The sequence below is a fragment of the Microbacterium trichothecenolyticum genome (genome assembly GCF_000956465.1).
GTDB lineage: Bacteria > Actinomycetota > Actinomycetes > Actinomycetales > Microbacteriaceae > Microbacterium > Microbacterium trichothecenolyticum.
In genome coordinates this window covers 1-56236 of sequence record NZ_JYJA01000022.1, presented here as the reverse complement: position 1 = coordinate 56236, position 56236 = coordinate 1, and the positions used below count along the sequence as shown (strand labels likewise).

The 56236-nt window shown below is 70.8% G+C and carries 53 protein-coding genes and 3 tRNA genes (1 of these 56 cut by a window edge); 17 read left to right on the top strand and 39 right to left on the bottom strand.

Going from position 1 to position 56236, the window contains the following annotated elements; translation table 11 throughout:
* Window positions 1-505 carry the 3' portion of a zeta toxin family protein gene (locus RS82_RS02525; protein ID WP_045296691.1) on the top strand. It extends 488 nt beyond the left edge of the window, so 505 of the gene's 993 nt are visible here — the last part of the coding sequence; its start codon lies beyond the left edge, outside the window; it ends in the stop codon at window positions 503-505.
* On the top strand, window positions 502-1083 hold the full coding sequence (locus RS82_RS02520) for a recombinase family protein (RefSeq protein WP_052676662.1): 582 nt from the start codon (window positions 502-504) through the stop codon (window positions 1081-1083). The genes RS82_RS02525 and RS82_RS02520 overlap by 4 nt, the downstream gene beginning before the upstream one ends.
* Here the strand turns inward: RS82_RS02520 and RS82_RS02515 are convergent.
* Genes RS82_RS02515 through RS82_RS21285 form a run of 7 tightly spaced genes read right to left on the bottom strand, consistent with a single transcriptional unit; the run spans window position 1080 to window position 4516 of the window.
* The gene (locus RS82_RS02515) at window positions 1080-1421 is read right to left on the bottom strand and encodes a hypothetical protein (RefSeq protein ID WP_045296690.1); all 342 of its coding nucleotides are present in this window, start codon (window positions 1419-1421) and stop codon (window positions 1080-1082) included. The two genes, RS82_RS02520 and RS82_RS02515, sit on opposite strands and share 4 nt — an antisense overlap.
* A gap of 31 nt (window positions 1422-1452) precedes the next feature.
* Window positions 1453-1668, bottom strand: a complete 216-nt coding sequence (locus tag RS82_RS02510; protein ID WP_045296689.1) for a hypothetical protein — start codon at window positions 1666-1668, stop codon at window positions 1453-1455.
* A 36-nt stretch (window positions 1669-1704) separates the two neighbouring features.
* Window positions 1705-2010 carry a hypothetical protein gene (locus RS82_RS02505; protein WP_157005316.1) on the bottom strand — a complete coding sequence of 102 codons (306 nt, stop codon included), beginning with the start codon at window positions 2008-2010 and terminating at the stop codon, window positions 1705-1707.
* A complete protein-coding gene (locus RS82_RS02500) occupies window positions 2007-3083 on the bottom strand; it encodes a hypothetical protein (RefSeq protein WP_045296687.1) in 1077 nt (358 codons plus the stop codon). Before RS82_RS02500 ends, RS82_RS02505 begins: the two co-directional genes overlap by 4 nt.
* Window positions 3080-3598, bottom strand: a complete 519-nt coding sequence (locus tag RS82_RS21620; RefSeq protein WP_211255844.1) for a hypothetical protein — start codon at window positions 3596-3598, stop codon at window positions 3080-3082. The genes RS82_RS02500 and RS82_RS21620 overlap by 4 nt, the downstream gene beginning before the upstream one ends.
* Complete coding sequence (locus RS82_RS02490; RefSeq protein ID WP_084695423.1) at window positions 3595-4299, bottom strand: ParA family protein; 705 nt, start codon at window positions 4297-4299, stop codon at window positions 3595-3597. Before RS82_RS02490 ends, RS82_RS21620 begins: the two co-directional genes overlap by 4 nt.
* Entirely contained in the window at window positions 4292-4516 is a 225-nt protein-coding gene (locus RS82_RS21285; protein WP_109211346.1) for a hypothetical protein, read from the bottom strand. Before RS82_RS21285 ends, RS82_RS02490 begins: the two co-directional genes overlap by 8 nt.
* A gap of 151 nt (window positions 4517-4667) precedes the next feature.
* On the opposite strand from RS82_RS21285, the gene RS82_RS02485 reads away from it, so the two are divergent.
* Window positions 4668-5222, top strand: a complete 555-nt coding sequence (locus tag RS82_RS02485) for a hypothetical protein (protein ID WP_045296684.1) — start codon at window positions 4668-4670, stop codon at window positions 5220-5222.
* 27 nt (window positions 5223-5249) lie between these two features.
* Window positions 5250-6380: a site-specific integrase gene (locus tag RS82_RS02480; protein WP_045296682.1), complete on the top strand. Its 1131-nt coding sequence runs from the start codon at window positions 5250-5252 to the stop codon at window positions 6378-6380.
* A 120-nt stretch (window positions 6381-6500) separates the two neighbouring features.
* Here the strand turns inward: RS82_RS02480 and RS82_RS02475 are convergent.
* The 4 genes from RS82_RS02475 to RS82_RS02455 form a co-directional block, all read right to left on the bottom strand.
* A tRNA-Met gene (locus RS82_RS02475) sits at window positions 6501-6574 on the bottom strand.
* Window positions 6575-6608: 34 nt separating this feature from the next.
* Window positions 6609-6680, bottom strand: a tRNA-Thr gene (locus RS82_RS02470).
* Between the two features lie 62 nt (window positions 6681-6742).
* The gene (locus RS82_RS02465) at window positions 6743-8644 is read right to left on the bottom strand and encodes a M23 family metallopeptidase (protein WP_245619491.1); all 1902 of its coding nucleotides are present in this window, start codon (window positions 8642-8644) and stop codon (window positions 6743-6745) included.
* A gap of 225 nt (window positions 8645-8869) precedes the next feature.
* The gene (locus RS82_RS02455) at window positions 8870-9676 is read right to left on the bottom strand and encodes an inositol monophosphatase family protein (protein ID WP_045296681.1); all 807 of its coding nucleotides are present in this window, start codon (window positions 9674-9676) and stop codon (window positions 8870-8872) included.
* A 59-nt stretch (window positions 9677-9735) separates the two neighbouring features.
* Here RS82_RS02455 and RS82_RS02450 point away from each other — a divergent pair, with 59 nt between their 5' ends.
* On the top strand, window positions 9736-11328 hold the full coding sequence (locus tag RS82_RS02450) for a phytoene desaturase family protein (RefSeq protein WP_045296680.1): 1593 nt from the start codon (window positions 9736-9738) through the stop codon (window positions 11326-11328).
* Window positions 11329-11485: 157 nt separating this feature from the next.
* Here the strand turns inward: RS82_RS02450 and RS82_RS02445 are convergent, their stop codons facing one another.
* The 10 genes from RS82_RS02445 to RS82_RS02400 all read right to left on the bottom strand — a co-directional run bounded on the left by RS82_RS02445 (window position 11486) and on the right by RS82_RS02400 (window position 22904).
* On the bottom strand, window positions 11486-12487 hold the full coding sequence (locus RS82_RS02445) for a hypothetical protein (protein ID WP_045296678.1): 1002 nt from the start codon (window positions 12485-12487) through the stop codon (window positions 11486-11488).
* 159 nt (window positions 12488-12646) lie between these two features.
* Entirely contained in the window at window positions 12647-13675 is a 1029-nt protein-coding gene (locus tag RS82_RS02440; protein ID WP_052676661.1) for a CE1 family esterase, read from the bottom strand.
* A gap of 393 nt (window positions 13676-14068) precedes the next feature.
* Window positions 14069-14150, bottom strand: a tRNA-Tyr gene (locus RS82_RS02435).
* Between the two features lie 89 nt (window positions 14151-14239).
* Window positions 14240-15181: a PfkB family carbohydrate kinase gene (locus RS82_RS02430; RefSeq protein WP_045296677.1), complete on the bottom strand. Its 942-nt coding sequence runs from the start codon at window positions 15179-15181 to the stop codon at window positions 14240-14242.
* Window positions 15178-15678 (bottom strand): FBP domain-containing protein, encoded by a 501-nt coding sequence (locus RS82_RS02425; protein ID WP_045296676.1) that lies wholly within the window; start codon window positions 15676-15678, stop codon window positions 15178-15180. The genes RS82_RS02430 and RS82_RS02425 overlap by 4 nt, the downstream gene beginning before the upstream one ends.
* Window positions 15679-15873: 195 nt before the next feature.
* Window positions 15874-16782, bottom strand: a complete 909-nt coding sequence (locus tag RS82_RS02420) for a bile acid:sodium symporter family protein (RefSeq protein ID WP_045296675.1) — start codon at window positions 16780-16782, stop codon at window positions 15874-15876.
* Window positions 16783-16846: 64 nt separating this feature from the next.
* Entirely contained in the window at window positions 16847-18838 is a 1992-nt protein-coding gene (locus tag RS82_RS02415; protein WP_084695425.1) for a glycoside hydrolase family 13 protein, read from the bottom strand.
* A gap of 122 nt (window positions 18839-18960) precedes the next feature.
* Entirely contained in the window at window positions 18961-19857 is an 897-nt protein-coding gene (locus RS82_RS02410) for a sugar ABC transporter permease (protein ID WP_045296708.1), read from the bottom strand.
* A gap of 115 nt (window positions 19858-19972) precedes the next feature.
* Window positions 19973-21592, bottom strand: a complete 1620-nt coding sequence (locus tag RS82_RS02405) for an ABC transporter permease subunit (protein WP_045296673.1) — start codon at window positions 21590-21592, stop codon at window positions 19973-19975.
* 82 nt (window positions 21593-21674) lie between these two features.
* The gene (locus tag RS82_RS02400; RefSeq protein WP_045296671.1) at window positions 21675-22904 is read right to left on the bottom strand and encodes a sugar ABC transporter substrate-binding protein; all 1230 of its coding nucleotides are present in this window, start codon (window positions 22902-22904) and stop codon (window positions 21675-21677) included.
* Window positions 22905-23169: 265 nt separating this feature from the next.
* Between RS82_RS02400 and RS82_RS02395 the strand changes: the two genes are divergently transcribed.
* Complete coding sequence (locus RS82_RS02395; protein ID WP_045296670.1) at window positions 23170-23658, top strand: YajQ family cyclic di-GMP-binding protein; 489 nt, start codon at window positions 23170-23172, stop codon at window positions 23656-23658.
* A 31-nt stretch (window positions 23659-23689) separates the two neighbouring features.
* Here the strand turns inward: RS82_RS02395 and RS82_RS02390 are convergent, their stop codons facing one another.
* Window positions 23690-24847 (bottom strand): MalY/PatB family protein, encoded by a 1158-nt coding sequence (locus tag RS82_RS02390; RefSeq protein ID WP_045296669.1) that lies wholly within the window; start codon window positions 24845-24847, stop codon window positions 23690-23692.
* A 47-nt stretch (window positions 24848-24894) separates the two neighbouring features.
* Here RS82_RS02390 and RS82_RS02385 point away from each other — a divergent pair, with 47 nt between their 5' ends.
* The gene (locus RS82_RS02385; protein WP_045296667.1) at window positions 24895-25371 is read left to right on the top strand and encodes a hypothetical protein; all 477 of its coding nucleotides are present in this window, start codon (window positions 24895-24897) and stop codon (window positions 25369-25371) included.
* A 159-nt stretch (window positions 25372-25530) separates the two neighbouring features.
* Here RS82_RS02385 and RS82_RS02380 read toward each other — a convergent pair whose 3' ends face one another.
* The 5 genes from RS82_RS02380 to RS82_RS02360 all read right to left on the bottom strand — a co-directional run bounded on the left by RS82_RS02380 (window position 25531) and on the right by RS82_RS02360 (window position 30622).
* Entirely contained in the window at window positions 25531-26622 is a 1092-nt protein-coding gene (locus RS82_RS02380; protein WP_084695421.1) for an alpha/beta hydrolase, read from the bottom strand.
* A gap of 32 nt (window positions 26623-26654) precedes the next feature.
* Window positions 26655-28037 carry an FAD-dependent oxidoreductase gene (locus RS82_RS02375; RefSeq protein WP_045296666.1) on the bottom strand — a complete coding sequence of 461 codons (1383 nt, stop codon included), beginning with the start codon at window positions 28035-28037 and terminating at the stop codon, window positions 26655-26657.
* 87 nt (window positions 28038-28124) lie between these two features.
* A complete protein-coding gene (locus RS82_RS02370; protein WP_045296665.1) occupies window positions 28125-29180 on the bottom strand; it encodes a polyprenyl synthetase family protein in 1056 nt (351 codons plus the stop codon).
* A 58-nt stretch (window positions 29181-29238) separates the two neighbouring features.
* Complete coding sequence (locus RS82_RS02365) at window positions 29239-29973, bottom strand: demethylmenaquinone methyltransferase (protein WP_045296664.1); 735 nt, start codon at window positions 29971-29973, stop codon at window positions 29239-29241.
* 10 nt (window positions 29974-29983) lie between these two features.
* Window positions 29984-30622: a DUF402 domain-containing protein gene (locus tag RS82_RS02360; RefSeq protein ID WP_342666929.1), complete on the bottom strand. Its 639-nt coding sequence runs from the start codon at window positions 30620-30622 to the stop codon at window positions 29984-29986.
* Between the two features lie 92 nt (window positions 30623-30714).
* Between RS82_RS02360 and RS82_RS20570 the strand changes: the two genes are divergently transcribed.
* Genes RS82_RS20570 through RS82_RS02340 form a run of 4 tightly spaced genes read left to right on the top strand, consistent with a single transcriptional unit; the run spans window position 30715 to window position 35820 of the window.
* Window positions 30715-32475, top strand: coding sequence for a peptidase S8 (locus RS82_RS20570; RefSeq protein WP_052676660.1), 1761 nt, complete (start codon window positions 30715-30717; stop codon window positions 32473-32475).
* Window positions 32472-33527: a phosphotransferase gene (locus RS82_RS02350; RefSeq protein ID WP_045296662.1), complete on the top strand. Its 1056-nt coding sequence runs from the start codon at window positions 32472-32474 to the stop codon at window positions 33525-33527. The genes RS82_RS20570 and RS82_RS02350 overlap by 4 nt, the downstream gene beginning before the upstream one ends.
* Window positions 33512-34513, top strand: a complete 1002-nt coding sequence (locus RS82_RS21490) for a T3SS effector HopA1 family protein (protein ID WP_045296661.1) — start codon at window positions 33512-33514, stop codon at window positions 34511-34513. Before RS82_RS02350 ends, RS82_RS21490 begins: the two co-directional genes overlap by 16 nt.
* Window positions 34510-35820 carry a lanthionine synthetase LanC family protein gene (locus RS82_RS02340; protein WP_045296660.1) on the top strand — a complete coding sequence of 437 codons (1311 nt, stop codon included), beginning with the start codon at window positions 34510-34512 and terminating at the stop codon, window positions 35818-35820. The genes RS82_RS21490 and RS82_RS02340 overlap by 4 nt, the downstream gene beginning before the upstream one ends.
* A 1-nt stretch (window position 35821) precedes the next feature.
* Here RS82_RS02340 and RS82_RS02335 read toward each other — a convergent pair whose 3' ends face one another.
* Entirely contained in the window at window positions 35822-36130 is a 309-nt protein-coding gene (locus RS82_RS02335) for a hypothetical protein (RefSeq protein WP_045296659.1), read from the bottom strand.
* Between the two features lie 86 nt (window positions 36131-36216).
* On the opposite strand from RS82_RS02335, the gene RS82_RS02330 reads away from it, so the two are divergent.
* A complete protein-coding gene (locus RS82_RS02330; protein ID WP_045296657.1) occupies window positions 36217-37515 on the top strand; it encodes an isochorismate synthase in 1299 nt (432 codons plus the stop codon).
* Window positions 37516-37635: 120 nt separating this feature from the next.
* Here RS82_RS02330 and RS82_RS02325 read toward each other — a convergent pair whose 3' ends face one another.
* From RS82_RS02325 to RS82_RS02295, 7 genes are all read right to left on the bottom strand, one after another.
* Entirely contained in the window at window positions 37636-38442 is an 807-nt protein-coding gene (locus RS82_RS02325) for an ABC transporter permease (protein WP_045296656.1), read from the bottom strand.
* Complete coding sequence (locus tag RS82_RS02320) at window positions 38439-39467, bottom strand: ABC transporter ATP-binding protein (RefSeq protein WP_045296654.1); 1029 nt, start codon at window positions 39465-39467, stop codon at window positions 38439-38441. Before RS82_RS02320 ends, RS82_RS02325 begins: the two co-directional genes overlap by 4 nt.
* A 67-nt stretch (window positions 39468-39534) precedes the next feature.
* Window positions 39535-40425: a permease prefix domain 1-containing protein gene (locus tag RS82_RS02315; protein ID WP_045296652.1), complete on the bottom strand. Its 891-nt coding sequence runs from the start codon at window positions 40423-40425 to the stop codon at window positions 39535-39537.
* A complete protein-coding gene (locus RS82_RS02310) occupies window positions 40422-40775 on the bottom strand; it encodes a PadR family transcriptional regulator (protein WP_045296651.1) in 354 nt (117 codons plus the stop codon). Before RS82_RS02310 ends, RS82_RS02315 begins: the two co-directional genes overlap by 4 nt.
* A gap of 129 nt (window positions 40776-40904) precedes the next feature.
* A complete protein-coding gene (locus RS82_RS02305) occupies window positions 40905-41768 on the bottom strand; it encodes a PPK2 family polyphosphate kinase (protein ID WP_045296650.1) in 864 nt (287 codons plus the stop codon).
* A 27-nt stretch (window positions 41769-41795) separates the two neighbouring features.
* Window positions 41796-43619, bottom strand: coding sequence for a 2-succinyl-5-enolpyruvyl-6-hydroxy-3-cyclohexene-1-carboxylic-acid synthase (gene menD / locus RS82_RS02300; RefSeq protein ID WP_045296649.1), 1824 nt, complete (start codon window positions 43617-43619; stop codon window positions 41796-41798).
* 1 nt (window position 43620) lies between these two features.
* Entirely contained in the window at window positions 43621-44115 is a 495-nt protein-coding gene (locus RS82_RS02295) for a PLDc N-terminal domain-containing protein (RefSeq protein WP_045296648.1), read from the bottom strand.
* Window positions 44116-44217: 102 nt separating this feature from the next.
* Between RS82_RS02295 and RS82_RS02290 the strand changes: the two genes are divergently transcribed.
* Window positions 44218-44553 (top strand): DUF4229 domain-containing protein, encoded by a 336-nt coding sequence (locus tag RS82_RS02290; RefSeq protein ID WP_045296647.1) that lies wholly within the window; start codon window positions 44218-44220, stop codon window positions 44551-44553.
* Between the two features lie 99 nt (window positions 44554-44652).
* Here the strand turns inward: RS82_RS02290 and RS82_RS02285 are convergent, their stop codons facing one another.
* Complete coding sequence (locus RS82_RS02285; protein WP_045296646.1) at window positions 44653-45636, bottom strand: 1,4-dihydroxy-2-naphthoate polyprenyltransferase; 984 nt, start codon at window positions 45634-45636, stop codon at window positions 44653-44655.
* A gap of 89 nt (window positions 45637-45725) precedes the next feature.
* On the opposite strand from RS82_RS02285, the gene RS82_RS02280 reads away from it, so the two are divergent.
* Window positions 45726-46109, top strand: a complete 384-nt coding sequence (locus RS82_RS02280) for a VOC family protein (RefSeq protein ID WP_045296645.1) — start codon at window positions 45726-45728, stop codon at window positions 46107-46109.
* A 17-nt stretch (window positions 46110-46126) separates the two neighbouring features.
* On the opposite strand, the gene RS82_RS02275 is transcribed toward RS82_RS02280, so the two are convergent.
* Window positions 46127-47281 (bottom strand): AMP-binding protein, encoded by a 1155-nt coding sequence (locus RS82_RS02275; protein WP_045296644.1) that lies wholly within the window; start codon window positions 47279-47281, stop codon window positions 46127-46129.
* A 91-nt stretch (window positions 47282-47372) separates the two neighbouring features.
* Window positions 47373-48287: a 1,4-dihydroxy-2-naphthoyl-CoA synthase gene (locus RS82_RS02270; RefSeq protein WP_045296643.1), complete on the bottom strand. Its 915-nt coding sequence runs from the start codon at window positions 48285-48287 to the stop codon at window positions 47373-47375.
* 76 nt (window positions 48288-48363) lie between these two features.
* On the opposite strand from RS82_RS02270, the gene RS82_RS02265 reads away from it, so the two are divergent.
* Genes RS82_RS02265 through RS82_RS02255 form a run of 3 tightly spaced genes read left to right on the top strand, consistent with a single transcriptional unit; the run spans window position 48364 to window position 52388 of the window.
* Window positions 48364-48912, top strand: coding sequence for a hypothetical protein (locus tag RS82_RS02265; RefSeq protein WP_045296642.1), 549 nt, complete (start codon window positions 48364-48366; stop codon window positions 48910-48912).
* A 1-nt stretch (window position 48913) separates the two neighbouring features.
* Entirely contained in the window at window positions 48914-51937 is a 3024-nt protein-coding gene (locus tag RS82_RS02260; protein ID WP_045296641.1) for an ATP-binding cassette domain-containing protein, read from the top strand.
* 25 nt (window positions 51938-51962) lie between these two features.
* Window positions 51963-52388 carry a hypothetical protein gene (locus tag RS82_RS02255; RefSeq protein ID WP_045296640.1) on the top strand — a complete coding sequence of 142 codons (426 nt, stop codon included), beginning with the start codon at window positions 51963-51965 and terminating at the stop codon, window positions 52386-52388.
* Between the two features lie 45 nt (window positions 52389-52433).
* Here RS82_RS02255 and RS82_RS02250 read toward each other — a convergent pair whose 3' ends face one another.
* Window positions 52434-56138 (bottom strand): methionine synthase, encoded by a 3705-nt coding sequence (locus RS82_RS02250; RefSeq protein WP_045296638.1) that lies wholly within the window; start codon window positions 56136-56138, stop codon window positions 52434-52436.
* Window positions 56139-56236 lie beyond the last annotated feature (98 nt).

The following is a 56236-nucleotide window of genomic DNA, read 5'->3' as shown; positions in this document are numbered from 1 at the left end:
GGCGCTGACCGGCCGCGCTGCGCATGATGAGGCGTTCGACGCCACCCGGCGGCTGGTGGGCTCGGTGGAGGAGTCCGGGTGGGTGGACCGGGTGACCGTGGTCGCCCGCGATGGCCGCACGGTGTTCGACGGGACCCGGACCGAGTCCGGGTTCGCGGGGGCGCAGGCGGCGCTGGTTGCGGCGCAGTCGGCCCGCATGGGCCGGTTCGATGCGACGCAGTGGTTGAGTGAGCTGCACCACGTCACCGACTACGCCACCACGCTGCGGGCGATGCCGGACGGGGTGGCTGAAATGCTGGTGGACCTGCATGAGACGGCCCTGCGGGACGTGATCCCGCAGCTGCACATCCCCGCGGGCGGGAAGTTCGCGACCGCGATCGAACAGAAGACCGTCGCCGCCCTCGTCGCCCTCCGCCCGACCCTCACTCCCACGGCCGGACCCATCGACATCGCCGCCCCGGCGGTCGCCCCGCCGGGTCCGGAGCGTGGAGGCGTGTCGCGGTGACCCGCCTCGTCGGATACACCCGCCAGCTCTCCCCCGACCTGGACCCCGCCCCCGACATCTCGGCGTTGACCGCGGCCGGCGTGGTGCGGGTGTTCGTGGACGACCAGACCACGGACCCCCGCAAACGCCCCGCACTGACCGAATGCCTGGGATTCCTCGAGGCCGGCGATGTGCTCGTGGTGCCCAGCGCGGCGCACCTGTCGCACACTGTCACCCATTTCGTCAGCACGGTGGCCGCGCTGACGGCCCGCGGTGTCGAGTTCCGATCGCTGACGGAGCCGGCGCTGTGCACGGCTGTGGACAACGCGGTGAATCCCGCGGAGGTGGTCGCGGCGGAGGAGGGGTTGCGGCGGCGGTTGGTGAGTCTGCGCACCCGGGCGGGGATGGCGTCCGCGGCCGCCGCCGGCAAGCGACCTGGCCGGCCGACGGTGATGACGCCGGAGAAGGTGGCGATGGCGGTCGAGCTGCGCAACCTGGATCGGCCGATCACCCACATCGCGAGGGTGCTCGGCGTGAGCGCCAACTCGGTGCAGCGCGCCCTCGCCCCACTCCCCCGGCACCCCGACCCCGCGGGTTAGCGGCCCACGCCCGGCCGCTGCGGTTGGTGGTCGAGTTCGAGCCAGCTGCGCAGGATCTCCTCGTGGGCGCGGTCGTCGTCCCAGTCGGGTTCGGTCAGCGCCCACCGGTGCATCAGCCTCGCCGCGGTGTGGGTGTGCCTGCCCGCGTCGAGCACCTCCGCGAGTGCTTCCGCTTCGGGGAACTGCAGGCTGCAGACCAGCTGGTCGTCGTGGCCCGCGAGTCGCTCATCGAGGATGTCGGCGAGCCGGTCGATGGTCGCTTCCAGCCGGTCCCAGGCGACGATGCTGTCCGGGTGCCGTCCCGCAGCGGCGCGGGGGGAAGTCGTTGTGGTGTTCATGATGGTTCCCTCGTTTCGCGACGTCGGTGGGTCAGTTCAGCGAGGCAGGAAAGGTGGATGCGGCCAAGCCGGCCGCGAGCACGGCGACGACCGCGACACAGAGCACGGCGGCGCCGATCGTGCGCGCAGCGTGGAACGGATGCCCGCGGATCAGTTGACCCGCGGCGACCGGGAGCAGCAGCACGGCCAGGGTGGATGCGATTGCGGTGGCCGCGAGCAGCGGGATGAGGTGGGTGGGAATATTCATGGCGGTTCCTTCCGTCGATGCATTGGATGCCGGTGGTTAGAGGTTGTCGAAGGAGGTGTCGCCGCTGAGGGCGGCGAGGTGTTGGATGAAGGCTTGCCGGTCCGCGGTCGGGGTGGTGATCAGCGTCCGCACCGTGACGCGCAGGTCGGCGAGCTTATCGACGGGGAGCCCGGCGAGGGGGGCGAGGCACCAGTCGAGGTCCTCGGTGATCGTCCAGCCAGGCTCAATGACCTCTTTGGCGGGGTACCAGGTGAAGGCGCAGATCGCGACCTTGTACAAGGCGTCCTCGGCGGCGGCAGGGTCGAGCATGAGCGGTTCTCCGCTTGGCGTGGGGGTAGTCATCGGTTCATTCCCATCGTGGTGTTCGGGTTCAGCATCGGGTGCGGCGCAGCCGGGTCGGGGTCGAGGTGGTGTCGGCGTCGCGGGGGGTCGCGGTGACGGAGCCGGTCATTGACCTGCTTGCCGATCGCGTCCAACCGGGCATTCTCCACGGCGTCGCGTTGCTCGCGCTGTGTCGCGCGTTCCTGTGCGGCGAGCTGCCGGCGGGCCTCCGCGAGCAGTTGTCGGCTCGCGTAGCTGCCGTCGGCGGCGAGGGCGTGTTCGATCCGGATCCGTTTGCTGTCGCGTCCGAACGCGGCCACCAGTTCCGGCGGCGTCGCCCGCAGCATCTCCACTGGAGCGCGCGGCTTGCGTCGCAGCGCGGCGATCTCCTCGGGCGTCCGCTGCCGGGTGAAGAACGCGTCAGCGGCGGCCGTGTTCGCGTGGCGCTCCGCGGCAGGGGTGGTGCGGAGCCGGCGGGGTGGAAGCCCGGCGGCGAGGCGGCGTTTCTCGCGTTCCTTCCAGGCCCGGTTGCCGGCGAGTACCTTCGCCCGGTTGGCGGCGTAGTAGGCACGCTTCTTCGCCTTCAGCTCTTCGGCGTGTGCGGCGTAGTACGCGCGGGCTTGGGCGCGTTTGGGTTCCGGGTTCTCGCGGTGCTGGGCGCGGAGCTTCGCGTTGTACTCGTCCTTATGGGTCTTCCACCAGCGGCGCTGCGCCGTCGCGCGCATCGCCTGGTACCCCTCCGGATCCTCGGCGCGCTTGCGGGCCCGCCACTGCCGGGTGTACTCGCGGTGCTCGGCCTTGTGCGCCTCGTAGTACTTCTTCGACGAGGCCTTCTTCGACTCCTTCCGGCGCCGTTCGGCCGCCTTTTGGGCACTGTCTCGCCTGCTGTATTCCCGCTTCTGCGCGAGCACTTCCTCGCGATGCTCCGCGTCATACGCGGCCCGGTACGCGCGGATGTGGTCCTGGTTGCGTTCGCGCCACGCCCGCTTGCCCTCACGGATCCGGTCCGCGTTGCGCTCCCGGTATCGGCGCCGCACCTCGTTCTTCCGTTCCGCCTCGGCGCGCTCCTCACCGCTTTCAGCCGGGGCATTCATGCGGGAGCCGCCGATCCGGTGAGCGCGGGAAGTCCGGGACTGCCGAAGTCACGAACACCCGGCCTTCCGAATTGCGTAGGTGCCGGAGTCGGCGGGTGCGTCCGAGAGTCCGGAACACCCGGCGCCTGATCGACCGCAAGCTCGCGAGCGGTGACACCGTAAGTTCCGGATTCCGTGGGTGCCGGACTTCCGGACTTCGGGAGTCCGGAAGTCAGGGAGTACCGGAGTTCGTCCTCGGTGGAGCCGCGCAGCTGGTCGGCGTGGGCGAGGAGCAGATCGATCGCGACACGGATCAGCGTGTTCTCCGTGATCCGTTCCGCCTTGAACCGCCGCCGCCGCATCACCGCATCCGCCAGCGCCGTCAGCGCAGTGACCTGATCGTCGCGGATGCGGGCATCCTTCCGGGACAGCTGGGCGAACATCGGCGCCAGCGGCCCCGCGGACGGTGTCTCTGCGGCGACGCGGGCGCGGGCGTCACTGAGCTTCCCCGCGAGGTCGACCCGGGCCATCATCACCACGCCCCCGTCAACGCCGGCGACAGCAACCGCTCGAGCTCCCGGGCGATGGCCGCGATGTCCGCGATCGCACCCTCGGTGCGCCGGTTACGGCGCATGCTCGTGACCAGCTGACCCAGCACCGGGGCGTCCGCTTGCACCTTGTACTGCCGCAGATATGACTCCAGCCGTGGAACCCCCAGCTCGGAGTTCAGTAGCCCCTGCCAGGTCTGCAGCTGGTGCGGCACGCGCGGGTCGATCCGGTTCAGCAGCACCCCGTGACCCAGCTGGCGTGGTTCGATCAGCCGGCTCAGCGTGCGGAGGGTGGGGTCGACCGCGAGCGGCTCCGGGGTGACCGGTACGAGGGCGTAGTCGGCGGCATCCAGCACGGTCTCCAGCACGGCGGTGTCCTCGAGGCTGCCGGGGGTGTCCACCAGCACGAACTCGTAGTCCGCTCGCAGATCCCTCAGTCGGCTCAGCATGTTCGGGTGCTGACTGCCGGCGAAATCGAACGGCAGCAGGTCACGGGCGTTCTCCGCCCACCACACCGTGGATTCCTGCCGGTCCACGTCCACCACCAGCACCCGATGCCGACGCGACAACTCCGCCGCCACCTGCATCGCAACGGTCGTCTTCCCGACCCCGCCCTTCTGGTTCGCGACCGCAATGAGCGCCATCGATGGCGCACGGGTGCCCGACGGTGGCGGGTCGATCTCAGTCATCGGGATCGCCCCCGCGCTCGAGGCCTTCGAACCACACCTCGAGGTCGTCGAAGGGATACAGGATGATCCGCCCCACCTTGTAGTAGCGCGGCCCCGTCTTCTTGTATCGCCACTCCGCCAGCAGCTTCAGCTTCAACCCCGGAATCAGCGCGACCACCCGGTCTGGGGTCAGAAGATCCTTGTTCAGCACCGGTTCCCCCGGTTTCGCTTCCGTCATCACACTCCAGCCTTCCTGCCGAATAACTTTTGTGTTTGACATGAGTACACACTTAAAGAGTATTCTTCGCAAGAGGGAAGTGCAGAATTCAGTTGAAGTAAGGCAAGATGAGGAGGTGCAGGTCGACGTGAAGACCCCTGATGGAGCTCGCATGACTGCGAGCGACGCAACACAGTCGCTGGGTGCCGCATTGCGCATCGCGCCCGCGTTCGTGGCTACGGCTGTGGACTACGAGTCGGGAGTGGAAACCACGATCGAAGCGCAGTACCGCACCGACCGCGGACGCTACGTCCTCACGATGATCCTGAATCGAGCGATTGCAGCAGATTTCAGCGAGTACCGACTGAAGCACACGGCACCGCAGGCGATCCTTCAGGCCGCAATCCCGCAGTGCATCGCTCTGCAGCTCGACGACAGCGCGGATGCGAAGCGTACGACGGTCGCGGATCTCACAACAGGCGAGGGACGGATCATCCCCCCATGGCTCGCGCAGGCAGTCGTGAAACGCGGCGTGAAAGACGAACGGTGGGAGGTCGTCGAGATCCTCTACGGGACCGCCGCGCTCTCAGAACTGCCTCCCGTGAAGTTGATCGCGCTCGAGCTCGGCGTACCCGAACGCACGGCCAGCGATTGGATCAAGAGCGCGCGCGCCGCGGGGTGGCTGGTCGGCCTGACGTCGAACGTCGGCCGGCCCGCGGACATATAGCGCGCAGCGCGCGGATTCGAGTCAGTCATGGGCAGCGTCGAGTCGTACGACACCGCGAAGGGCCGCCGCTACCGCGTCCGGTACCGCACGCCGAACAACCGCCAGACCGATAAGCGCGGGTTCCGTACGAAGCGGGACGCCGAGGAGTTCTTGGCTGGCGTCGAGACCCTGAAAGCGACTGGCGAGTTCGTGTCATCCACGCACTCCAGGATCCTGGTGCGCGATTGGGCGCAGGTGTGGCTGAGCTCGTTGGTCAACCTGAAGCCCACCACGCGATCCGGGTATGAGTACACGCTGGGAAAGCACATCCTCCCCCGGTGGGGCAGCCATCGGCTCGGTGACATCTCTCATGCGCAGGTGCAGCACTGGGTCAGCGAGCTCTCTCAGCAGCTTGCCGCGTCGACCGTACGGCAGGTTTATCACGTCCTGGCGAGCATGCTGAAGTTCGCAGTTCGAGATCGGAAGCTGACACGGAATCCCGCTGAAGATATCAAACTGCCCCGGATCACGAAGCGGCGACGCGGCTACCTCACGCACGAGCAGGTCGCGGTCCTTGTGGAGGCGGCTGCCGACTGGGGCGACCTTCTGGCGACGCTCGCGTACACCGGACTGCGCTGGGGCGAGCTTGCCGCGCTTCGCGTCAAGAACGTAGACCTTGCGCACAGGCGACTGTCGATCGTCGAGAGCGTCAGCGAGATCGGCGGAACCCTGGCATGGGGCACGCCTAAGAGCGACGAGTCTCGCGTGGTGGTCGCGCCTTCTTTCCTTGTTGCGCCACTGAAGCGCCGCATGACGGGCAAGCGCGGAGACGATCTTGTGTTCACGACGCTGACGGGCACGCCGATGCGGAACAACAACTTCCGGCATCGTGTGTTCAATCCTGCTCTCGCGAAGGTGCGAGAGCAGGATCCGTTGTTTCCGGTCGTCACGCCCCATGATCTTCGCCACACGGCGGCCAGCCTCGCGGTCTCAGCCGGCGCGAATGTGAAGGCCGTCCAGCGAATGCTGGGGCATGCGTCGGCGGCGATGACCCTCGACGTATATGCGGATCTCTTCGATGAGGACCTCAATGCCGTGTCAGACGCGCTCGACCGGGAGGCGGCCGCACACTTCGCCGGCAAGGTCTGGCCCGAGCCCGACCTCGGTCCCCTGCATTAGGAGGTCGGCACGCACGCCTCGCGCAACGGTGGGCAAAATGTGGGCAAGCCGCAGATTGACGACTCCGAGCACATGAGCCAGGAACGACAAAACCCCCGATTTACCGGGGGTTTTGATCTGTAGCAGGAGCGGGGCTTGAACCCGCGACCTCACGATTATGAGTCGTGCGCTCTCACCAACTGAGCTACCCTGCCATACGCATCCAACGGTCACGAAATGGATGCCGCGAGCCCCGAGTCAGGATTGAACTGACGACCCCTTCCTTACCATGGAAGTGCTCTGCCACTGAGCTATCGGGGCGTGCTGCCTGCAAGCAGGCAACTAGAAGAGGATACCAGAGGCGTGGCACCCTTCCGAACCACTCAACCCACCGTGTGGGTCCCGTCGGTGTACTTCTGAAGCCACGGCCACGGGTCGATGGCGGTGGTGCCGTTGTCGAGGATCTCGAAGTGCGTGTGGGCGCCGTACGAGCGGCCCGTGTTGCCGGTGCGGCCGATGACCGTGCCGACAGTGACGTGCTGGCCGGGGCTGACCTGGAGCGAGCCGTACTGCATGTGCGCGTAGTGGCTCGAGACCAGCTGCCCGTCGACGATGTGGTCGATGATGACGTGCACGCCGTAGGCGCCGCCCGCCTCCGAGGCGACGCGCACGGTGCCGTCGGCGATCGCCTGCACGGGCGCACCGTTGCCGGGCGTGAAGTCGATGCCCTCGTGCATGCGGCCGGAGCGCATGCCGAACCCGTACGACATCGTGACACCGACCGCGAAAGGCCACTGGATGTTCGAGTTCGGGTTGTTGTGGAAGAGGTTCGAGAAGTTCTTGATCCCCGCCTCCGACGCGAGCTGCGCCGTGGTCGTCGTCGCGTAGTTCTCGGTGCGCTGGAGCGTGTCGCTCTGCGCGTCGCCGGGAGCGACGTATGCCTGGATCTCGGCCTCGTCCACGAGCGGCACGGAGTCGTCGCCCACGGCGAGAACCGAGAGCGAGGCTTCCGTGCCGTTGACGGCGGCGACCGCTTCGGCCGGAGTCGTCATGCCGACGGCCATGAGACCGACGATGCCGAAGACGCCGATCGAGAACGAGGCGGTGGCCACGCGCTTGAAGGCCGAGCCGCGACGGGCCTGCGCACGGCGGGGTGCTGCGTGCGGCGTCGACCCTGCCTCGGCCTCCGCCTCTGCCTCCGGCGCGGGCTGCTGGACGGGGGTCTCGCCGGTGAAGGCGAACAGGCGGGATGCGGCTTCGAACTCGTCGACTCCGGATGCTGCCGGCGCGGGGATCGGGCCGGTCAGGGGCTCGATGCGCTCGGTGCGAGGGCGCTCGGTGCGCGCGCGCGATGCGTGCGGCTCGGCGGGCTGCGAGGCACCGGCGTCGACGTCCGACTGGGCCGTGGTCGCCGTCTGCGACGGCGCTGCGACCCGGGGCGCGGCCGTCATCTGCGGCTCGGCCAGCTTCGAGGCGGGCGCCGGTGCCGGGGTCGGCTGCGGCGCGGCGGCCTCGACCTCGGCCGCCGTCGTGGCCACCGTCTCAGCGGCGTCGGCGGTGAGGAGGCTCGCGAAGGAGTCGGCCATCCACGTGGAGGCGCCTTCAGCCGGCGTGGCACTCGAGGCGGGCGCCGCAACGGCAGTGGAGGAGGCCGGCGACTCGGCGATCGCGACGGGCTCGAGAAGCTCGAACGGCTCGGCGGGAGCGAGGACGGCGTCGAGCAGCGGTGCCGGCTCTTCGCGGGTCGGCAGTCCGGCCTCGAACGCCGCGGCCGGACGTTCGGGCTCGGCGGGAGCGACAGGGGCGATCGGCGGCACGACGGCCACGGGCTGCTCGGCGGTCTGGGAGCGGCGCGAGCGCCGGCTCACCTGCTCGGCAGCGGGCGCGGCGGAGGCGGCGACAGAGGAGCGGGCTCGTGCGCGAGGCGCGACGGCGTCGATGACGGCGCCGGAAGCGGCCGGAAGCTCGACCGACGACGGCGCCGGGGCCACCGGCTCGACAGGCGTCGCGACCGGAGCCGGAGCCACCGGAGCCGGAGCGACCGGAGTCGCCGGAGCTGCGACCGCTGGTGTCGAGGCGACGTACGACGTCGCCTCGGGCTTCACCGCGGGGGTGGCCGCAGCGGCCGGCCGCTGCGATTCGATCGGACGACCCCACACGACCGCGGGACGCTCGGGAGCGGTGCTCGCCGCCTGCCGCCGTGCGGTCGCACGGCCTGCCCCGGGAGCCTCCGGCGTCGCCTGAGCAGGCGCTGCGGAGGGTCGGCTGGAGCGGCGCGTGGGCACAGATCCGGCCTGGGGGGCGTCGAAAGGCAAAGCGGAAGCGGGCTCTCAGGTCGTGCCGCGAGGGGGGTGTTCGCGACAAGGCGGTCTTCGGGCAAAGGACCCCTCCGCCGTTCGGGTGGCGAAGGTAACGATCGGGTAAACCCTACCCCGGGCGTCCTGGGAATGCCATGTGCGGCTCGGATTTCATGACGCGCGTTTCGTGAGGATTCGATGAGAGGCGCGTCATCACGCGAGTCCCGCGGCCTCGGCGAGGCGATCGAAGATCGCCGGAGTCGCAGCCACGACGAGGGGTGCACGTGGACCGCCGTCGGGCTCCGCCCGGCCGAAACGCCCCCCAGCCTCGGTGACGAGCAGCGACCCCGCCGCGAGGTCCCATGGGGCGAGCCCACGTTCGAAGTAGCCGTCCAAGCGGCCGGCGGCGACGAATGCGAGGTCGCTCGCGGCCGATCCGCCGCGGCGCAGGTCTCGTGCGGGCACCGCGGGCATGACGCGGCCGATGAGCTCGATGTCGCCGGGCCGGGTCGCCGGGTCGTAGCCGAACCCGGTCGCGAGGAGAGCACCGGCTCCCCCGACCTCCGGGTTGACGGAGAGCCGGTTCACGCCCAGCCACGCGCCCTCGCCGCGGGCGGCGTGGAACATCTCGCCGAGCGCCGGGGTGTAGACGACGCCGGCCAGCGCCTCCCACTCGCCGGGCGTGGGCTCGCCCCGCACTGCGGCGATGCTGACGGCGTACGAGGGGATGCCGTAGGCGTAGTTGACGGTGCCGTCGATCGGGTCGACGACCCACGTGACGCCGCTCTCGCCAGAGTCGCCGCCGGTCTCCTCCCCGAGGAAGCCGTCGTCGGGGCGCGCGGCCGTCAGCCGGGCGCGGATCAGGGCCTCGACCTCGCGGTCGGCCTCCGTGACGATGTCGGCGAGCGCGGTCTTGGTCGCGGCGATCGCGACGCCCGCCTCGCGGCGGGTCCGCGCGAGCTCCCCGGCTTCGCGGGCGATGTCGATGGCAAGGGATTCGAGGTCGTGCTCGAGGCTCATGCCTCCACGGTAACGAAGCGGCGCGCGGCTCGAGCAACCGCGTGGGTAGCGTGGAGCCCATGGTCGCTGCCGCCCAGTCCCGCCGCTTCGACGTCGCCATCGTCGGCGGCGGTCACAACGCCCTCGTCGCCGCCGCCTACCTGGCCCGGGCGGGACGGTCCGTCGTCGTCCTCGAACGGCTCGACCACGTCGGCGGGGCCGCGGTGTCGGAGCAGCCGTGGGCGGGCGTCGACGCCCGGCTCTCGCGCTACTCCTATCTCGTCAGCCTGCTCCCGCAGAGCATCATCGACGACCTCGGGCTCGGCATCCGTCTCCTCCGACGCCGCTACTCCTCGTACACGCCCGACCCGGCGGCTCCGTCGCGGGGCATTCTGATCGATACCGCGGATGCCGCGGCCACCGGCGCGTCGTTCGCGCGCGTCACCGGGACCACCGGTGAGGCGACGCGCTTCGGCGACTTCGCCGACCGGATCGAGCCGATCGCGCGTCTCCTCTTCCCCTCCATGACGCAGCCGCTGCATCGAGAGCGAGACGTGCGGGCGGACCTCGGCGACGGCCGGCTCTGGTCCGACCTGTTCGAGCGCCCCCTGGGCGACGTGCTGCGGTCGTCGTTCGACACCGACATCGCCCGCGGCATCGCGCTCACCGACGGCCTCATCGGCACCTTCGCCTCCGCCGACGACGAGAGCCTCCGCCAGAACCGCTGCTTCCTCTACCACGTGATCGGCGGCGGGACAGGGCACTGGGACGTGCCCGTGGGCGGCATGGGCCGTGTGACGGCCGAACTGTCGCGCGCCGCGGCCGAAGCGGGGGTCGAGCTGCGCACGCGGACCGACGTGACCGCCGTGACGCCGGACGGCGAGGTCACGCTCGCCGGCGGTGGCGTCGTGCAGGCGCAGCTGGTGCTGAGCGGCGTCGGCCCGGCGGTTCTCTCGCGACTGCTCGCGGCCGGCGGGGCAGGCGCCCCTCTCGCCGACGCGCCGGCACCCGAGGGCGCGCAGCTGAAGGTCAACATGCTGCTGAAGCGGCTGCCCCGTCTTCGGGACGACAGCGTCGCTCCCGAGGCGGCGTTCGCCGGCACCTTCCACGTCAACGAGACCATGACCCAGCTCGACGACGCACACCGCGCGGCGGTGGGCGGCAGCATCCCTGATCCCCTCCCGGCCGAGATCTACTGCCACTCCCTCACCGATCCGACCATCCTCGGTCCCGAGCTGCGCGCATCGGGCGCGCACACTCTGACGCTCTTCGGCCTCCAGGTGCCGCACCGCCTCGTCGACGGACGGGACACGGATGCTGCGCGCGCTGCGCTCCTCGACGCGGCCCAGCGCTCGCTCGACACGGTGCTGGCCGAGCCCATCGCCGACTGCCTCTACGAGGCTCCCGACGGCACGATGTGCGTCGAGGCGCGCACCACCGCCGACCTGGAGCGATCACTCGGCATGGTGGGCGGCGACATCTTCCATGGCCCGCTCTCGTGGCCGTGGGCGGGCGACGACGAGCCGCTCGACACGCCGGCCGAGCGCTGGGGCGTGGCGACGCAGCACTCGAACGTGCTGATGTGCGGCTCGGGAGCGCGCCGCGGCGGCGCGGTCAGCGGCCTCGGCGGGCACAACGCCGCCATGGCCGCGCTGGAGATGCTCGGGCGATGACCTGCCATGCCGTGGTCGGGTGCGCAGCGTGTGAACGCGCTTCGACAGGTCAACCGCGGCTCCACAGCAGGAATCGGCTCGAACTCTCCTGCAGAACCCCGGTTGACCTGTTGAGCGAGAAGGAGTCGGATGCTGCGACCCGCAGCGGGTCCGGCGCTCAGGGGCGCGGCGGCAGCGGCGGGGGTGGCGGGTAGCCCTCGTACCCCGGCGCCGTCGCCGGCGGCTGGGGGGTGGCGGGCTCGGCGAGCGCGGGAGCCTGCGGGCCAGGCAGCTGCGCGGACGGAGCCGGCTCGATCCGCGTGAAGACGTGCGCGCCCGGCGACGGGTACCCCGTGTAGTACGCGTTCCAGTCGGGCGAGCCGTCAGGCAGCATCGGCAACGGCGTGACGCCGTCGACGTACGTCGGCCACGGGAGGAGCTCCTGCGGGGCCGGAGCGCCGCCCGGCGCGGTGATGGCTGCGTGGGCGACCGGTGCGGCGAGGGCCGGGTAGGCGACGTGGGATCGGGGCTTCTTCGGCGCGAGCAGCACGTTCACGAGCGGCAGCAGCGCCGTTCCGACCGCCGCCAGGATCGCGACGGCGACCACGATGCGCCAGTAGAGGTCGGCGAGGATGAGCCACTCGCCGAACGCCAGCGGAATGATCAGCAGGGCCGCGAGGCCGACCACGAGGGCGATCGTGATGACCGCCACGGTGCGGGTGAACGGCGTGTCGTGACGGTGGAGCGCCTTCATATACAGGCGGACATGCAGCAGGACGAGCTGCAGGATCAGCACGATCAGCAGGAACTGGACGAACTTCGAGAATCCGATCCAGTAGTAGCGCTCCGGCATCCAGATCATGATGGCGCCGAGCAGGAGCGCGATGATCCACGAGGCCATGCTCGCGAGCGCGAACCAGGCCGGACGCCGCGGCGCGAGGTGGGCGTCGAGGATGGCGACCCCGGCGAACGCGACGAGCAGCAGGATCGTCAGGAACGCCCGTCCGATGAGGCCGTTCTGCCCACCGATCAGCACCCAGACGACGCAGACGAGCGCCGCGGCGATGAGGGCGCCGATCGCGACCCAGATGGCGATCCGCAGCAGCGGCGAGGGCGAGGCATCCGTCTGCCCTGCTTCCCCTCTCGGAGCGGGCGTCGCATACGGGTCGGGCGCGGTCATGGCGTTCCTCTCGTGACGCGGGCGGAGTGCCTGCACCGCCCATCCTGACATGCCGCCCGGCGGCGCGCTCAGGCGGATCCGCGTGGGCTCGACCCTCGATGATCCCGCGCATGGTTCCAGGCGCCGGAGCGGGTGCCCCGGCGCCTCGAACGAGCCGCCTCAGCCGCGGCGCGGGTGGGCCTTGAAGAAGTCCCACATGATCTGCGAGGCGCTGATCTCCTGCGAGACGGCGCCCAGCGGCGAGAGGTCGACGTCGGTTCCGGGCCAGGTGTGGCCCCCGTCCGCCACCTCGTAGAGCACGACGTCGGCCTGCTTGGCACAGTTCGGCCACGAGTAGGCGGTGATCCCGGCGCCTGCCGGCGTGACGACCGGGCCACGACGGCAATCGTTCAGCGCGGCCCAGCGCTGGGCGGCCAGCTGGACGGTGTATCCCCAGCGGGGGTCGGCGTTGCCCGGGTACGGGTTGACGAAGTCGGCGGTTCCGTGGAAGGTCACGACGGCGACCGGCCTGTCAGGGGAACAGGAGTCGGCCACGGGCCCGGAAAGCGCTGCGGGGTCCGGACGCCCGGCTCGAAGACCGGCGACCGGTGCGATCGCGGCGAAGACGTCGGATGCCTCGCACGCGAGCGCCGACGCCATGCGGCCGCCGCCGGAGAAGCCGGTGGCGAAGACGCGGCGTTCATCGACGCACCCGGCCGCGTCCACCGCGTCGACGACGGCGCGGAGGAAGGCGACGTCGTCGCGAGACCCGGCGGGAGGGTAGGTGCCGGAGGTCAGCGGCACGCCGGGGACGTTCCAGGCCCAGTTGCCGTCGGGCAGCGTCCGTGGGAACTCGATGTCGCCGGTCGGGTTGACGACAATGAAGCCCTGGGCGGCGCCGATCTCTCCGAGATCCGAGATATCGGCCTGCACGCCGCCGTTCGCGTTCGACCCGTGGAGGTCGACGACGAGCGGCAGCTCGCGACGCAGCGGCGCGTCGGGCACCTGGACGAGGACGCCATAGGTCTCTCCCGCGAAGGACACCTCCAGCGTGGATGCGCCGACGGGCAGGGTCCGCGCGCAGGACTGCGCCGGGCCACCGGCTGCTGTGGCGGGGGCCGCGCCGAGGATGATGCCTCCCGCCGCGAGGGCGAGGGCCACTCCCGTGGCGAGGATCGCACGTGCGCGCGTTCGCGTCTTCGCGATCATCAGAACTCCTTCGTTCTCGAATTCCGAGCGCTCGCTCGGTTTTCGAATGCTAGCAGTGCTCGAAGATCGCGTCGATCGCGCACTCGGAATATGACGGGCGCCTCATCGTCACCTTCAGTGAGCGCATCGGCCACTGCGCGGGAGCCGAGACCGCTCGCGCGATGCCTCGTCGGCTGATCGACACAGCTCTCGGACGAGGCACGGTCGTGCTGCTGACCACGGACGCGGGATCGTTCCTCGGCGTGGGGCCATGAGCGGTCGACGACGCGACTTTCGGGACGAAGGAAGGAAGCGGCCGACGTCACTCACTGAGCCGGCCCCCGCGCGCCTCCTGCGTCGCCGTCGCAACAACCGCGAAAGCCCCCGGTGGACCCGGGGGCTTTCGATTCACGGTGGCGAGTGAGGGATTCGAACCCCCGAAGTCGATGACAGCTGAGTTACAATCAGATCCCTTTGGCCGCTTGGGTAACTCGCCAGGTGCGCACCCGTCCGACTTTTCCAGACGACCGGAGGCGCGATCCACCATATTACGCGTAGATGCCCGAGGTCTGAAATCGGCCCGCTCTACGTGCCGATGTGGTCGAGGTCGAGGCCTTCGAGCGCGCTCGGCGTGCGCAGCAGCGCCCCCTCGAAACGGCACGTCGCGGCCGCCGCGTCCATCGCCGAGACCAGCACCGTGTCCCAGTCCTCGGCTCCGTCCGGCGTCCTCGCGACGAGCGCGGCGACAGCGGCGGCGAAGGCGGCGTCGCCCGCGCCCATCGTGTCGACGATGCGGCCGGGCAGGTTCGAGATCGGCCGTGTCACCACGACGTCGCCGGCCTCGATCGTGGCGCCGGCAGCACCTTCGGTCGCCAGCACGGCGCGGGCACCGAGGTCGATCAGGCGGGCGCGCACGGCGTCGAGCCGGTCGTCGTACAGCAGCGCGGCGTCGTCCTCGCCGACTTTCACGAGCGCAGCTCCGGCCGCGAGGGCCTCGAAGCCGCGCACGAACTCGTCCTCGTCGTGCATCATGCCGGTGCGGGGGTTGGGATCGATCGCGACGGACACTTGGGCTCGTCCCCCGCTCAGTGCGAGTGCCTCGGCCCCGGCGATCGCGTCGGCAAGCTCCGTGGCCTGCTCGGCGTCGTCGAAGGCGAAGCAGCTCACGACCACGAGGTCGGCGTCCGCGAAGGCCTGGCGCTCGGCGTCGCCGAAGCGGATCCGCCGGCGCTCTGACGCCTCATTGAACTCGTACACGGGCTCCCCCGCGCCGGAGCGCGTGCTCACGGCGCGTGCGGTGCCCAGGAGCGACGGCGTCGCGAGGAGCCCGACGCCGAAGTCGGCGAGATAGCGCCGCACGCGCGAGGCGGGCTCGTCGTCGCCCAGCATCGCGACGAGGGTCGCCGGTACGCCGAGCCGCGCGAGGCCGACCGCGACGTTGAGCGCGGCTCCTCCGACGAACTCGCGGACGCCATGGTCGTCGCGCAGTTCGTCGATGAGCGCGTCGCCCACCACGACCACCGTCATCGCGGCACTCTCGCGGCTTCGAGCACACGGCCGACGAACGCCTCGGTGCGCCGGCGCGTGCCGTCGATCTTCATGTCGACGCTCGCCCTCACCTCGTTCGGCGCGAGCGGCGGCGCGAGGCGAACATTCTCGTGGCACGACAGGTCGGCGCAGATGTACGTGCCCACGCTGTCGCCGTGCATGCCCGCCTCGCCGGCCTTGCGTGCCGTGTACATGGTGACCTGATCGGCGGGCTGCATCGTGTGGCACAGGTTGCACAGCGCCGCGCGCGCGTGGGACGAGCCCTCCGCGCCGCGCAGCACGATGGCGGCGGGTTCGCCGTCGATCTCGGCGACCAGGTAGCCCCGACCGCGGGTGCGCGGGTCGCGCCACGCCAGGAAGTCGAGGTGATCCCAGTCGGTGAGCACGAAGTCGTGAGGCAGGGTGACGAGACGCAGCTCGTCGGCGGAGGCGTTCACGAATGCGGAACGCAGCTCATCTTCGGTCAGTGGGCGCATGGCACCTCCTCGCCCGCCCAGTCTACGAAGGACGACGGATGCCGCCACCCCGCGTGTCGTCGGCAGACCTCCGCACTCAGCCTCCACCGTGAGACGACAGTCACGCGACGAGACAGTGGGGTTCACCCGGGGTCTTCGTCCTGCAGCTGTCGTCTCACGGCCCGGGGGGGTCGGGCGCGGTCGGAGCGCCCGGGGTCAGCGTGCCGCGGGCTCGGCCACGTCGTCCACGGCGTCGGGCGACGGCTCCTCGGCAGCGCCGGATCGGCCGCGGATGAGAAAGCCGAACCCGAACGCGATGAAGAACATCAGCACGCCGTACACGGCTGCCGGCAGCGACAGCTCCACGGAGCCGAGCACGGTCTGCGCGATGACGATCGCGAGCGTCGCGTTGTGGATTCCGATCTCGAACGACGACGCGATCGACTGCCGCTTGCCGACCCTCACCTGGCGCGGCGCGAAGTAGCCGACCGTGAGGCTGATCAGGCAGAACACGATCGTGATGAGCGAGAGGCGGCCGAAGTTCTCGAGCAGCAGCGCCCAGTTCTGCGCGACGGCGCCCGCGATCACGACGACGAGGATGATGACCGACGCGATGCGCACCGGTCTGTCCATCGCTTCCGCGAAACGCGGCCAGAAGCGGCGCACGATCATGCCGAGCGCCACGGGCAGCAGCACGATCGCGAAGACCTCCACCGTCTTCGCCCACTGCAGTCCCAGCTGGTCGTCGAACGGGTTGAAGTAGAGGATGGCGAGGTTGGTGATGAGCGGGAGCGTGAACACGGCGATCACCGAGTTCACGGCCGTGAGCGAGATGTTCAGGGCCACGTCGCCCCGGAACAGGTGGCTGTAGAGGTTGGCTGTGGTGCCGCCCGGCGACGCCGCGAGCATCATCATGCCGACCGCGAGGATCGGCGGCAGCTGGAACGCGAGCACCAGCCCGAAGCAGATCAGGGGCAGCAGCAGCAGCTGGCACACCAGGGCGATGATCACCGCCTTGGGCTGCTTGAGGACGCGGGCGAAGTCGCCGATGGTGAGGCTCAGGCCGAGCCCGAACATGATGATTCCGAGGGCCACGGGCAGGCCGATGGTGGTCAACGCTGACATGGGACTCAGTGTGTCAAACGATGCGACTGCGTGTCACGGTTGTCCACAGCCCGCAGCGGCGTCGTCAGGCGGACTCGACCTGCTCCGCGGGAGTGGTCTCGTCGGCCGACACCACGCCGCGCGACACTTCGTCCGCAGTCGCGGACCGAGGCTCCGGTGCGGGCACCTTGACGCCCGAGAGCCGCCACACGGCGAACGCGGGCCCGTCTGCCGACAGCAGCACCGCTCCGTCGTCGGCCACCGCGAGGGTCGCGTCGCCGACGAGCGCCTCAGCCGAAGCGGCGCCCGGGAGCGCACCCGCGGGGATCTCGGCATCCGCGTCGCCCTTCGCCGCCAGCACGAGCAGCGTCTCGTCGGCGGCCTCCCGCACGAACACGACGGACTCGTCGTCGACGTGCACCCACCGAAGCCCTCCGGTCGACAGGACCGGGTGCGCGTGGCGCAGCGCGACGAGCTCGCGGTAGAGCGCAAGCCGCTCGGCCACCTCGGGCTCGCTCTCGGTGCCCCACGGGATCGGTGTGCGGCTCGCCTCGCCGTCGACCCCGACGAGTCCGAACTCGTCGCCCGCGAAGATCACGGGCAGGCCCGGCAGCGTCATCATGAGGCCTGCCGCGACCGGCACCGTCCCCGGCGCCGCGTTCGTCGCGAAGCGCCCGGTGTCGTGCGTGTCGAGCGGCTGCATGTTGCCGAGCCGCACCCGCCACGGGATGCCGGCGGTGAAGCGCACCACGGCGTCGACGAACTGCCGCGCGGAGTACCGCGGGATGCCGCCGATCGGCTGGGTGAAGAACCAGGGCTCGGTCGCCTCACGGCCGTCGTACGTGAGGTAGGCCGCGTGGGTCGGCTCGGACAGCCACCCCCACACGGGCCGCGTGAACGACGGGTACGTCATGGCGCCGTGCCAGCCGTCGCCCTGCAGGTCGCTCGCGGCGTCGTTGGTCGACTCCCCCAGCAGGATCGTGTCGGGGTTGATCTCGATCATCGTGCGCCGCAGCAGCTGGCGCACCTCGGCGTTGAGGTCGACGGACCCGAGGCGCCCGGTCATGTTGGCGACGTCGATGCGCCAGCCATCGGCCGAGTACGGCGGCTTGAGCCACTTCGCGACGACGGAGTCGGGTCCCTCGATGAACCGGTCGCGGAGCTCCTGCGACGCCCAGTTGAACTTGGGCAGGCTCGGCACGCCGAGCCACGACGCGTACTCGGTGTTCGCGTCATCCGTGAAGTAGTAGAACTCCTCCTCCGGGGCGCCGGGATGGCCGAGCGCGGCCTGGAACCACTCGTGCCGATCACCAGAGTGGTTGCTCGTGAGATCGCCGATGACACGGATGCCGCGGGCATGGGCGGCCTCGATCAGCCGGACGTACGCCTCATCTCCGCCGAGCAGTGGGTCGACGCGGTCGAAGCTCGAGGCGTCGTAGCGGTGATTCGAGGCCGCGGGGAAGATCGGCGTGAGATACAGCAGGTTGACGCCGAGCGAGACGAGGTGGTCGAGCTTCTCGATGACGCCGCCGAGGTCGCCGCCGTAGAACTGCTGCGACCGCGCCGGCACGACGGGGTCGACGGGGTCGTCCCAATCCGCCGGGATCGCCCAGTCCGGGGTCGGATGCGCATCGGCCTGCGCCGACCGCGCGAAGCGGTCGGGGAACACCTGGTACATCACGGAGTCGGTGAGCCATGCGGGCGGGGCAGGGGACGCGACGAGGGCGAAGTCCTCGGCGTCGAGGGTCTCGATCGTGTGCAGGCCGGTCTGGTTCAGCCACTCCACCCGCCCGTCACCACCACAATCGGCACTGTGCACGAGCACCCAGCGGTAGCCGTGCCGCGGGTTGCGCACGGTGACGGGTGCCTCCCACCACTCCCAGCCGTCGGACGAGCCGAGGGGCGCAGCATCCGTCCATTCCGGCTCGTGATCGGGATTGGAGCGCGTGCGCACCGCCGCGAGCGGGCCGTAGCCCGCCGGCACGCGCAGCCGCACGGTGACCACGTCGCCGAGCTGCGGCGCCAGGTCGGACACGTGCAGCGGCGAGCCGTCGTGGTGAGGGAGGACGGTCGTCATGGCTCGGCCTTTCGTCAGGCGGGCGGTGGCGGTGCTCGCCTCGATCATCGCAGAGCGGAAGTTCCGACGGGCTCCAAGGAGTGGCGCCTTCTCGCATCCGCTCTGCGATCAGCTGTGCTTGATCAGCCCTTCGTGGCGCCGGCGGTCAGGCCCCCCACGATGTACTTCTGGAGGAGCAGGAAGACGATGACGACCGGGATCGCGGCCATGACCGCGCCTGCGGCGAAGCCCGACCAGTCGGCGTATCGCGGGTTCGACACCAGCTTGGTGAGACCGACCACGAGCGTCTGCTTGTCGGGATCGATGAGCAGGACACTCGCGATCATGTATTCGTTCACGATCCCGATGAACGAGAGCAGTCCGACGACGGCGAGGATGGGCGCGACCAGGCGGAGGATGATCGTGAAGAAGATGCGGGCGTGGCCGGCGCCGTCGATCTTCGCCGCCTCGTCGAGTTCCTTGGGGATCGTGTTGAAGAAGCCGTACATCAGGTAGGTGTTCACGCCGAGCGCGCCGCCGAGGTAGATCAGGATCAGCCCGCTGAGCGTGTTGAGTCCGATCGCCGGGAACCAGTCGCTGATGGCGCTGAACATGAGGAAGATCGCCACGACGGCCAGCATCTGCGGGAACATCTGCACGACCACGATCGTGATGAGGCCCACGCGGCGCCCGGTGAAGCGCATGCGCGAGAAGGCGTAGGCGGCGAGGGCCCCGATGAACACCATCGTGAAACCGGTGATCAGCGCCACGATCATGGTGTTGAGGAACCACTGCGGGTAGGGGATCTGCGGGTCGGTGAGGATGCGCACGTAACTGTCGATGCCGACCGCCGAGAACAGCTGGTTCGTGCCCGTGAGGGTGCCGCTCGGGTTCAGCGACGCCGACAGCACGTACAGCAGCGGGAAGATCGCGAACGCCGACACCACGATCGCGACGACGTGGCGCCAGCCGGTGTCGGCGAACCACCTGCCGAACGGGCGACGGCGAGCCGGTCGCTCGGCACGCGGCGAAGGCGCCATGCCGGGGGCCGCGGTCTCGAACTGCTCGGCGGCACTGCCGCCCGCGACGGCCAGGGTCGCATTCTGCGTGACGGTCTTGTCGGGGTGGGCGAGACGGTCCTGGGATTCCGACATGTCAGTTCAGCTCCTCGAGGGCCTTGGTCTTGCGGAAACTGATCACAGCGATCACCGCGACCACGATGAAGATCAGGATCGTGAACGCCGAGGCGAGGCCGTAGTCGCGGTTCTGCCCGGTGAACGCGACCTTGTAGACCATCGAGATCAACAGGTCGGTGTGCCCGGCCGGTATCGCCGTGTCCTCGAATCGCGGCCCGCCGCCGGTGAGCATGTAGATCAGGTTGAAGTTGTTGAAGTTGAAGGCGAACGACGCGATCAACAGGGGCGCCACCGTCACGAGCAGCAGCGGCAGCTTGATGCGACGGAAGATCTGCCAGGGGCTCGCGCCGTCCATGACACCGGCTTCGTTGACCTCCTCGGGGATGCCCTGAAGGGCCCCCATGCACACGAGGAACATGTAGGGGAAACCGAGCCAGAGGTTGACGAGCAGGACCGAGAACTTCGCGATCCACGGGTCGGTCAGCCAGCCGATCTCGGCACCGCCCAGGAGCACCTGGTTGATGAAGCCGAAGCTCTTGTTCATCATGCCCGCCCAGATGAGGGCCGACAGGAACGCCGGGAACGCGTAGGGCAGGATCAGCATGATCCGATACCCGTTCTTGAACCGCATGCGCTTGTTCTGGAACAGCATTGCGAGCAGCAGGCCGAGGAAGAAGGTCGTGGCCACCGAGACGATGGCGAACACGAACGTCCATGCCGTCACCGCCAGGAGCGGGCCGCGGATCGTCGTGTCGGTCAGGGCGCGCACGAAGTTGTCGAAGCCGACGAAGACCTGCCAGCCGGGCAGCAGCTGCTCACCGGACTCGGAGGTGAAGGCGCCCTCGCCGGAGTCGGTGTAGACGGTGCCGGTGGCGGTGTCGGTCATCGTGTCGGCGGCGGCGTCGTACACGAGAGTGGAGGTGTACAGGTAGCCCTTCTGACCGTCCTGCGTGCGGATGGCCCCGTCATTGGGGTCGTCGCTGTACGGCACCGCGAGCTCTTCGACCTCGTTGCTGCGGGCGAGCACGTCCGCGAAGGTGAGCGTGGTCCAGCCATCCACCGCGACGGCCTTGCCGCCGTCCATCGTGGCGTCGACGGACTCGAGCGGCTTCTGGTTGGTGCCGAGCGACGCTTCGCCGTCGGTGGGGTCGGTCACCAGCAGGCCGAGCTCGCCGACGCGCTCGACGACGGTCACGTCGAACGTCGGCGAGTCCTCGACGCGGACGAGCGAGGATCGCATGAGGGACGCGATCGCCTGATCCTTGGAGCCGTTGTGGCCGGTTCCGTAGTTGGTCAGCCCGATGTAGGCGGTGTAGCTGAGGGTGAAGATCTGAAAGACGACCAGCAGGATGATGCCGGGGGTCAGGTACTTCCCGGGGATCTGCTTGCGAGAGAAGTAGATCCAATTGACGAGGATCGTCACGGCCGTCACCAGGGTGAGGACGAGCCACTCGTTGTGAAGGAAGAGGACGAAGACGGCGTACAGCGCGACGGCGTCCACGATCGCCAGCATCACGATCTTGAGCACGATCCAGCGCAGCCGGCCGCCGGCGGCATCCGCCGTGCGGGCAGCGCTGCGCTGCCGGGGCGTCTGCGGCGGGACCTTCTCGTCAGTCGCGGTCGAGAGAGTATCGGTCATCGATCATCCTCATCATCGGGACCGGGACGGATGCCTCGACATCCGTCCCGGTCGCCTGTCACGGTCCTGGGACCGCAGGGTGTTACTTGATGGCTGCGCTCACGTCGTCGGTGAGCTTCTGCCACGTCGCCGTCGGGTCGGCGCCATTGATGATCGCGGCCTCGGCGATGCCCCAGTACTGCCACACGGCACCCATCGCCGGGATGGCGGGCATCGGAACGGCGTCGGCACCGACGGTCTGGAAACCGGCGATGATGGGGTCGGCGGCAGCGGTGTCGGCAGCAGCAGTCAGGGCGGGCAGCACGTTGCCGGCCTTGAAGAGCTCGAGCTGAACATCCTCGGTGCCGATGTAGTTGACGAGGAAGTCGTTCGCGGCGACCTTGTTGTCGGACTCGGCGCTCACGAAGAAGCCCTTCACGCCCGCGAACGGCTGGGCGGGGGCACCGGTCGGGCTCGCGATCGGGTCGATCGCCACGTTGATACCGGCATCGGTCGCGGCGCCGACGTTCCACGGGCCGGTGAGCCAGAAGGCCGCCTCACCCTCGAGGAACTTGGTCTTGGCGATGTCGCCGTCGACGTCGGTGTTGAAATTGCCCGCGACACCCTGCGCGCCGAGCCAGCTGGCGAACTGGAAGCCGCCCTCGTTGCCGATCTGCAGGTCGGCCGGATCGTAGTTCCCCTCGGCGTCGGTGCCGAACACGGGAGCGCCGAACGCGGTCTGGAACGGGTAGAGGTGGTACGGGTCGCCCTCGACACCCTGCTGCACGACGAACGGGGTGGTGAGGCCGGCGGCCTGGCCCTTCGCGATCATGTCGTCGAAGCTCGTGGCCGGCTCGGGGATGATGTCGGCGTTGCGCAGGATGGCGATGTTCTCGACCGCGTACGGAAGCATGTAGGTGGTGCCCTCGTAGGTCGAGGCCTGCAGCGCGACCGGGAGGTAGTCACCGGCGGTGTCGCCGAGCTCGATCGGCGCCACGACGCCGTTGGTCGACAGCTCGCCGAGCCAGTCGTGGGCGCCCATCACCACGTCCGGGCCCTTGCCCGTCGGGGCCTGCTGGATGAAGTCGTCCTTGATCTTGCCGGTGTCCTTGCCCACCAGGTCGACCTTGACGCCGGTCTTCTCGCTGTACGCGTCGGCGGCGCCCTTCAGCGCGTCGACGCGCTCGGAGTCGACCCAGACGGTCAGGGTCGACGTGGCGTCGCCCTCGTCGCTCGAACCGGTGTTGTCACCGCTGCCCGCGCAGCCCGCGAGGACGATCGACGCGACGGCGAGACCGCCGAGCGCGAGCCAGCTCTTCTTGTTCACCTTCATCGGTGCAGTGCCTCTCTGGAGTGCTGAGTGAGTCCGGCCGCACTGTCGGTCGCGACGGTGCGGGTTCGACTCATACCTGCGAAATGCAAGCGCTTACATTTGTAACTCAGCAGACGCCATATGGCAACACCGGGATCGGATCGATACCTCGCCGTGACTTTCAGCGTCTGCGTGGAATCGCTTGCACACCTGACGGCGACGGGAACCGCTTGCAGCGGCGTCCGTTCTCCCGCGCCGCGCGACAGCCGCCGATAGACTTCCGGCCATGGCAGATTCTTCGTTCGACATCGTCAGCAAGGTCGACCACCAGGAGGCGGAGAACGCCCTCAACCAGGCCCGCAAAGAGATCGAGCAGCGCTACGACTTCAAGGGCACCGGGGCGTCCGTCGAGTGGAGCGGCGAGTCCGTGCTCATCAAGGCCAGCACCGAGGATCGCGCGAAGGCGGTTCTCGACGTCTTCCAGTCGAAGCTCATCAAGCGCGGCATCTCGCTGAAGAGCCTCGAGTCGGGCGAGCCCTTCGCCAGCGGCAAGGAGTACCGCATCGTCTCGACGATCAAGGACGGCATCTCGTCCGAGAACGCGAAGAAGATCTCCAAGATCATCCGGGACGAGGGTCCGAAGTCGGTGAAGTCGCAGATCCAGGGTGACGAGCTGCGCGTGCAGTCGAAGTCCCGCGACGACCTGCAGGAGGTGCAGCGCCTGCTGAAGGCGGCGGACCTCGACGTCGATCTCCAGTTCGTCAACTACCGGTAGCGCTGGTCCCTGATGGGGCTGGGGCTCCGCTTCAGCCTGTCACGCTCGCGAGCCGCCGCACCGCCTCGGTGATCGTTTCGGGCGCGCAGGCGAGGTTCATCCGCGCATGCCCCGCGCCCTGCCGACCGAACCTCGGTCCGCTCGACAGCGCCACACGTGCGTGCTGTTCGGCGAGGACGGCGGGGTCGTCTCCCCAGCCCAGAGCGGACATGTCCAGCCACGCGAGGTAACTCGCCGAGGGACGCCGAAGTCGCACCGCGGGCAGACGAGCGGCGAGTTCGGCCTGGAGAAGGTCGGCATTGCGCTGCACCGCGGCGATCGTGCCGTCGAGCCAGTCGCGGCTGTGGGCGAACCCTTCCCGCGTCGCGATCAGCCCGAACTGCCCCGCCCGGAAAGTGACCTCCTCCGGCAGCGAGCGGATGAGGTCGGTCATGCGGTCCGACTCCGACACGAACAGCGCGGTCTTGAGCCCGGCGAGGTTGAACGCCTTGCTTGCCGACTCGGCGGCGATCCCGTGGGCCCGCGCCTCCTCCGAGACGGTGAGGTACGGCGTGAACTCCACGCCGTGATGGGTCAGCGGTGCGTGGATCTCGTCCGAGATGACGAACCCCTTGTGGCGCGCGACGATGCGGGAGAGCTCTTCGAGGGTCGCCCGGTCGTGGACCAGCCCGACGGGGTTGTGCGGGCTGCACAGCAGTACGCCCTTCGCGCCCGCGGCCAGCTCCCGGTCGATGCCCTCGAGGTCGAGCGCGTACGAAGATCCGTCGTCGTGCAGCGGCACTTCGGCGACGACTCCGCCTGCCTCGGGGACGAGGTCGTAGAACGGCGGATAGATCGGCGGCGTGATCACGACCCCCTCGCCGGGCTCGATCAGCCGGCGCAGCGACTCCACGATCACGACGCTGACATCGGTCGTGATGCCCATCCGCTCGATATCCGGCTCCCATCCCCACGCGGCCGCGGCGTAGTCTCGGAACGCCTTCCGAGCCCCGGGATCCAGTGGATTGACGTACCCGGTGTCCCCCAGGTCGATCGCCTCGTGCAACGCCCTCCTGATCGCCGGCGCCAGCGGGAAGTCCATCTCGGCGACGAACATCGGCAGCACGTCGTCGGCGTAGACGCCCCACTTCTCGCTCGTGCGTCGGCGGAGAGTCTCCATGGCGTCGGCCGACGTGGGGGTGATGGGCATCGTCGTCGCTCCTCAATCGCGGTGGAGACTGACCCTACACTCGGGCCATGCGCTTCCTCCGGGCCGTGTTGTCGGCCGTCGTCGCGACGCTGCCGGTGCTGGTCGTCCTCCTCATCCCCTCGCTCGTGCGCAGCGACGTCGACGGGGGCTCAGCAGCCGGTGTCGGCACCGCGATCCTCAACGCCGCGTTCATCGCAGCGGTCATCCTGATCCCCCGGGTGAACGGGTGGCTCGACCCCGAGGTGCCGGACTGGACGTCGACGACCGCGATGGCCGCGGCCGGCCGGGTGTGGCGCAGCCGCATCTGGCTCGCGCTCCTCGCCGTGCTGGCGCTGCTGGCGATCCTGGCCGCCGGCCAGACGGCCGCGTACCTGCTGAGCCAGAGCTCGCCGGCGGTCGCCGAAGGAGCACTCGACTACAGCCGCTTCGTCGCGCAGGAGCTCGTCGTGTACCTGCTCGGGTACGTCCTCTCGCTCACGACCTACGTCCTTCTCGTGCGCGTGCTCGCCCGCCGCGCGGAGTGACCGACGCGGCCGGGAACGATAAAGGCCCCGGGTGCTGGGGACACCCGGGGCCTGTCGTCGTCTGCTCTCGCACAACCAACCCCCCGGTTAGCGGCGCGTGACGACGGATGGGAAGGATTCTTGGGGAGGGCCTTCCCTGAGATGCTGGGGACATCTCCCCTACAGCTTAACCCGACTGTCCACAAGAGCGCTGTCCCCTCTTCGGGGGACATTTTCGTCCGGTACGACGTACGCGCGAGCCCAGCGGTCGAGAGCATCGTACGCGATCGCGCGAGGGGCGGGGCGCGAGAGGAAGACGTCGTGGATCGCACCCTCGACGCGGGCGATCGTGACGAGCCCGCCGATGCGGGTCGCGGCGCGGGCGATGTCGTCGACCACGAGCACGGAGTCCGTCGACGTCATGGACTCCTTCCACGACAGCGGCGTCGTCGAGGCCACCGACAGCAGCACCAGCGCCGGGCATGCCACGTCGACGCCGGCCGCGATGCGGCGGTGCCCCTCCATGACGGCCGACAACCACCCCGGCGCCGTCGGGAATCCCCGGTCGGGCCGCCAGACGGCGCGGTGATCGTCATGCGGCAGCGTGCCGATCTCGTGCTGCGCGCGCGTGTAGAACCCGAAGTCGACGGCGGGCTGCGTTCCGCGCGGGTCGAGCCTCGCCCGCATGTCCACCAGCGGTGCCAGTGCCTGGCGACCCAATGTGCCCAGCTGGAGCTCGAGCCACGGGCTGTTGAGCACGATCGCGTGCGCGCGGCCGGGGTGCCGAGCCGCCCAGAGCGTGAGTGTGAGGCCTCCGGTCGAGTGGCCCATCAGGACGAGCTTGCGGTGGCCGCCGCGCGTGTCCGGTTCGGAGGGCGATGCTTGTCCGGCTGGATCCGCGGCGTGTCCCATCGCGTGCAGCGCGGCCGCGATGTCGACGTCGTAGTCCTCGAGGGAGTCGACGTACCCGGGCGCCTGCCCGTCCCTGAGGCTTCGCCCGTAGCGACGCAGATCGAGCGCGTAGAAGCGCGCACCGCGCCCCGTCCAGAACCGCGCGAGGTCCCGCTGGAAGAAGTAGTCCGACCAGCCGTGCACGTAGAGCACGTCGACCTCGCGCAGCGGCGCGAACAGCGTCAGGAGCGGATTCGGGATGCTGCGCACCAGCGTCGCGACCAGCGGCCCGTGCTCGCCGTCCAGGCCGAGCGGCAGCGTCAGCTGCTCGAACGGCTCCCCCAGGATGTCGGGGACCCAGGTGAGGGATGGCCCGGCCATGCCCTCAGCCTAGGGGCGGCGTCCCGACGAGCTCAACGATCGGGGGTGCTGCGGGAGATCGTGACCATCTCGTCGCGGGGCACGACCTTGATGCGCGCCCGCTCGTGCGGTGCGCCCAGGGCCATCTCGTGCTCGTCGAGGCGGTGCCAGCCGTCGAGGTCGGTCCAGGCCACGCCGCGCTCGGCGAGAAGTGCGGGGATGGCGGCCTCCGACGGGTCGGCAGGCTGCCACCACGTGCCCTGGTCGTTGATGAGGTGACGGATCGTCTCCATCGCGTCGGACTTCGTGTGGCCGATGAGGCCCACCGGGCCGCGCTTGATCCAGCCGGTGGCGTACACGCCGTTGACGCGCTGGTTCGAGTCCTTGCTCAGCACCTGGCCCTCGCGGTTCGGGATGACGCCGTGGCGCTTGTCGAAGGGCACCCCCGGCAGCGGCGATCCGAAGTATCCGACGGCGCGGTACAGCGCCTGGATCGGCACCTCGCGCAGCTCGCCGGTGCCGACGACACCGCCCTCCCCGTCGGGACGCGTGCGCTCGTAGACGAGAGCTGACACGCGGCCGGAGGCATCCGTCTTCACCTCGATCGGCTTGGCGTAGAAGTGCAGGTGCAGCCGGCGCGACGCGGAGCCGCCGGCGTTGTTGACCGAGTCGCGCTTGCGCCAGGACTGCAGCACGCGGTCGATGACCATGACCTGCTTGTTGCTCGCGATGGCGGCGCGGGCCGCGTCGTCGTAGTCGAAGTCCTCGTCGTACACGACCATGTCGACGTCGCGCAGCTCGCCCAGCTCACGGAGCTCGAGCGGGGTGAACTTCACGTTCGCGGGTCCGCGACGGCCGAACACGTGCACGTCGGTCACTTTCGAGGCGACCAGGCCCCGGTGGACGTTGTCGGGGATCTCGGTCGGCAACAGGTCCTCGGCGTGCTTGGCCAGCATGCGCGACACATCGAGCGCGACGTTGCCGTTGCCGATGACGGCGACGGATGCTGCCTCCAGCGGCCACTCGCGCGGCACATCCGGGTGCCCGTCGAACCAGCTCACGAAGTCGGCGGCACCGTACGAGCCGACCGCGTCGATACCGGGGATGTCGAGATCGGTGTCGCGGATCGCGCCGGTGGCGAAGATGACCGCGTTGTAGTGGCGCTTGAGGTCGTCGAGGGTGATGTCCTCGCCGAAGCGCACGTTGCCGAAGATGCGGATGTCGCCGCGATCGAGCACCTCCCGCAGGGCCGTGATGATGCCCTTGATGCGGGGGTGGTCGGGGGCGACGCCGTAGCGGACCAGCCCGTACGGCGCGGGCAGCTGCTCGAACAGGTCGATCGACACGTCGAACTTGCGCTCGGCCTTCAGCAGGATGTCGGCGGCGTAGATGCCCGCCGGTCCTGCGCCGACGATCGCCAATCGGAGCTTGGTCATGGTGGTCCTTTCGGGCGTTTCGTCTCGCTCGTTCATCGCTCGCTCAACGGCCGGGATGCCGGAGGCGGAGAAGAACTCGGACGGGGATCAACTTGAGCGGTCGGCGACGGCCTGGGCGAAGCGGGTGAGGGCCTCCCGCACCGCGCCGTCGGGCAGCGGCGCGAGCGCCTCGATCGCCTCGGTCGACCACGCGTTGGCGAGGTCGAGGGTCGCCTGGGTGGCCTCGTGGTCGCGCAGCTGCGCGAGCGGGTCGTCGAGGATCGCGGGATCGGCCCCGTCGGCGATGCGCGCCACGCCCTCGTCGATGCGTGTGCGCAGGTCGACGGAGGCGGCATCGGTCCGCTGCCCGAGAACGAGGTACGGCATGGTCGGCACGCCGGCCCGCAGGTCGGTGCCGGGCACCTTGCCGGTCTCGTCGGGGTCGGCCGACAGGTCGATGACGTCGTCGAGCAGCTGGAACGCGACACCGGCCTTCTCGCCGAACGTCACCATCGCCTGCTCGAACTGCTTGGGCCCGTTGGAGAAGACGATGCCCGACTGCGCGGCCGCCGCGATGAGCGAACCCGTCTTGTCGGAGAGCACCTGGAGGTAGAACGCGACGCGGTCGTCGTCGTCGGACGGGCCGACCGTCTCGTGCATCTGCCCGAGCACGAGCCGCTCGAACGTGTCGGCCTGCAGCCGGATGGCGTCCTCACCGTGGCGCGCCATGATCTGGCTCGCGCGGGAGAACAGCAGGTCGCCGGTGAGGATCGCGACGTTGTTGCCCCACACCGCGTGCGCACTGGGAACACCGCGACGCTTGTCGGCAGCATCCATCACGTCGTCGTGGTACAAGGATCCGAGATGCGTCATCTCGAGCGCGGTCGCGGCGTCGATCACCGCATCGGTGGCGCCGTCGCCGAGCTGGGCGGTCAACAGCGCCAGCATCGGGCGGATGCGCTTGCCGCCGGCGTCGTACAGATAGCGGCTCGTCGCGTCGGCGAGCGTGTCGGCCACGCGCAGCTCGCGCTCGAGGGCGCTGTCGACGCGCTTGAGCCCCGCCTCGACGGTCTTGAGCAGGCCGCGCGATCGCGCGCCCGCGAAGATGCGGTCGCTGAGGCCCAGCTTGCCCGCGATGTGCGAGCCCGGCGCTGTCGGTGTCACACGCCCAGCCTACCGGGGGCGCGTTTCGTCGCGGTCCGCCGCACGTCGACCGACGACGCTAGGCCCGGGGCTTCGTGGCGCGGTGCAGCGCGACGATGCCCATCGACAGGTTGCGGTGCGCGACGTCGGTCCAGCCGGCCTGGCGGATCCACGCCGAGAGCGTGCGCTGGTCGGGCCAGTCGCGGATCGACTCATTCAGGTAGTCGTAGGCCTCCGCGTTGGAGCTGACGGTCTTCGCGACGACGGGCAGCACACGGTCGTTGTAGAAGCGATACAGGCCGTTGAACGTCTTCGACGGCGGGTGCGAGAACTCGCAGACGACGAGGCGCCCGCCGGGCTTCGTGACGCGCAGCAGCTCGCTCAGCGCTTTCTTCGGCTCGTTCACGTTGCGCAGCCCGAACGACATCGTGACCGCGTCGAACTCGTCGTCGCCGAAGGGCAGGTCGGTCGCGTCGGCCTGCACGAAGGAGAGATTCCGGATGCCGCTGTGCCGGCGTCGCCCCTCGGCGATCATGCCGGGCGAGAAGTCCGCCGCGACCACCGTGGCGCCTCTGCCGGCGAGCGCGACGCTCGAGGCGCCCGTGCCCGCGGCGAGGTCGAGGATGCGCTGCCCGGCGCGCGGGTTCACCGCGCGCGTCGTCGCGGCGCGCCAGAACCGGTCGTTGCCCATGCTCAGCACGGTGTTGGTGCGGTCGTAGCCGGCCGCGACCTGGTCGAACATGCCGCTCACGCGCGACGGGTCCTTGTGGAGGTCGGCGCGGTTCGGCTCGGGATCGGAGGGGTGGGATGCCACGGCTTCGAGTCTAGGCGGCGGTGCCGTCTGCGCCGGGGCCGCCGTCACCTGCGGCCGCGAAGGAGACGGGTGGGGGCGGCGCGACGGCGTCGTAGGACGCGAGCCGGGCGAGCCACGCATCGGGCGTCGCGTCATCGAACGGCGCCTCCGCCGCCGCGACGCGGCGCTCGAGGTCCACGGCGAGCGCCTCGAGCTTGTCGACGAGGTCGAGCGGATAGCCGTACGCGACGCGGTGCTCATCCCACTCGTCACGGTCGTCGATGAACAGGCCGCGCCCGTCGATCGCCTTCACGACGTCGAGGTCCATGTCGATGCCGCGGGGCTCGTGGCCCTCCCAGCGGATGTCCCACGCGACGTCGATGTAGATGCGCACGCGCCGCGGCGCGCCGTGGACCGTCATCGCGTAGTCGCCGCTCGGCGGGATGAGGGTGACGTTGGGTCCGTCGGCGACGAACTCGAGCCCCGGACGGACGTTGCGCCAGCCGGAGGGCTGACCGACCCAGTCGCCCCACCGGTCCCTGCCGAGGTAGATGCAGTCGTTGACCCAGTGCGGGCCGCCGTCCCACTTGCGCCAGCGGAACTGGAGCGGGGCTCCGGGCTCGGGGCGGTCGGAATCCGGGTGACCTGAGAGGTGCATCGGGGTCGGCACCCGCCTCAGTGTAGGGCTGTATCAGTCTCTTCCCGCCATCCCTCCTCCACGGTGGCCGCAACCTCGCGGCCCTTGAGGAGAGAAGTCCGAAAATGGCTGCAACATCCGGCGGCTCGTCGCGAAAGCGCACGTCCGCTCCTCGGGCGGAACTGGGTGCCTCCGCTCCGCTCTACATCGACGGCGACGACGTCATTCCCGGCGAGGTCATCGTCACGCTCAAAGCCGACGCCGCCGATGCGATGACGGCGTCCGTGCCCATCCACCCCGGCGGCCGCGGCGTCTCGATGGCCGATTCGCTGGGGGTGTCGGGCGTCGACGCCGTGCTCGCGAGCCTCGGTGCCTACGACATCACCCGGCTCGCCCCGCCCTCGCAGGGCATCGCGCGTTCCGCGATGGCCCTGGACGGCGTGCCCGAGCCCGAGGAATCGATCCTCGGTCGCTCGTTCCGTGTCCGCATCGACGCGAAGGTCGCCCCCGACAAGGCGGCGGCTGAGCTCGACGCCCTCGATGAGGTCGAGGTCGCCGAGCCGAACCGGTGGCGGGAGGCCAGCGTCATCCCTGACGACCCGCAGTTCGGGGCGCAGTGGGGGCTGACCAAGATCAACGCCCCGGACGCGTGGGACGTCACGAAGGGATCCGCGAGCGTCGTCGTGGCGGTCATCGACTCGGGCGTCGACCTCGACCACCCCGAGCTGGCGCCGCTGCTGGTCCCGGGATTCGACATGGTCGATCTGGGTCCGAACCCGACGCCGAACCCGGGGTGGCGCTTCGAGGGCGACTTCGCGGGGCGCGACGCGATCCCCGAGGACGAGGTCGGCCACGGCACGCACGTCGCGGGCACCATCGCCGCCGTGTCCGACAACGCCGTCGGCGTCGCGGGCGTCGGGTGGCAGACACGGATCATGCCGATCAAGGCGCTCACCCGGGTCGTGCGCATCAGCGACGGTCGCGTGAGCGGCACGGGCTCGTCGGCCGACGTCGCCGCGGCCATCCGGTACGCGGCCGACAACGGCGCCCATGTCATCAACATGAGCCTCGGCAGCCCGTCCTCGACCTCGGTCGAGGCGAGCGCGGTGGCGTACGCGGTGAGCAAGGGCGTGGTCGTCGTGGCCGCGATGGGCAACGACGGCAGCTCTTCGCCGAGCTTCCCTGCCGCCTATCCGGACGTGATCGCGGTCGCCGCGATCCAGTCGAACGAGTCGCGCGCGGCGTTCTCGCAGACCGGACCGCACATCGACATCTCGGCGCCGGGTGTCGGCATCCTGTCGACGTACCTCGCAGGGGGCCTCGCCACGATGGCCGGCACGTCGATGGCCTCGCCGCACGTGGCGGGTGTCGCGGCACTCGTGAAGGCGGTCAAGCCGAGCCTGACGGCAACCGAGATCGGCGACATCCTCCGTTCGACGGCGAAGCCGCTCCGCGACGTCGCGGGCGATCCCGTGCCGAACGACCGGTACGGCTGGGGACTCGTCGACGCCGCTGCGGCGGTGCTCAAGGCGCGAGGGCCGATCGTCATCAAGCCGACGATCACCGTCAAGCTGCGCACTCCTGTGGTGGCCTGCGTACCGAGGACGATCACCCTCCCGGAGTGCGGCACGATCAAGACGGTCCTTCCGCTGCAGTGCAAGAAGATCAAGTCGATCCACATCGCATGCCCCGTGACGACGACGGTGACCAAGGTCCCGACGACCGTGACGGGCCCGGGACCCGGACCCCAGCCTGGCGGTGCCGACCCGTTCGGCGTCGAGCAGGGCGACTACGAGGCCGGCTTCGCCGCCGGCTATGCCGCGGCGATCGAGGAGCTCCAGTCCGGCGGCGGCGACGCCTACGGCGAGGGGCTGTTCGACGAGTGATCGCCGACGCGACCATGGTGCGGACGGATGCGGGCACCACCCCGCATCCGTCCGTCACCGCCCTGCGCGCGGTGGGGCTGCTCGGTCCCACCGAGCTGCTGCGCGCCGAGCCCACCGACCTGTCCCGCGCCCACGGCGTGTGGGCCGTGCACCTCCCGGACGACCGACGCGTGGTCGTCAAATCCGGCGCCTTCACGCCACCCGCCGACGGATCGACCGGCTCTGCCCAGGAAGGACTCGGCGCGGAGCTGTTCGTGCAGCGCATGGCGCGCTGGTGCCTTCCCCTGCAGGACGCGATCCCGTCGCCCGCGGCCGTCGACGAGGAGCATGGCATCCTCGTCGTGGAGGACCTCGGAGCGGGGCATCCGGCGTCCCTCGCCCTCGTCTCTGACACGATCGGCGACGAGGACGCCTTCTTCCGTCTCCTCGGCGCCCGCGTGGGCGCCGTGCATCGCGCCACCGCCGGGCTGCCTCTGCCGCCGGCGCGCCCGCCGCTCGTGCTCCACGTGCTGCGCACGGTCGAACGCGCCGACTCGCTCGGCCTCGCCCTGACGACGCGCGACCTCATCGCCTTCCTTCGCGCGCAGCCCGCCCTGATGGCCGCAGCCGCGCGCCTGCGCACGCCTGCCGGGCGCGCGCTCGTGCACCACGACCTCAAGTGGGACAACGTCGCCGTCGCGCCCGGCCCCTCCCCCGTCATCGTCGACTGGGAACTGGCGGGGGCGGGCGATCCGGCATGGGACCTCGGATGCCTCGTCGCCGAGCATCTGCTGCGCGGCAGGTCGGCCGCGGCCGGGCTGCCGTCGACGGGCCGTGAGCTCGTGCGCGGTTACGGCGAGGCCGCGCGGATCTCGTCGCGCGCCACAGGACTTTTCGCGGAGCGCGTCGCGCTGGCCGCGGTGCTGCGCCTCGCGCAGTTCGCGCTCGAGGTCGCCGAGCGGAGCGAGCACGGCGACGAGGAGCAGTCCCACGAGCTCGCGGGCCTCGCGATCGGACACCAGGATCACCTGTCCGCACTCACGGAGGAGCTGCGCTCATGCCTCGCACGATGACCTCCGTCGCCGCGGCCGGGGCGGCCGTCGCCCGCGGCGAGCGCATCCCCGAGGCGACACTGCGTGCGCTGAGCCGGGCGCTCGCGCTCGTCGAGGGCGCAAAGGAAGCACGAGGATTGCGCGCGGGCGCTCCGACCGGGGTCGAGATCGAGAGCCCGCTCGCGGAATGGCTCTATGCGAACTGGTGGACCGGCCCGGCCGGCGATGCCCCCACACCGTCGGAGCGCACCCTCGGCGCTCCTGCCGCGTTCCCCCGCGTCGGCCTGTTCGAGGCGATGCGACGCCGCGCGGCAGGCACGTCCGAGGCATGGATCGTCCTGGCCGTGCGTGACGGCACCGCCACGGTCGTGGCATCCCGTCCTCCTTCCTCCGCCCCACCGGGCCACGTCCGCATCGCGATAGACCGCGTCGTCTCGTCCTCGCGGCCCGGCTGCCACCCGGCGCCGGGCGATCTGGTGACGATCACCCGGGGGTCGTCGGGATGGGACCGCGGGTCGGGATGGTGGTGGGCGCACTCCGGCGAGGGCGTCCCCGACGGCCCCCTCGACCGCTGGTACACGCACTCCCGCTCGCCGGAGGACTCCGCGGCCCTGCTGCCTGCGCTGATGGGCGCGTTCGCAGACGCCGGGAGCGCCTTCTCACTCAAGTGCCTGCCTGCGCCCGCCGGCTACGGCCGGCCCGACGCGCTCGTCGTCTACACGCCTCGGGTCGTCCGGGCGCGGGTGGCCGCGGCGCTTCGTCGCCAGGCCATGGACATCGCGCCCCACGTCGATGCGTCGATCCCGCCGACGACGCGACGCATCGCCCGGGGCATCGGGATGTCGGAGGATCCCGCCGACGGCACCAGCTTCGGTCAGCTGCGGACGGCCCAGGTCGCCGCGATCGCGGCGATGACCGCGCATACGGATGCTGCGCCGCACCGTCTGCGCGAGGCCGCCGGCACGGTCGGTCTCGACGTGACACGACCCTGGAGGGCGCGGCCATGACCGCCGTCGCCCCGGCCCTCGCTGCGTCGGCGCCGGCGGTGCGGTCGCCCGGCGAACTCGGAGCCGCGGCGATCGCGCTGGCCCACCGCCTCGCTGCCGACGTGGTCGTCGACGACCGCGGGGCGCCGGAGTGGATCGGCGACGAGATCGACCTCGCCGCGAGTGCCGACGGATCCGTCCTGAAGACGGGGCCCGTCGACGATGGCCTCCTCACCGGGCGGGCGGGCATCGCCCTCGCTCTCGCCGCGGCGGCACGGCACGCGCGCGATGAATCCCTTGCGCTGCTCGCCCAGGCGACCCTCGCGGACGTTCTCGACCGCCGCCGGGCCGCGCGGCGCGGACAGCTCGGCTGGCAGAGCGGAGACCTGGGGATCGCGATCGCCGCGGAGCGGATCGCGGACCTGCTCGGCCGGCCCGACCTCGCCGACGGAAGCCGCCGGCTCGCTGCCCGGGCGGTCGCGGCGCTCGCGACGGCGGACGACTCGTGGCTTCCCGGGTACGCCGATCTTCTCGACGGCTCAGCGGGCCATCTGCTCGCGGTGCTCGCCGCCGCACTGCCGGCGAGCGCCGAGCGGCATCGGGCGACGGCCGCCGAGCGGCTCGTGCGCGACCTGCGCGCTCGCGCCGTCGTCGACGTCTGCGGCGCACGCTGGCCGATGGCCGACGGCGACCGCGCTGTCACCGGCCTGGCGCACGGCTCGTCGGGCATCGGCCTGGCGCTGCTCGCCGCGCATGCCGCCGGCGTCGCCGGTGCAGACCGAGCGCTCGCCGATGCCGCGTGGACGTGGGAGGACGCGGGTTACGGCGCCGAGGACGGCGGCTGGTACGACCTGCGCCTGGATGAGCCGGCGATCGGTCTGGCGTGGTGCCACGGAGCTCCGGGGATCGGGATCGCGGCGGCGCTCCGCTCCCGCATCGACAGGGACGGTGCCCTCGAGAGCGAAGCGACCTACCTCCGTGCGCTGCGCTCGGTCCAGCGCGCCCGGCGGGAGATCCCCGACGAGGCGGAGGACGACGCCACCCTGTGCCACGGCCGCTCCGGCATCGTCGAGCTGCACCTGGCCGGCGCCGAGGCGGAGTGGTCCACCGATGCCGCATCCCGCGAGGAGCACCGGCGCGCGGCACGGTACGAGGCATCCGTCGTCGCCGCCGGCATCGATGCCGACGGGAGCACGAGGTTCAGACACGGTGTGCGGGGCGGCCGATCACCGGCGGTCCTCGACGGCACGGCGGGCGTCGTGCTGACACTGCTGCGCTGCGCCGGCCCCTCGGCAAGCGTCGCGCACCCGCCCCTGCGGCTGCGGTGACTCAGCGCATATCGCCGGCGGGCGGCTCCCCGAAGGGCTCTTCGACGGGCATGAGGCCGATGTCGCGCGTCTCGGTGCCGCCTTCTCCCCCGAAGCCGACCCACGCGTCGGGCTCGGCGACTCTCACTCCGGACACCGCCTGCGCGCGATCGGCGTAGTCGGCGACCGACTCGTCGACCGTGGCGATGAACACGTCGGGAAGCTCCGGCGCCGGCGGCGCGACCGACTCCGCGCCGGCGTCGCGAAGGCCTGCCTCGACCGAGCTCTGGTCGGCATCGGGGTCGACGGTGATCAGATAACGCACGCTCACGCGGCCATCCTCACCCCGCGCCGCGGCACGCACAAGGGCAGCCGCGACCGGCATCCGGCCCGGATCCGCGAGTCTAGGCTGGACTCGTGACACCTTCGCACCGCCCGCCTGAGCTGGTGGTCGAGACCCGCGAGATCGAGCACATCGACGACCTCCTCACCTATGCCTCTCCCGACGAGCCTCTCGCCTGGCTGAGACGCGGCGACGGCATCGTCGGGATCGGCTGGCTGGGCGGCTACGAGCGCGGACCCCACTCCGCTCCTGGCGTCGATCCGGCGACGCTGCCGTCGGCGGCCGAGACGTGGCGGCAGATCGCCGCCACCGCGGAGATCGATGACCCCGTCGGCCTCCCCGGCACAGGGCTGGTCGCGTTCGGCACGCTCGTCTTCGACGAGAGGTCGTCTGCCACGAGCCGCCTCCTGATCCCGCAGGCGGTCATCGGTCGCCACCGCGGACGCTCGTGGGTCACGCGCATCCGACGCGTCTCGGCGGAGGTGGACGACGTCATCGTGGAGCCCAGGCCATATGGGTCGTACTGGTCGGCGACGCTCGGACCCGGCACACTCGATCCCGCCGGCTACCAGGCGGCCGTGCGCGGCGCCATCGACGCGATCGTGCGCGGAGAGCTCGAGAAGGTCGTGCTCGCGCGTGACCTCGTCGGCACGATCCCGGCCGGCGCCGACCTGCGACGGCTCGTGCGCGCCCTCGCCGACGACTACCCCGACACCTGGACCTTCGCCGTCGACGGCCTCATCGGCGCGAGCCCCGAGACGCTCGTGACCGCCGCGCGCGGCGTCGTGACGGCGCGCGTGCTCGCGGGGACGATCCCGCGAGGAACCGACGCGCACGACGACACCGCGGCATCGACCTCCCTCGCCCACAGCGCGAAGGACCTCGACGAGCATCGCTACGCCGTGCAGAGCGTGCTCGCGAGGCTCGGGCCGCACGTGCGTCATCTGCGGGCCGATCCCGAGCCGTTCACCCTCAAGCTGCCCAATCTCTGGCACCTCGCGACCGACGTCGCGGGCGACCTGGCCGACCACGCCTCCGCCCTCGACCTGGTCGCGGAGCTCCACCCCACAGCGGCTGTGGCCGGGACGCCGACGGATGCCGCGCTCGACCTCATCCGCCGGCTCGAGCCGTTCGACCGCGGCCGCTACGCCGGTCCGGTGGGCTGGATCGACGGCGACGGCAACGGCGAGTGGGCCATCGCCCTGCGCTGCGCGCAGATCGGCGGGGAGCCGCCCCGCAACGTCGCCGAGTACAGCGCGACGATCCCCGTCGTCGCGCACGCGGGCGCGGGGATCGTCGCGCAGAGCAACCCCGACAAGGAGCTGCTCGAGACCAGGGTCAAGTTCCGCCCGATCGTCGACGCGCTCGCCTGAGGTCGCGGCGGCGGCCGACGTGAGCCGGGCTCGGGGCGCACCGCATACGTTCGGGGCGCATCCGTCGCGCCCCGAACGCGCCTTCCGCGCCCCGAAACCCGAGGTCACGGACGGCGACCGTCACACCGAGCGCTGGTAGGCGCGGATCGACCGCATCGCCCAGATGAACGCCAGGGCCGCGAGCACGGCGAGTCCGCCCAGCTGCCACCAGCCGTTCGACGGGTACTCGCCCGACAGGCCGCCGCGGCCGAGCTCGACCGCCCACGTCATGGGGTTCCAGCGCGAGACGTCCTGGACCCACTCGGGCATGAGGTCGGCCGGCATCATCGTGGTCGACAGGAACGTCGCCGGAAGCACGACGAGCTGCGACAGGCTGATCAGCGCGATCTGACTCCGCGAGACGAGCGCTACCGCCGTCGATGCGCAGCAGAAGATCGTCGCGAGCAGCGTCGCGATGCCGAGGGCGGCGAGCGTGCCTCCCGCCCCGCCCGGATACCGTGCACCGGCGAGCCAGCCGATGCCGAGGACGACGAGCGACTGCGCGAGGTTGATGATCAGCTGCTGTGCGAGCTGCCCCGTGATGATCGCGGAACGCGACACCGGCGAGGTCAGGTACTGATCCATGACACCGGAGTTGATGTCGTCGATGTACCCGGTTCCGGCCCAAGCCCCCGAGTAGAGGACGGTCATCATGAGGATGCCGGGCACGAGGTAGTCGATGTAGCCGGCACCGCCGAACTGCGGCAGCGCGCCGAGCGACTGGAAGACCTGTCCGAACAGCACGATCCAGATGACCGGCTGGATCAGGGACATGACCGGTCCCCACACCTGGCGCAGGGTCGCGATCAGCCAGCGGCGCAGCACCTGGCCGGCCTGCGTGAACCAGCCCGCGCGGGGCGCTGCGCCGGTGAGAGCGAGAGTCGTCATGCTGCGACTCCTTCCGTGAGGGCGGGCACTGCGGCGTCGCCGAAGGTGTGGCCGACGAAGTGGAGGTACACGTCGTCGAGGGTGGGGTGGGATGCCGCGACCTGGCCGAAGCGGATGCCCGCGGCATCCAATGCTCCGATCACGGCCCCGACCGCCGCCGAGGCGTCGTCGGTACGCGCAGCGAGGACGCCGTCGACACCGGACGCCTCGATCACGACGTCCCGCAGGCCCGCCACGCGCCCGATCGCCGCGCGCACGGCAGCAGGGTCGGGCTCCACGAGCGACACCCTCAGCGAGTCGCCGTGCAGCGCCGCCTTGAGCTCGTCGGGCGTGCCCTGCACGACCGCGCGACCGCGATTGACGATGAGCAGCTCGTCGGCGAGGCGGTCGGCCTCCTCCATGTAGTGGGTCGTGAGCACGACCGTGAGCGCCTCCTCGCCCGAGAGCCGCCGGATCTCGGCCCACATCGTCGCGCGCGCCTCGGGGTCGAGCCCCGTGGTGGGCTCGTCGAGGAACAGCACGCGCGGCCGGTGCGCGAGCGCCGCTGCGACATCGAGACGCCGGCGCATGCCCCCGGAGAATGTGCCGACAGGACGACGGGATGCCTCGGCCAGCCCGAACTCGTCGAGCAGGCGCGCCGCGCGGCCACGGGCCTCCCCCGATCCCACGCCACGCAGCCGCGCGGCGATCTCGAGGTTCTCGCGCGCGGTGAGGAGCGGATCCGTGCTCGCCCCCTGGGACACGTAGCCGATGGTGGCGCGCACCGACGCCGGGTCGGTCGCGACGTCGTGCCCCGCGACGACGGCGGTTCCGCTCGTCGGGCGGGACAGCGTCGTGAGGATCTTGGTGGTCGTGGACTTGCCGGCGCCGTTCGGGCCGAGGAGGCCGAACACGCGGCCGGCCGGAACCGAGAACCCGAGGCCGTCGAGGGCGCGGACCGCGGGCCTGCGGCCGCGACCCGGATAGACCTTGACGAGATCGGTGGCGACGATCGCGCGATCACCGGTGATGGAGTTTTCAGGCATGGCGAAGCATCCCTTCCTGCGAATGGGTTGTTGAGGGGTCGGGCGTCGCGCTGCGCCGCCCGACGTTTCAGGACTTCTTCTCGGGGCTGAAGAGCATGCGTGCGAGGACGAGCATCATGACCGCGAAACCGCCGACGAAGGCCACCGGCGCCCACCACCAGCCGACGGTGAAGACGAGCACCGCGATGACGGCGAAGGTCACCAGCCAGATGACGGCGCTGTAGATGCCGAAGCGTGCGGCGGTCTCGGGCTCGCGCTCGAACCGGTTCGGCGGCTCGCTCGTGTGCGCCTGACGCGTCCAGGCCTTGTGGCGGTTCGTCTGGCTCGCCCCGAGGAACGCGAACAGGATGATCGACGCGATGACGCCGAGCGCCGCGAACACGACGCCCCACACCGGCATCGAACCGAAGGCGACGAGCGCGACGAAGCCGAGCCCGTACGCGCCGAGCAGCGTGGCGAGGAAGTACCCGGCGGCGCGGTTCTGCGGCATCGGGTGGTTGGTCGTCGTCTCCTGCGAGAGCGAGTCGCCGACGAGGAGGCCGAGGGCGGTCGCCGCGAACCCGAAGGCGCCGATCTGGGCGCCGAGCGGAATCGGCCACACGCCGGCCGCCCCGAGGATGCCGAGCGTGATGCCGATCACCGCGGCGATGGACCACACCACGGCCCGCACCACGAAGCCGGGCTTCGGACGCACGCGATGACGCTGCTGCAGGGCCGCGTAGCCGTCCGCGTGCGGGCGGGGCGCAGCATCCGTCGTCGCATCGAGAAGGGCACGCACATCACCGAGCTCGGCGATCGCACGGCGCGCGGCCTCGGTCGGCGCGATGCCCGCCGCCTCCAGCTCGTCGGTGCGGGCGACGAGGTTGGCGCGCACCTCCTCCTTGAGGTCCTGCGCGTCGGGCGTCATCTCGATGCCCTGGAACGCCTCGTCGAGGAGTCGATGGATGTCGGTGTTCATTGCTGGCTCTCCTTCACGTCGAGCAGTGAGTCGATGATGCGCCGGGTCGCGGTCCAGGCCGCGACGTTGCCGCGGAAGACCGCGCGGCCGGCGTCGGTGATGCGGTAGTACTTGCGACGGCCGCCCTGCGACTCGTCGCCCCAGTACGACTCGACGAGGCCGTCCTTCTCCAGGCGGCGGTACGTGGCGTACAGCGTCGCCTCCTTGATCTCGTGATCGCCGCCGGTCGCATCGCGGATGGTCTTGTAGATCTCGAAGCCGTACGCGTCGCCGCGCCGCAGCACACCGAGCACGATCGTGTCGGTGTGGCCGCGCAGCAGGTCGGCCGCGAACGCGTCGTCTTGTGTCATGTCAAGTACTGTATCACGTCAAGTACTCGTGAGCATCAACTACTTTGCGAGCTCGAATACCCGCCTGCTCCACGACGAACGCCCCCCCTGCCGGGGTTCGGCGGGGAGGCGTTCGGTGCGAGCGGCGGGTCAGGTGGCCGCGAGGCGCCGCTTCTCGGTTTCGACGTCGAACGTCGCCTTCGGCCACTGCGGGTCGATGTCCTGGAGTGCCTCGAGCAGCAGGTTCTGGACGGCGAGGCGCCCGTACCACTTGTGGTCGGCGGGCACGACGAACCACGGCGCGTGCTCGGTCGACGTGCGCTCGAACACGGTCTGGTACGCCGCCATGTACTGCGGCCACAGCTCGCGCTCATCGACGTCGGTCGGGTTGTACTTCCAGTGCTTGTCGAGGCGGTTGAGTCGCCGCATCAGGCGCTTCTTCTGCTCATCCGGCGAGATGTGCAGCATCACCTTGACGACCCTCGTACCGGAATCGGTCAACTGGCGCTCGAAGTCGTTGATCGCCGCGTAGCGACGCTCGATCTCCTGCTCGGGGGCGAGCCGTCGCACGCGGCCGATGAGCACGTCCTCGTAGTGCGAGCGATCGAAGACGCCGATCATGCCCGAGACGGGAAGCCGCTGCTTGACCCGCCACAGGAAGTCGTGCTTCAGCTCTTCCTCCGTCGGCTTCTTGAACGCCGAGAGCACGATGCCCTGCGGGTCGACGGAGCCCACCACATGACGGATGATGCCGCCCTTGCCGGCGGAGTCCATCGCCTGCAGCACCAGCAGCACGGAGGCGTTCGTCGCATCGACCCGGCTGCGGGCGTAGAGACGCTCCTGATACTCGTCGAGATCGGCGGCGCCGGACTGGAGGTCATCCGCCGCGTGCGCCTTGTCCTTCTCGTATCCCGGGGTCGAGCGGGTGTCGACGTCGGCGAGGACGAAGCTCTCACCCACTCGGAGGAGATCGGCGACGTCGCCGCTCCAGTGCTTCTGACTCGAGGCGATCATGGAGCCATCATGGCGGATGCCGCGGGCTCAGCGCTCGAGCGGGACCTCGATCAGCTGGCGTCCGCCGACCGGCGACGTGAGCGCCTGGTCGAGGGCCGCCCGCGTCGTGACGCGACGGTACTCCCAGCCGTACGCGAGCGCGAGCTGCTCGAGGCGCACCGTGTGCGGGGTCAGCAGCACCCGGTCCATCACATCGGCGCCCGCGACGGCTGCCACCTCGAGCCCGTCGAAGATCGTGCCGCCGCCGTCGTTGCCGACGATCAGCTGGATGCGCGGCTCATCCTCCTGGGGCGGCAGGAGCATCGCGCCGGCGTCATGGAGCAGCGCGAGATCGCCGAGGATCACGCGCGTGACGCCTGCGCCCCCGCCGGACTGGCTCGCGAGGGCGATGCCGGTCGCCGTGGCGATCGTTCCGTCGATGCCCGCCAGCCCGCGATTGGCGTGGACCGGCACCTTCTTGCCCGGGAGCACCTGGTCGGCGACGCGCACCAGACGCGACGAGCCGAACACGAGGCGATCATGGGGCCACGTCGCCCGCCAGACGGCGTCGACGAGCGCGGCGCGGTCGACGGGTGCGCGGATCACCCCGAGCTCCGCCGCGATCGCACCGAGCCGCTCCCCCGGCACCGCCGACGAGAGACCGTCGGCATCGGGTGCGGGTGGCGTGAGATCGACGGATGCTGCGCGTGATGCCTGCATCCACTCCCCGAGCCATTCGCGGTCCGGGTCGCCGGTCGCGACCGCGATGCGGTCGGCGGCCAGAGTGACGCCGTTGAGGTTGAGCGGCTCGCCCGGACCCCGGATCGCGACGACCTCGATCTCCGGGGCGGAGAGCAGCGCCGCCGTCTCCCTGCTGAGAGTCGGGTGGCCCAGCACGACGACCCGCTCGATGCGGCCGCCGAGCTGCGGGTCGCGCAGCAGCGCGCGGTAGCCGTGCACGAGCTGACGGCCGAAGCGCGCACCGCTCACGATCTCGGCGACGAGCGGCCACGCGCCGACGTGGGCGAGCTCCTCCGCGTCGGGGCCGGCGTCGGCACCTGCGAGCACGATGGTGCGGGGACCGCGCTCGAGCACGAGCGGCGCGTCCTCCGGCTCGGTCGGGAGGTCGGCCTCGCCGATGCCGCCCCCGCCCTGATACAGCGCACCGGATGCCTCGTCCTCGGCGTCGACCGCCACCGGAGGTCCGTCGGGGTCGTCGACGACCGCGGTGTCGAGCTCGGCGGCGGGCACGCCCATCCACGCGGGGAGAGCGCCCGACAGCGGCTCGCGGTACGGCAGGTTCAGGTGCACCGGACCCGGCGACCGCGTGCCCGCACCCAGCGCCGCGGCGATCGCGTCCTCGGCGAGGAGGCGGAGCATCGCACTCTGCTCGTGCGTGCCATCGGGATCGAGCGCCTCGGGCACCGGCACGTCGGCCTCGAGCCGCACCGTGGGTGCGAACATCCCCGGCTGGCGCGTCGTCTGGTTCGCACCGACACCGCGCAGCTCCGGGGGTCGGTCGGCAGTGAGCAGCAGCAGCGGGACGCCGGCGTGATGGGCCTCGAGCGCGGCGGGCAGCAGGTTCGCGACCGCGGTGCCCGACGTGCAGACCACGGCCGCCGGCATCCGTGTCTCCCGTCCGATGCCGAGCGCGGTGAAGCCGGCGACGCGCTCGTCGATGCGCACGTGGAGGCGGAGGGCCCCGCGCCGTTCCAGCTCGGCGGCGACCAGGGCGAGCGCCTGCGAGCGCGAGCCCGGGCTCAGGACGACGTGGCGCACACCGAGCTCGACGAGCCGGCCCAGCAGCGCAGCGGCGGCATCGGTCGCGGGCGCGGCGTCGAGCGCGCCCCCGGCGCTGTCGGAGTCGGTCACGTCAGCCGAGGGCCTCGCGCTGACCGCGGGCGTCGTCGTCGCCGTCCGCGGGACGGATCGGCGGCTTCGGCTGCGGCGGGGTTCCCGGCGTGGCGGTGCCGCCCGCGGCTGCCGCGCTTCCGGGCACGGCGGTGTCGTCGGATGCCGCGGGACCGCCCGGCGGGTTGAAGCGGGGGTCTTCGCCCTCGGCGTCGAGCTGCGCGAGCTCCTCCTCGAGGCGGCGGATGCGCTCGTCCTGGTCGGAGATCGTGCCGATGCGGCCGAGGAACTCGGGGTCGTCGTCGGGTGCCCTGCGGGCGGCGACGGCCGACGCGCGCCCCCGGCCGACGATGAGCCAGAGGAGGCCGCCCAGCACCGGCAGCAGGACGACGATGAGGATCCAGATCGGCTTGCTCACGCCGCGGTGGCGGGTCGGGGGCTGGACGGCGCAATCGACGATGGTGAAGACCCAGAACGCGGTCGCCACCAGGGCCAGAATCAACAGCACCCGAGGCATCTTCCCATCCTAGGCGGGCGGGGCCCCGAGTGGGCGTTCGCGGGCGCTCCGTGACGCAACCGCCGCAGAATCCGACTCGCCGACGGAACGTAGGATGGACGGGTGAAAGCGCGCTCTGCCATCGTCTATTCGGTGCTGCGGCTGCTGGCGTTCCTCGTGCCGTTCGGCATCCTGATGCTGTTCCCGATCATGCGCGAGTACTACTGGCTCGCCGCCATCTTCGCCGCCCTCATCGGCCTGAGCCTCTCGGTGCTGTTCCTGCGCAAGCCTCTCGACGAGGTCACGTCGGGCCTTGCCGAGCGCCGCGCCCAGGCGCGTGCGGCGGCGAGCGACGAGGAGGCGGAGGATGCCGCGGCCGACGCCGCCGCCCCTGCCACGCCCGCCGCCCCTGCTACGCCCGCCGCGCCCGACGCCGAGACGCCCGGCAGCCGCTCCTGAGCGCGAGATACCTCATCCACGCCGGGACACCACGCGGCGCGTGGTTTCTCGACCAGGACGCGGTATCTGAGTCCGCGGCCGGCCGGCGTGCGGCATCCGTCAGCCGATGAAGGCCCACATCAGGAACGCGCCGTAGGCGACCGACGTCAGGGACGTGAGCCCGAGGGCGACGACGAGCTCGCGCGGGTCGCGGTAGGTCCACACGATGAGGATCGCGGGCGCACCGGCCAGCAGCGCCAGCAGCGTGAGCCAGGCGATCGGGTAGCCGATCCACGCCAGGAACGCGGCGATGGCGAACGCCACCAGCAGGAACACGGTGAAGAGCCAGCGCGTGGCGGTGCGGCCGATGAGCACGGTGAGCGTCCGCTTGTGCGCGGCGCGGTCCTGGTCGATGTCGCGCAGGTTGTTCGCCAGCAGCACCGCGCAGGCGATGAGACCGACGCCGACGGCGCCGAACCACGCCTCCTGCGGGAGCGCGAAGGCCTGCACCCACGTCGTGCCGAGCGTCGCGACGAGACCGAAGAACACGAAGACGAAGAGCTCGCCGAGGCCGTAGTAGCCGTAGGGGCGCTTGCCGCCGGTGTAGAACCACGCCGCGAGGATGCACACGGCACCGGCGGCGATCAGCCACCACTGCTGCGTGCGGATGGTGATCGCGAGCCCGGCGACCGCGGCGATCGCGAAGAACGCCAGCGCGACGATGAGCACCGTGCGCGGCTTCACCTTGCGGCCGGCCGTGAGGCGGGCGGGACCGACCCGGAAGTCGTCGGTGCCACGGATCCCGTCGCTGTAGTCGTTGGCGTAGTTGACGCCGATCTGCAGCGACACCGACACGATGAGGCAGAAGAGCGCGATCACCCAGTGGAAGACGTCCACCACGAGGATCGCGGCGCCCGTGCCGACGAGGATGGGCGTGATCGCGAGGGGCAGGGTGCGCAGGCGCGCCGCGCCGATCCAGTCGCGCGCCGTGGGCTTCGCGACGTGCGCGGGGTCGCGCGGGACGTGCGCCTTCTGCGGGTTCCCGCGGGGAGGCTGCTTCCTGCGTCCGGCGGTGGTTCGCTTCTTGCTCGGGGTTCCTGCCACGAATGCACATCATAGGGGCCGCGCCGATGAGGCACGCGAATCCGTCAACCCCCTGACGGATGTCGGCGCCGAGGGCGAGGATGAAGCCCATGCTGAGCATCGGATCCATCGTCCTCACCGTGGAGGACATCTCACGCGCCGGCGACTTCTGGCGCACGGCCCTCGGCTACGTGAACCGCAACGAGCCCTCCGACGACTGGGTGATCCTCGATCCGCCGGGCAAGACCGATTGGTCGGCGCCCGGAGCGAGCCTCGCGCTGTCGGTCACCGGGTACCCGCAGCACTACCCGCCGCGGATCCACCTCGACCTGTACGCCGAGGACCAGGCGGCCGAGGTGACCCGCCTGCTCGGGCTCGGCGCGCGCGAGGTCGACTGGCACGACTACCCCGACGACGCCGACTGGGTCGTCCTCGAAGACACCGAGGGCAACCGCTTCTGCGTCGTCGACACCGGCCCGTACCCGCAGGGCTGACCCCGCGGCGCGCCGCGTCAGTGCAGGGCCATCACCGCGCGGCGGATCGCCTCGCGGTCGGGCTTTCCCGAGGGCAGCGTCGCGAGCTCGTCCACCAGCACCAGCCGTGCCGGGCGGGCATGTGCGCCGATCTCGGCCTGGACGGCGGCACGCGCTTCCTCGAGCTGCACGGCTTCGCTGCGCCGCAGCGCCTCGCCCCGGGAGGCCACGACGACGGATGCCTCGCCCCACCGCTCGTCGGGAATCCCCACGACGACGGCGAGAGCGAGCCCCGGGATCCCGCGCACGATCCGCTCGACGCGGTCGAGCGAGACGTTGATGCCGCCCGACACGATGACGTTGTCGATGCGGCCCCGCACGCGCAGGACGCCGTCCTCGATCAGCCCTGCGTCACCGGTGCGGTACCACCGGGAGCCGTCGCGGTCGCGGAGGAACACAGCATCCGTCAGTTCGTCGTTGCCGAGGTAGCCGTCGGCCAGTGTCGGGCCGGAGACCTGCACCTCCCCGCGCTCGATGCGCAGCCGCACGTTGCCCAGGGCCACGCCGTCATAGACGCAGCCGCCGCTGGTCTCGGTGGAGCCGTAGGTGCGCACAATGCGTGCGCCCGCGGCTTGAGCGCGCTCGAGGGTCGCCGCGGGGAGCGCCTGGCCACCGACGAGGATCGTCTCGAAGGAGCGCAGCGCCGCGAGAACCGAAGGGTCGTGCTCGGCCGCGTCGAGGAGCTTCGACAGCTGCGCCGGCACCAGCGACGTGTAGCTCGGCACCCGCTCGCCGCGCTCGGTCGACACCATCATCAGCGCGGCCGCCGAGAACGCCTGCGGGGTGAAAGCGCCCGCCAGGATCGCGGGCTCGCGGTCCTGGACGAGGGAGCGCACGAGCACCTGCAGTCCCGCGACGTAGCTCGCCGGCAGCGCCAGCAGCCACGCGCCGTCGCCGATGCGGTCGGCGGTCGACAGGGCGCTCGAAGTGAGCGCGTCACGGCTGAGGACGACGCTCTTCGGGATGCCGGTGGACCCGGACGTCGTCACGACCACGGCCGTGCCCGCCCGCACCTCGCCGGGCAGCCCGCTGACGAGGCCGAGGCCGAGCGCGGGTCCGGCGCCGTGCAGCGCACCGCGCAGACCCCGCAGGATCTCGCGGGGGTCATCGCCGACGACGGGGACGAGCTTCATGCGGGCATCAACTCCTCGGAAACCTGCCGGCCCAGGCCGTTTCGCCGCGCTCCCAGGCCCAGGGCGGGAGTTTCGGAGGAGTTGGTGCTCATCAGAAGTGCCAAGGGTAGGGCGACCAGTCCGGGTCGCGCTTCTCGAGGAACGAGTCGCGGCCCTCGACCGCCTCGTCGGTGCCGTAGGCCAGGCGCGTGGCCTCCCCCGCGAAGACCTGCTGACCGACCAAGCCGTCGTCGACCGCGTTGAACGCGAACTTCAGCATGCGGATCGCGGTCGGCGACTTGGTGAGGATCGTGCGGGCCATCGACACGGCTTCGCGCTCGAGGTCGGCATGCGGCACGACCCGGTTCACCGCGCCCATCTCGTAGGCGCGCTGCGCGGAGTACTCCTCGGCGAGGAAGAAGACCTCGCGCGCGAACTTCTGCCCGATCTGCCGGGCGAAGTACGCGGAGCCGTACCCGGCGTCGAACGAGCCCACATCGGCGTCCGTCTGCTTGAACCGGCCGTGCTCGGCGGAGGCGATCGACAGGTCGCACACGACGTGCAGCGAGTGCCCGCCGCCCGCGGCCCACCCGGGGATCACCGCGATGACGACCTTGGGCATGAACCGGATCAGCCGCTGCACCTCGAGGATGTGGAGTCGCCCGGCGCGGGCCTGCTGCTCGGCCGGGACCGCGGACTCGTCCTCGGAGTACTTGTAGCCGTCGCGCCCGCGGATGCGCTGGTCGCCGCCCGAGCAGAAGGCCCAGCCGCCGTCCTTGGGGCTCGGCCCGTTTCCGGTGAGCAGGACGACACCCACGCGGGGGTCCTGGCGAGCGATGTCGAGCGCGCGGTAGAGCTCGTCCACGGTGTGGGGGCGGAAGGCGTTGCGCACCTCCGGCCGGTCGAACGCAATGCGCGCGATGCGGCCGTCCTTCGAGACGTGGGCCGTGATGTCGGTGTAGCCGCCCTCGGGCCGGCCGGGCGCCTGCTGCCACTCGCTGTCGTCGAAGAGTTCCGAAACGCTCACCCGGCCAGCCTACGGCGGGCTCCGCGCGGGCGTCATGTGCAACCGGACACCGGCAGCAGGGGCCTAGCCTGGATCGGTGACTTCGACTCTTCGCGCCGTGGCGGCCGCCGCGGCATCCGCTGCACTGCTCTTCGCCCTCGCCGCCTGCTCGTCCGACGCCCCCGAGGCTGCGCCGACGGCCTCCGACACGCAGGCCGTGCAGGTCAGCGACGAGGCGTGCGCCGATGACGCCGGCATCACCGTGGCTGTGGACGCCTCGGCGCTCGAGGACGGCGACAGCAAGTCGTGGTGCATCGAGACCGACGAGACGCTCGCCGCCGCCGACGCGCTGACGCTCGTGAACGTCACGACCGAGGGCACCGAGGAGTACGGCGACCAGGTCGTGTGCCGCGTGAACGGCGTCCCGGCTGAAGACCAGGCGATCACCGCAGACGACGGCTCGGAGTACTTCGAGACCTGCGAATCGATGCCCGCGGCGTTCGCCTACTGGTCGCTGTGGATCAAGCCCGCCGAAGGCGAGTGGGGGTACGCCGAGGAAGGCCTGTCGACCCTCGAGCTCGAGCCCGGCGAGGGACTCGAACTGCTCTTCACCCTGAACGGCGAACCGGCAGCGCCGACGTCCTGACATGACGTTCCGACCCGGTCCCCTGCGAGCCGCGGCGATCCTCGCCGCAGGGTTCGTGGCGGCCCGGGTCGTCTACCGCATCCTCTTCCACGGCGCCGACGGCGACGGCTTCGTCCTGCTGGATCTTCCGGCGGTGCGGCTGCCGTCGCCGTTCGCGCATGTGGTGCTGCTGGGTCCCGTCACGGTCGACGGACTGTGGGATGCCGCGGCCAGCGCCGTGCCGATCGCCCTCGCGATCCTCGCGTTCGGGGTGGTGAACGCCCTTGTCGACCTGCACCGGGTCTTCGCGCGGGCCTCGCGACGCGGCCCGCTGCGCGGCGTCGCACGGGCGCTCGCGATCGCCGCGGCCACGCTCCCCTCGCTCGCCGACGGCGCCCGCGCGGTGCGGTTCGCGCAACGACTCCGCGGCGAGCGCGGCGGGGCACGGATGCTGCTGCCGCTGCTGGAGCGAACCCTCGAGCGCGCCGGGGCCGTGGCCGCAGCCCTCGAGCTGCGTGGCTTCGCGGGACGCGGGCTGGACGGGGACTGCCTCGCACCGGTTCAGGCCGAGAGCGTGCAGATCGCGTTCGGCGATGGCGCTGCGGGACTCGGTCTCCGGCTTCCGCCGTCGCTCACGCTCGAGGCGGGCACGCTCACGCTCGTGTCGGGGCCGACCGGCGCGGGCAAATCGACGCTGCTGCGGGCCGTCGCGGGCCTGCACACGCACACCGACGGCGGCTGGATCGCCAGGTCGCTGCGGGTCGTCGGGCACGAACGCGCGACGGTGCCCCCGCGCGACCTCGCCCAGCGCGTGGGCGTGGTGCTGCAGCATCCGCGTGACGCGTTCGCCACCGAGTGGGTGCGCGACGAGATCGGGCTCTCGCTCGAGCTGCGCGGCGTCGCGCCCGTGATCACCGCCGCGCGCGTGGCCGAGGTCGCCGAGCGGGTCGGCGTGCCGCTGCTCGACCGCACCACCCGCGGGCTCTCGGCCGGTGAGGCGACGATCGTGGCGATCGCCGCGGCGATCGTCGAGCACCCCATCCTGCTGCTGGTCGACGAACCGCTCGCCGACCTCGACGCGGACGCTCGCGTGCGCGTCGCACACCTGCTGGATGCCCTCGCGCACGAGGCCGGTATGTGCGTCGTCGTCGCCGAGCACCGCGTCCAGGCGCTCTCCGGGATCGCCGACACGGTGCTGCGGATCGACGACGGCGTGGTCGATTCCGTGGAGTCCTTCACGGGTTCGGGGCGCACCGCGGACGATCGGGGCGCACGGGATGCGCCCCGAGTGAACGGGATGCGCCCCGAACCCGCGGAACCGGGGGATGTCGTGCTGCGCGCCCGCGGAATCACGGTGCGCCACCGCGAAACGGTGGCCGTAGCGGGTGCAGACATCGAACTGCGCGCCGGCGAGATCGTCGCACTCGTCGGACCCAACGGCGCCGGCAAGTCGAGCCTGCTCGCGGCGCTCGCACTGCCCGCACGGGGAGCGGACATCGAGTCAGCCGGTCGGGTCTCGCTGGTTCCGGATGCCTCGGACGACCTTTTCGTGTCCGACAGCGTCGCCGCCGAATGCCGTCGGGCGGACCGCCGGGCCGCGCGCCGCGACGTGGGTTCGGCGCCGGGCACCGCGGCACGGTTCGCCGGATTCCTGGGTCTCGACCCCGACAGCCCGGCACTCGCAGCACGGCTGGCGCGGCATCCACGCGACCTCTCTGCGGGTGAGCGACGCTGCCTCGCACTGGCGATCCAGCTCGCGGGCTCGCCGCGGGTGCTCATGGTCGACGAGCCCACGCGCGGCCTCGACCCCGCCGCCCGCGACCTGGTCTGGGCGGCGCTGACCTCGCTCGCCGCATCCGGCACGGCGGTGCTGGTGGCCTCGCACGAGCCCGACTTCACGGCCCGCGCCGACCGCACCCTGACGATGCGGGCCGGGGTGCTCACCGCCGCGCCGTTCCCAACTCAGGATGAGCGCGCGTCGACCGTGCGCGAACCGCGGAATTCGGGGGGTGCTGATGCCGTCGGCTCGAACGATCCTGAGTTGGGAACTCGTGACCGGACGCTCCGGCCCTCCGCGGACGGCTCAGGCCTCGGGGAGCACCCTGATCCGGCCGGCCGCGCGCCGGCTCCCTCCCGGTCTGCAACCCAGGCCGAAAGGTGGGAACGCCTTCCTGCGGACGCGGGTCCTGCAAACCTTCCTGAATTGCGAACAGGCGAGACCGTGCCCGACGGCTCCCGGCGACGCGTCCGGGGACGCCGTCTGCCGCTCGCCGCACTGGCCGCCGCCAACCTCGTCGCGGTCGGGGCGTTCTGCTGGCCACTGGTCGCCACCGCGGTACCCGAACAGGCCTACGCGGCGGTGCCCGTGGCGGCGCTCGCGCTCGTGCCGCTCGCCGCGCTCGTCGTCGTCGCGACGCTCGACGGGAGCGTGCGATCGGCGCACATGCTGGCGCTGCTCGGCACGCTCGCCGCGATCGGCGCGGCCGTGCGCATCGCGGGCACCGGCGTCGGCGGCGTCGAGGCGGTGTTCATCCTGCTGATCCTGGCGGGGCGTGCGTACGGCGCACGGTTCGGCATGCTGCTCGGCATGGCGACGATCGCCCTGTCCACCCTGATCACGGGCACGTTCGGTCCGTGGACCCCGTTCCAGATGTTCGCGTGTGCGTGGGTCGGCGCGATCGCGGGACTCCTCCCCCGGCGGATCTCGCGCGGGGGCGAGATCGCGATGCTCAGCGTCTACGGCGTCGTGGCCTCATACGCGTTCGGCCTGCTGATGAACCTCTGGTTCTGGCCGTTCGCCGTCGGCTACGGCACCGGCATCTCGTACGACGGCAGCGCGCCGCTCGACGTGAACCTCACGAGCTTCCTGCTGTACTCGCTCGTCACCTCGACCCTCAGCTGGGACACCCTCCGCGCGATCACCACGGTCCTCGGACTGATCGTGGTCGGCCGTCCGATCCTCGCGGCGCTGCGGCGCACCAAGCCGCTGGCGACACGGACGCAGCCCATCCCCGCCCCGCGAGAGCGCGCATCTGCCCTATCGTGAGGGTCACGTGCCGGAAGGAGCCCACGTGATCACCGCGACCGCACCGCCGCCGACCGACCTCGTCGGCGCGTACCTGCCCGAGATCGTCTCGCTCGCGAAGCGCGGCCTCCTGTGGGCGGTGCTCTACGGCATGCTCACCCTCGCCTCGAGCGGCGGATGCCTGGGCTCCGCGTCCGGCGGAGACCAGATCTGCTACACCGCGACGCTGCGCCCGTCGCCCCTGACGTGGCTCGTGATGGCGCTCGTGTTCGTCATCGCCCTGAGCCGCGCCGCGAAGGCCACGACGACCGCCCAGATCACGCGCATCCTCCGGATCGCCGCGACCGCCCTGTGGCTGGTGCCGCTCGTGGCCTCCGTGCTCGGCATCGTGTCCTTCATCACGGCATCGCCCGACGCATGGCTCGACGGCGGCGTGCCCGCCGGCATCGACTTCCGGATCACGTCGGATTGACGGATGCCGCGGGTCGCCGCATCCGTGTTCTGAAAGCACCCGACCTCAGACGGAGAAGTACTTCGCCTCGGGGTGGTGGAAGACGAACGCATCGGTCGACTGCTCGGGGTGAAGCTGCAGCTCCTCGCTGAGCTCGACCCCCATCCGCTCGGGGCGGAGGAGCTCGACGACCTTGCGGCGGTCCTCCATGTCGGGGCACGCGGGGTAGCCGAGCGAGAAGCGGGCGCCGCGGTACTCGAGTTTGAAGAGGCCCGCCGTGTCGGTCGGGTCCTCCTGCGAGAAGCCGAGCTCGGAGCGGATGCGGGCGTGCCAGTACTCGGCGAGCGCCTCGGTCAGCTGCATCACCAGCCCGTTGAGCTCGTAGTAGTCGCGGTACCTGTCCTCGGCGAAGAGCTTCGCGGTGACCGAATCGATGTTCGCGCCCGCGGTCACGAGCTGCACCGGCAGCACGTCGACCTGGCCGGACTCGCGCGAGCGCACGAAGTCGGCGAGGCACAGGTGGCGGTCGCGGCGCTGGCGCGGGAAGTGGAAGCGCAGCCGGTCGGTGCCGAGCGTGCCGCCCGACCCGCCGTCGGGGGCGAGGAGGCCGGCGTCCCCCAGCGCTCCCGAGGGGTCGTCGCCGTGGTGCAGCACGACGACGTCGTTGCCTTCCGACACGACAGGGAAGAACCCGTACGCGACCGAGGCGTCGAGCATGCCCTCGGCGAGGATGCGGTCGAGCCAGTACCGCAGCCGCGGCCGGCCCTCCGTCTCGACGAGCTGCTCGTAGGTGGCGCCGTCCTCGCCGCGGCCGGGTTTGAGGCCCCACTGGCCCATGAACGTCGCGCGCTCGTCGAGGAACCCGGCGTAATCGTGCAGCGCCAGGCCGCGGACGATGCGGGTGCCCCAGAACGGCGGAGCGGGGACGGGATTGTCGGATGCCACGTCCGAGCGTGCCGGCATCGCCTCGGGCTCCGTGAGGGTGAGCTTGGAGCCCGCCGCATGCCGCCGCTTCTTCAGCGCCGGGAGTCCGACGGACGCCGGATCGGCGCCGCGCGCGATCTTCACGAGCGGGTCCATGAGCGCGAGCCCCTCGAACGCATCGCGGGCATAGCGCACCTCGCCGTCGAACAGCGAGGCGAGGTCGTCCTCGACGTACGCGCGCGTGAGCGCCGCACCGCCGAGGATCACCGGCCACTTCTTGCCGAGGCCACGCGACGTGAGCTCCTCGAGGTTCTCCTTCATCACGACCGTCGATTTCACGAGGAGACCGGACATGCCGATGACGTCGGCGTCGTGTTCCTCGGCGGCCGCGATGATGTCCGCGATCGGCTGCTTGATGCCGAGGTTGACGACGTCGTACCCGTTGTTGGTGAGGATGATGTCGACGAGGTTCTTGCCGATGTCGTGCACGTCGCCGCGGACCGTCGCCAGGATGATGCGGCCCTTGCCCGAGGCATCCGACTTCTCCATGTGCGGTTCGAGGAGGGCGACCGCGTTCTTCATGACCTCGGCCGACTGCAGCACGAACGGCAGCTGCATCTCGCCGGCGCCGAACCGCTCGCCGACGACCTTCATACCCTCGAGCAGGTGGTCGTTGATGATCTGCAGCGGCGCCAGGCCGCCCTCGCGGGCGAGGTCGAGGTCTGCCTCGAGGCCCTTGCCCTCGCCGTCGATGATGCGCCGCTCGAGCCGCTCGCCGACCGGCAGCGCGGCGAGCTCGGCCGCCCGCTGGTTGCGCAGGGCCGCGGTGTCGACGCCCGCGAAGAGGTCCAGCATCCGTGCCAGCGGGTCGTACGTGACGTTGCCGTCTGCGTCGTACTCGCGGCGGTCCCACACCAGATCGAGCGCGACCTTGCGCTGCTCCTCCGAGATGGAGGCGAGCGGCACGATCTTCGCGGCGTCGATGATGCCCGAGGTGAGGCCCGCCTGGACCGCCTCGTGCAGGAACGCGGAGTTCAGCACGCTGCGCGCGGCCGGGTTGAGGCCGAACGACACGTTCGAGACGCCGAGCGTCGTGTTGATGCCGGGGTACTTGGCGGTGATCTGCCGGATCGCCTCGATCGTCTCGATGGCGTCGCGGCGGGTCTCCTCCTGGCCGGTGGCGATCGGGAAGGTCAGGCAGTCGACGATGATGTCGTTCACCCGCAGGCCCCAGTCGCCCACGAGCTCGTCTATGAGCCGCGTCGCGATCTGCACCTTGCCCTCGGTGGTGCGCGCCTGGCCGTGCTCGTCGATCGTCAGCGCCACCACCGCGGTGCCGTGCTCCTTGACGAGCGGCATGATGCGTCCGAACCGCGAGGTCGGGCCGTCGCCGTCCTCGTAGTTGACGGAGTTCACGACGGGCCGGCCTCCGATCAACTCGAGCCCCGCGGCGATGACCGCCGGCTCGGTCGAGTCCACGACGAGCGGCAGCGTCGACGCGCTCGCGAGACGCGACACGACCTCGCGCATGTCCGCGGCGCCGTCGCGCCCGACGTAGTCGGTGCAGACGTCCAGGAGGTGGGCGCCGACGCGGATCTGGTCGCGGGCGATCTCGACGCAGTCGTCCCACCGCTCCTCGAGCATCGCCTCGCGGAACGCCTTCGATCCGTTCGCGTTGGTGCGCTCGCCGATCGCGAGGTACGAGGCGTCCTGCTGGAACGACACGTGCTGGTAGAGCGAGGCCACGCCGGGGTCGAGGTCGATGGCCCGGTCGCCGAGAGCGCGCACGGGAAGCGCGCGCTCGCTGTCTGGGCCGGGTGCGGCAGGTTTCGTGTCGGTTCGCTCGCTCGACGACCGGAGGTGGGCCAGGCGCTCGACCACCGCGGCCAGGTGCTCGGGCGTGGTGCCGCAGCATCCGCCGACGAGTCCCAGCCCGAACTCGCGCACGAACTGCTCGTGCGCGGTCGCGAGCTCGACAGGGGTGAGCGGGTAATGCGCGCCGTTCGCGCCGAGCACGGGAAGCCCCGCGTTGGGCATGCACGCGATCGGCACGGTCGCGTGCTTCGACAGGTGCCGGAGGTGCTCGCTCATCTCGGTCGGGCCGGTGGCGCAGTTGAGCCCGATCGCGTCGACGCCGAGCGGCTCGATCGCGGTCAGCGCCGCGCCGATCTCGGAGCCCATGAGCATGGTCCCGGTGGTCTCGACGGTCACCTCGACGAAGATCGGAAGACGGATGCCGCGGCTCACGATCGCCTGACGACACCCGTTGATCGCGGCCTTGGTCTGGAGCAGGTCCTGACTCGTCTCGACGAGGAACGCGTCGGCGCCGCCGTCGATGAGGCCCTCGGCCTGAAGTGCGAAGGTCTGCTTGAGGTTGTCGTAGGTGGTGTGGCCGAGGCTCGGCAGCTTCGTGCCCGGACCCATCGAGCCGAGCACCCAGCGCACGCGCCCGTCGACGGCCTCCGCCGCCTCGACGCGCTCGCGCGCGATGCGCGCACCGACCTCGGCGAGCTCGGCGATGCGGTCGACGATGCCGTAGTCGTCGAGGTTCGACCAGTTCGCACCGAACGTATTGGTCTCGACCGCGTCGACGCCGACCTCGAGGTACGCGTCGTGGATCGCGCCGACGACGTCGGGGCGCGAGACGTTGAGGATCTCGTTGCACCCCTCGAGGCCCTGGAAGTCGCCGTCGATCGACAGGTCGTACCGCTGGAGCATCGTCCCCATCGCGCCGTCGGCGATGACGACCCGCTCACGCACGCCGTCGAGCAGCTGCTGCGACCTCTCGGGTCGCGGAACCCCGTCGATGTCGAGGGCGAACCGGGGTGCGGGCGGTGCTGCGGTCACCTCCGCGATTTTAGTCGCCGGGTACTCCGGGTCGCGGTTCGTGACGGATCCCCCGCTCGGCCCCCGCGCGACACCAAGAACGCCTGACCCCTCCCGCC

Excerpts from the sequence above, each read along its gene's own strand:
- RS82_RS02515 (WP_045296690.1), bottom strand. The coding sequence starts at position 1,421 with ATGAACACCACAACGACTTCCCCCCGCGCCGCTGCGGGACGGCACCCG.
- RS82_RS02510 (WP_045296689.1), bottom strand. The coding sequence starts at position 1,668 with ATGAATATTCCCACCCACCTCATCCCGCTGCTCGCGGCCACCGCAATC.
- RS82_RS02505 (WP_157005316.1), bottom strand. The coding sequence starts at position 2,010 with ATGACTACCCCCACGCCAAGCGGAGAACCGCTCATGCTCGACCCTGCC.
- RS82_RS02500 (WP_045296687.1), bottom strand. The coding sequence starts at position 3,083 with ATGAATGCCCCGGCTGAAAGCGGTGAGGAGCGCGCCGAGGCGGAACGG.
- RS82_RS02490 (WP_084695423.1), bottom strand. The coding sequence starts at position 4,299 with ATGACTGAGATCGACCCGCCACCGTCGGGCACCCGTGCGCCATCGATG.
- RS82_RS21285 (WP_109211346.1), bottom strand. The coding sequence starts at position 4,516 with ATGACGGAAGCGAAACCGGGGGAACCGGTGCTGAACAAGGATCTTCTG.
- RS82_RS02485 (WP_045296684.1), top strand. The coding sequence starts at position 4,668 with ATGACTGCGAGCGACGCAACACAGTCGCTGGGTGCCGCATTGCGCATC.
- RS82_RS02480 (WP_045296682.1), top strand. The coding sequence starts at position 5,250 with ATGGGCAGCGTCGAGTCGTACGACACCGCGAAGGGCCGCCGCTACCGC.
- RS82_RS02455 (WP_045296681.1), bottom strand. The coding sequence starts at position 9,676 with ATGAGCCTCGAGCACGACCTCGAATCCCTTGCCATCGACATCGCCCGC.
- RS82_RS02450 (WP_045296680.1), top strand. The coding sequence starts at position 9,736 with ATGGTCGCTGCCGCCCAGTCCCGCCGCTTCGACGTCGCCATCGTCGGC.
- RS82_RS02445 (WP_045296678.1), bottom strand. The coding sequence starts at position 12,487 with ATGACCGCGCCCGACCCGTATGCGACGCCCGCTCCGAGAGGGGAAGCA.
- RS82_RS02440 (WP_052676661.1), bottom strand. The coding sequence starts at position 13,675 with ATGATCGCGAAGACGCGAACGCGCGCACGTGCGATCCTCGCCACGGGA.
- RS82_RS02430 (WP_045296677.1), bottom strand. The coding sequence starts at position 15,181 with ATGACGGTGGTCGTGGTGGGCGACGCGCTCATCGACGAACTGCGCGAC.
- RS82_RS02425 (WP_045296676.1), bottom strand. The coding sequence starts at position 15,678 with ATGCGCCCACTGACCGAAGATGAGCTGCGTTCCGCATTCGTGAACGCC.
- RS82_RS02420 (WP_045296675.1), bottom strand. The coding sequence starts at position 16,782 with ATGTCAGCGTTGACCACCATCGGCCTGCCCGTGGCCCTCGGAATCATC.
- RS82_RS02415 (WP_084695425.1), bottom strand. The coding sequence starts at position 18,838 with ATGACGACCGTCCTCCCTCACCACGACGGCTCGCCGCTGCACGTGTCC.
- RS82_RS02410 (WP_045296708.1), bottom strand. The coding sequence starts at position 19,857 with ATGGCGCCTTCGCCGCGTGCCGAGCGACCGGCTCGCCGTCGCCCGTTC.
- RS82_RS02405 (WP_045296673.1), bottom strand. The coding sequence starts at position 21,592 with ATGACCGATACTCTCTCGACCGCGACTGACGAGAAGGTCCCGCCGCAG.
- RS82_RS02400 (WP_045296671.1), bottom strand. The coding sequence starts at position 22,904 with ATGAAGGTGAACAAGAAGAGCTGGCTCGCGCTCGGCGGTCTCGCCGTC.
- RS82_RS02395 (WP_045296670.1), top strand. The coding sequence starts at position 23,170 with ATGGCAGATTCTTCGTTCGACATCGTCAGCAAGGTCGACCACCAGGAG.
- RS82_RS02390 (WP_045296669.1), bottom strand. The coding sequence starts at position 24,847 with ATGCCCATCACCCCCACGTCGGCCGACGCCATGGAGACTCTCCGCCGA.
- RS82_RS02385 (WP_045296667.1), top strand. The coding sequence starts at position 24,895 with ATGCGCTTCCTCCGGGCCGTGTTGTCGGCCGTCGTCGCGACGCTGCCG.
- RS82_RS02380 (WP_084695421.1), bottom strand. The coding sequence starts at position 26,622 with ATGGCCGGGCCATCCCTCACCTGGGTCCCCGACATCCTGGGGGAGCCG.
- RS82_RS02375 (WP_045296666.1), bottom strand. The coding sequence starts at position 28,037 with ATGACCAAGCTCCGATTGGCGATCGTCGGCGCAGGACCGGCGGGCATC.
- RS82_RS20570 (WP_052676660.1), top strand. The coding sequence starts at position 30,715 with ATGGCTGCAACATCCGGCGGCTCGTCGCGAAAGCGCACGTCCGCTCCT.
- RS82_RS21490 (WP_045296661.1), top strand. The coding sequence starts at position 33,512 with ATGCCTCGCACGATGACCTCCGTCGCCGCGGCCGGGGCGGCCGTCGCC.
- RS82_RS02340 (WP_045296660.1), top strand. The coding sequence starts at position 34,510 with ATGACCGCCGTCGCCCCGGCCCTCGCTGCGTCGGCGCCGGCGGTGCGG.
- RS82_RS02325 (WP_045296656.1), bottom strand. The coding sequence starts at position 38,442 with ATGACGACTCTCGCTCTCACCGGCGCAGCGCCCCGCGCGGGCTGGTTC.
- RS82_RS02320 (WP_045296654.1), bottom strand. The coding sequence starts at position 39,467 with ATGCCTGAAAACTCCATCACCGGTGATCGCGCGATCGTCGCCACCGAT.
- RS82_RS02315 (WP_045296652.1), bottom strand. The coding sequence starts at position 40,425 with ATGAACACCGACATCCATCGACTCCTCGACGAGGCGTTCCAGGGCATC.
- RS82_RS02310 (WP_045296651.1), bottom strand. The coding sequence starts at position 40,775 with ATGACACAAGACGACGCGTTCGCGGCCGACCTGCTGCGCGGCCACACC.
- RS82_RS02305 (WP_045296650.1), bottom strand. The coding sequence starts at position 41,768 with ATGATCGCCTCGAGTCAGAAGCACTGGAGCGGCGACGTCGCCGATCTC.
- RS82_RS02295 (WP_045296648.1), bottom strand. The coding sequence starts at position 44,115 with ATGCCTCGGGTGCTGTTGATTCTGGCCCTGGTGGCGACCGCGTTCTGG.
- RS82_RS02280 (WP_045296645.1), top strand. The coding sequence starts at position 45,726 with ATGCTGAGCATCGGATCCATCGTCCTCACCGTGGAGGACATCTCACGC.
- RS82_RS02275 (WP_045296644.1), bottom strand. The coding sequence starts at position 47,281 with ATGAAGCTCGTCCCCGTCGTCGGCGATGACCCCCGCGAGATCCTGCGG.
- RS82_RS02260 (WP_045296641.1), top strand. The coding sequence starts at position 48,914 with ATGACGTTCCGACCCGGTCCCCTGCGAGCCGCGGCGATCCTCGCCGCA.